Origin of the sequence: Stenotrophomonas sp. SMYL8 (assembly GCF_036320065.1) — a bacterium.
GTDB classification, from domain to species: Bacteria; Pseudomonadota; Gammaproteobacteria; order Xanthomonadales; family Xanthomonadaceae; genus Stenotrophomonas; species Stenotrophomonas maltophilia_A.
This window is the reverse complement of the sequence record NZ_JAWIRR010000004.1, coordinates 78153-134923: the sequence shown is the minus strand read 5'-3', so window position 1 is coordinate 134923 and position 56771 is coordinate 78153. Positions and strand designations below refer to the sequence as shown.

The 56771-nt window shown below is 66.7% G+C and carries 50 protein-coding genes and 1 tRNA gene; 29 read left to right on the top strand and 22 right to left on the bottom strand.

The window, feature by feature from the left end; all coding sequences use genetic code 11:
* The first annotated feature begins 12 nt into the window (after nt 1-12).
* From fmt to V3B25_RS05625, 3 genes are read left to right on the top strand one after another with little or no spacing between them, the layout of a single operon-like run.
* Entirely contained in the window at nt 13-936 is a 924-nt protein-coding gene (fmt, locus tag V3B25_RS05635) for a methionyl-tRNA formyltransferase (protein WP_049423383.1), read from the top strand.
* A gap of 3 nt (nt 937-939) precedes the next feature.
* Nucleotides 940-2271, top strand: coding sequence for a 16S rRNA (cytosine(967)-C(5))-methyltransferase RsmB (gene rsmB, locus V3B25_RS05630; protein ID WP_107433227.1), 1332 nt, complete (start codon nt 940-942; stop codon nt 2269-2271).
* 23 nt (nt 2272-2294) lie between these two features.
* Entirely contained in the window at nt 2295-4016 is a 1722-nt protein-coding gene (locus V3B25_RS05625) for a glycosyltransferase family 39 protein (protein WP_329810284.1), read from the top strand.
* Nucleotides 4017-4034: 18 nt separating this feature from the next.
* Here the strand turns inward: V3B25_RS05625 and V3B25_RS05620 are convergent, their stop codons facing one another.
* Nucleotides 4035-5156: a glycosyltransferase family 4 protein gene (locus V3B25_RS05620; RefSeq protein ID WP_329810283.1), complete on the bottom strand. Its 1122-nt coding sequence runs from the start codon at nt 5154-5156 to the stop codon at nt 4035-4037.
* Between the two features lie 43 nt (nt 5157-5199).
* Complete coding sequence (locus V3B25_RS05615) at nt 5200-6018, bottom strand: glycosyltransferase family 2 protein (protein ID WP_049401006.1); 819 nt, start codon at nt 6016-6018, stop codon at nt 5200-5202.
* Here V3B25_RS05615 and V3B25_RS05610 point away from each other — a divergent pair.
* On the top strand, nt 6017-7075 hold the full coding sequence (locus tag V3B25_RS05610) for a CDP-glycerol glycerophosphotransferase family protein (protein WP_329810282.1): 1059 nt from the start codon (nt 6017-6019) through the stop codon (nt 7073-7075). The two genes, V3B25_RS05615 and V3B25_RS05610, sit on opposite strands and share 2 nt — an antisense overlap.
* A 97-nt stretch (nt 7076-7172) precedes the next feature.
* On the opposite strand, the gene V3B25_RS05605 is transcribed toward V3B25_RS05610, so the two are convergent.
* The 4 genes from V3B25_RS05605 to V3B25_RS05590 form a co-directional block, all read right to left on the bottom strand.
* Nucleotides 7173-8717, bottom strand: a complete 1545-nt coding sequence (locus V3B25_RS05605; protein WP_032128560.1) for a PH domain-containing protein — start codon at nt 8715-8717, stop codon at nt 7173-7175.
* Nucleotides 8714-9214, bottom strand: coding sequence for a PH domain-containing protein (locus V3B25_RS05600; protein ID WP_125892202.1), 501 nt, complete (start codon nt 9212-9214; stop codon nt 8714-8716). The genes V3B25_RS05605 and V3B25_RS05600 overlap by 4 nt, the downstream gene beginning before the upstream one ends.
* Nucleotides 9215-9289: 75 nt before the next feature.
* Complete coding sequence (ribA, locus tag V3B25_RS05595; RefSeq protein WP_049401010.1) at nt 9290-10426, bottom strand: GTP cyclohydrolase II RibA; 1137 nt, start codon at nt 10424-10426, stop codon at nt 9290-9292.
* An 87-nt stretch (nt 10427-10513) separates the two neighbouring features.
* Nucleotides 10514-11434 carry a lauroyl acyltransferase gene (locus V3B25_RS05590; RefSeq protein WP_049461974.1) on the bottom strand — a complete coding sequence of 307 codons (921 nt, stop codon included), beginning with the start codon at nt 11432-11434 and terminating at the stop codon, nt 10514-10516.
* A 60-nt stretch (nt 11435-11494) separates the two neighbouring features.
* Here V3B25_RS05590 and dtd point away from each other — a divergent pair, with 60 nt between their 5' ends.
* From dtd to V3B25_RS05560, 6 genes are all read left to right on the top strand, one after another.
* The gene (dtd, locus tag V3B25_RS05585; RefSeq protein WP_201117431.1) at nt 11495-11935 is read left to right on the top strand and encodes a D-aminoacyl-tRNA deacylase; all 441 of its coding nucleotides are present in this window, start codon (nt 11495-11497) and stop codon (nt 11933-11935) included.
* Nucleotides 11936-12025: 90 nt separating this feature from the next.
* Nucleotides 12026-13879, top strand: coding sequence for an RNA polymerase sigma factor RpoD (gene rpoD / locus V3B25_RS05580; protein ID WP_014038623.1), 1854 nt, complete (start codon nt 12026-12028; stop codon nt 13877-13879).
* Nucleotides 13880-14137: 258 nt separating this feature from the next.
* Entirely contained in the window at nt 14138-15538 is a 1401-nt protein-coding gene (gene yjjJ / locus V3B25_RS05575; RefSeq protein ID WP_065428852.1) for a type II toxin-antitoxin system HipA family toxin YjjJ, read from the top strand.
* Nucleotides 15539-15662: 124 nt separating this feature from the next.
* Nucleotides 15663-15738 (top strand) — tRNA-Ile (locus tag V3B25_RS05570).
* 69 nt (nt 15739-15807) lie between these two features.
* Nucleotides 15808-16455, top strand: coding sequence for a hypothetical protein (locus tag V3B25_RS05565; protein ID WP_329810281.1), 648 nt, complete (start codon nt 15808-15810; stop codon nt 16453-16455).
* A 60-nt stretch (nt 16456-16515) separates the two neighbouring features.
* Nucleotides 16516-17202, top strand: a complete 687-nt coding sequence (locus V3B25_RS05560) for a hypothetical protein (RefSeq protein ID WP_329810280.1) — start codon at nt 16516-16518, stop codon at nt 17200-17202.
* A gap of 24 nt (nt 17203-17226) precedes the next feature.
* Here V3B25_RS05560 and V3B25_RS05555 read toward each other — a convergent pair whose 3' ends face one another.
* Entirely contained in the window at nt 17227-17619 is a 393-nt protein-coding gene (locus V3B25_RS05555) for a DoxX family protein (protein ID WP_329810279.1), read from the bottom strand.
* A 118-nt stretch (nt 17620-17737) separates the two neighbouring features.
* Here V3B25_RS05555 and V3B25_RS05550 point away from each other — a divergent pair, with 118 nt between their 5' ends.
* On the top strand, nt 17738-18157 hold the full coding sequence (locus V3B25_RS05550; RefSeq protein ID WP_049423730.1) for an H-NS histone family protein: 420 nt from the start codon (nt 17738-17740) through the stop codon (nt 18155-18157).
* Nucleotides 18158-18206: 49 nt separating this feature from the next.
* Nucleotides 18207-18614, top strand: a complete 408-nt coding sequence (locus tag V3B25_RS05545; RefSeq protein ID WP_329810278.1) for a hypothetical protein — start codon at nt 18207-18209, stop codon at nt 18612-18614.
* 21 nt (nt 18615-18635) lie between these two features.
* On the opposite strand, the gene V3B25_RS05540 is transcribed toward V3B25_RS05545, so the two are convergent.
* Nucleotides 18636-19277: a glutathione S-transferase family protein gene (locus V3B25_RS05540; protein WP_329810277.1), complete on the bottom strand. Its 642-nt coding sequence runs from the start codon at nt 19275-19277 to the stop codon at nt 18636-18638.
* A 127-nt stretch (nt 19278-19404) separates the two neighbouring features.
* Here V3B25_RS05540 and V3B25_RS05535 point away from each other — a divergent pair, with 127 nt between their 5' ends.
* Nucleotides 19405-19821 (top strand): hypothetical protein, encoded by a 417-nt coding sequence (locus tag V3B25_RS05535; protein WP_049423734.1) that lies wholly within the window; start codon nt 19405-19407, stop codon nt 19819-19821.
* A 7-nt stretch (nt 19822-19828) separates the two neighbouring features.
* Here V3B25_RS05535 and V3B25_RS05530 read toward each other — a convergent pair whose 3' ends face one another.
* Nucleotides 19829-20632: a helix-turn-helix transcriptional regulator gene (locus tag V3B25_RS05530; RefSeq protein WP_049423780.1), complete on the bottom strand. Its 804-nt coding sequence runs from the start codon at nt 20630-20632 to the stop codon at nt 19829-19831.
* A gap of 65 nt (nt 20633-20697) precedes the next feature.
* On the opposite strand from V3B25_RS05530, the gene V3B25_RS05525 reads away from it, so the two are divergent.
* Nucleotides 20698-21591 (top strand): DMT family transporter, encoded by an 894-nt coding sequence (locus V3B25_RS05525; protein WP_049423736.1) that lies wholly within the window; start codon nt 20698-20700, stop codon nt 21589-21591.
* An 8-nt stretch (nt 21592-21599) separates the two neighbouring features.
* On the opposite strand, the gene V3B25_RS05520 is transcribed toward V3B25_RS05525, so the two are convergent.
* Nucleotides 21600-22628 carry a hypothetical protein gene (locus V3B25_RS05520; protein ID WP_049423782.1) on the bottom strand — a complete coding sequence of 343 codons (1029 nt, stop codon included), beginning with the start codon at nt 22626-22628 and terminating at the stop codon, nt 21600-21602.
* Nucleotides 22629-22886: 258 nt separating this feature from the next.
* On the bottom strand, nt 22887-25721 hold the full coding sequence (locus tag V3B25_RS05515; RefSeq protein ID WP_154353377.1) for a TonB-dependent receptor: 2835 nt from the start codon (nt 25719-25721) through the stop codon (nt 22887-22889).
* 554 nt (nt 25722-26275) lie between these two features.
* On the opposite strand from V3B25_RS05515, the gene V3B25_RS05510 reads away from it, so the two are divergent.
* The gene (locus V3B25_RS05510; RefSeq protein ID WP_005419568.1) at nt 26276-26728 is read left to right on the top strand and encodes a PA2169 family four-helix-bundle protein; all 453 of its coding nucleotides are present in this window, start codon (nt 26276-26278) and stop codon (nt 26726-26728) included.
* An 84-nt stretch (nt 26729-26812) separates the two neighbouring features.
* Here the strand turns inward: V3B25_RS05510 and V3B25_RS05505 are convergent, their stop codons facing one another.
* From V3B25_RS05505 to V3B25_RS05495, 3 genes are read right to left on the bottom strand one after another with little or no spacing between them, the layout of a single operon-like run.
* Nucleotides 26813-28510 carry a penicillin-binding protein 2 gene (locus tag V3B25_RS05505; protein ID WP_329810275.1) on the bottom strand — a complete coding sequence of 566 codons (1698 nt, stop codon included), beginning with the start codon at nt 28508-28510 and terminating at the stop codon, nt 26813-26815.
* 23 nt (nt 28511-28533) lie between these two features.
* Entirely contained in the window at nt 28534-28962 is a 429-nt protein-coding gene (locus tag V3B25_RS05500) for a hypothetical protein (protein ID WP_329810274.1), read from the bottom strand.
* On the bottom strand, nt 28953-30488 hold the full coding sequence (locus V3B25_RS05495; RefSeq protein WP_329810273.1) for an MFS transporter: 1536 nt from the start codon (nt 30486-30488) through the stop codon (nt 28953-28955). The genes V3B25_RS05500 and V3B25_RS05495 overlap by 10 nt, the downstream gene beginning before the upstream one ends.
* 107 nt (nt 30489-30595) lie before the next feature.
* Between V3B25_RS05495 and V3B25_RS05490 the strand changes: the two genes are divergently transcribed.
* Both V3B25_RS05490 and cml read left to right on the top strand, forming a co-directional pair.
* Nucleotides 30596-31501, top strand: a complete 906-nt coding sequence (locus V3B25_RS05490) for a LysR substrate-binding domain-containing protein (protein ID WP_049423784.1) — start codon at nt 30596-30598, stop codon at nt 31499-31501.
* Between the two features lie 198 nt (nt 31502-31699).
* Nucleotides 31700-32887, top strand: coding sequence for a CmlA/FloR family chloramphenicol efflux MFS transporter (gene cml, locus V3B25_RS05485; protein ID WP_049423744.1), 1188 nt, complete (start codon nt 31700-31702; stop codon nt 32885-32887).
* 66 nt (nt 32888-32953) lie between these two features.
* On the opposite strand, the gene V3B25_RS05480 is transcribed toward cml, so the two are convergent.
* Nucleotides 32954-36346: an autotransporter domain-containing protein gene (locus tag V3B25_RS05480; protein WP_329810272.1), complete on the bottom strand. Its 3393-nt coding sequence runs from the start codon at nt 36344-36346 to the stop codon at nt 32954-32956.
* A gap of 188 nt (nt 36347-36534) precedes the next feature.
* Between V3B25_RS05480 and V3B25_RS05475 the strand changes: the two genes are divergently transcribed.
* Together V3B25_RS05475 and V3B25_RS05470 are read left to right on the top strand one after the other, a co-directional pair.
* A complete protein-coding gene (locus tag V3B25_RS05475; RefSeq protein WP_049462007.1) occupies nt 36535-36735 on the top strand; it encodes a hypothetical protein in 201 nt (66 codons plus the stop codon).
* 124 nt (nt 36736-36859) lie between these two features.
* Nucleotides 36860-37210 (top strand): VOC family protein, encoded by a 351-nt coding sequence (locus V3B25_RS05470; RefSeq protein WP_154353372.1) that lies wholly within the window; start codon nt 36860-36862, stop codon nt 37208-37210.
* Between the two features lie 15 nt (nt 37211-37225).
* On the opposite strand, the gene V3B25_RS05465 is transcribed toward V3B25_RS05470, so the two are convergent.
* Nucleotides 37226-37846, bottom strand: coding sequence for a TetR/AcrR family transcriptional regulator (locus tag V3B25_RS05465; RefSeq protein ID WP_329810271.1), 621 nt, complete (start codon nt 37844-37846; stop codon nt 37226-37228).
* 127 nt (nt 37847-37973) lie between these two features.
* Between V3B25_RS05465 and V3B25_RS05460 the strand changes: the two genes are divergently transcribed.
* Nucleotides 37974-39446, top strand: coding sequence for an MFS transporter (locus V3B25_RS05460; protein ID WP_329810270.1), 1473 nt, complete (start codon nt 37974-37976; stop codon nt 39444-39446).
* A gap of 10 nt (nt 39447-39456) precedes the next feature.
* Here V3B25_RS05460 and V3B25_RS05455 read toward each other — a convergent pair whose 3' ends face one another.
* From V3B25_RS05455 to V3B25_RS05445, 3 genes are all read right to left on the bottom strand, one after another.
* Nucleotides 39457-39762, bottom strand: coding sequence for a KGG domain-containing protein (locus V3B25_RS05455; protein WP_032128582.1), 306 nt, complete (start codon nt 39760-39762; stop codon nt 39457-39459).
* A 135-nt stretch (nt 39763-39897) separates the two neighbouring features.
* Complete coding sequence (locus tag V3B25_RS05450) at nt 39898-40572, bottom strand: CerR family C-terminal domain-containing protein (RefSeq protein WP_154353369.1); 675 nt, start codon at nt 40570-40572, stop codon at nt 39898-39900.
* Nucleotides 40565-41821, bottom strand: coding sequence for a M24 family metallopeptidase (locus V3B25_RS05445; RefSeq protein WP_154353368.1), 1257 nt, complete (start codon nt 41819-41821; stop codon nt 40565-40567). Before V3B25_RS05445 ends, V3B25_RS05450 begins: the two co-directional genes overlap by 8 nt.
* Before the next feature lie 207 nt (nt 41822-42028).
* On the opposite strand from V3B25_RS05445, the gene V3B25_RS05440 reads away from it, so the two are divergent.
* Complete coding sequence (locus V3B25_RS05440; protein ID WP_329810269.1) at nt 42029-43513, top strand: DUF4434 domain-containing protein; 1485 nt, start codon at nt 42029-42031, stop codon at nt 43511-43513.
* Between the two features lie 5 nt (nt 43514-43518).
* On the opposite strand, the gene V3B25_RS05435 is transcribed toward V3B25_RS05440, so the two are convergent.
* The gene (locus tag V3B25_RS05435; RefSeq protein WP_049423760.1) at nt 43519-43983 is read right to left on the bottom strand and encodes a MarR family transcriptional regulator; all 465 of its coding nucleotides are present in this window, start codon (nt 43981-43983) and stop codon (nt 43519-43521) included.
* Between the two features lie 50 nt (nt 43984-44033).
* On the opposite strand from V3B25_RS05435, the gene V3B25_RS05430 reads away from it, so the two are divergent.
* From V3B25_RS05430 to V3B25_RS05420, 3 genes are all read left to right on the top strand, one after another.
* Nucleotides 44034-44945: a S41 family peptidase gene (locus V3B25_RS05430; RefSeq protein ID WP_049423765.1), complete on the top strand. Its 912-nt coding sequence runs from the start codon at nt 44034-44036 to the stop codon at nt 44943-44945.
* A gap of 98 nt (nt 44946-45043) precedes the next feature.
* Nucleotides 45044-45937: an NAD(P)-dependent oxidoreductase gene (locus V3B25_RS05425; protein WP_049401072.1), complete on the top strand. Its 894-nt coding sequence runs from the start codon at nt 45044-45046 to the stop codon at nt 45935-45937.
* A gap of 210 nt (nt 45938-46147) precedes the next feature.
* Nucleotides 46148-48679 (top strand): methyl-accepting chemotaxis protein, encoded by a 2532-nt coding sequence (locus V3B25_RS05420; protein ID WP_032128587.1) that lies wholly within the window; start codon nt 46148-46150, stop codon nt 48677-48679.
* A 95-nt stretch (nt 48680-48774) separates the two neighbouring features.
* Here the strand turns inward: V3B25_RS05420 and V3B25_RS05415 are convergent, their stop codons facing one another.
* Nucleotides 48775-49161 (bottom strand): DUF2628 domain-containing protein, encoded by a 387-nt coding sequence (locus V3B25_RS05415; protein WP_071227807.1) that lies wholly within the window; start codon nt 49159-49161, stop codon nt 48775-48777.
* A gap of 217 nt (nt 49162-49378) precedes the next feature.
* On the opposite strand from V3B25_RS05415, the gene V3B25_RS05410 reads away from it, so the two are divergent.
* Nucleotides 49379-49549, top strand: a complete 171-nt coding sequence (locus V3B25_RS05410) for a hypothetical protein (protein WP_329810268.1) — start codon at nt 49379-49381, stop codon at nt 49547-49549.
* Nucleotides 49550-49609: 60 nt separating this feature from the next.
* Here V3B25_RS05410 and V3B25_RS05405 read toward each other — a convergent pair whose 3' ends face one another.
* On the bottom strand, nt 49610-51655 hold the full coding sequence (locus V3B25_RS05405; RefSeq protein WP_164080612.1) for a TonB-dependent receptor: 2046 nt from the start codon (nt 51653-51655) through the stop codon (nt 49610-49612).
* 493 nt (nt 51656-52148) lie between these two features.
* Between V3B25_RS05405 and mdoH the strand changes: the two genes are divergently transcribed.
* From mdoH to V3B25_RS05385, 4 genes are read left to right on the top strand one after another with little or no spacing between them, the layout of a single operon-like run.
* Nucleotides 52149-54074, top strand: a complete 1926-nt coding sequence (gene mdoH, locus V3B25_RS05400) for a glucans biosynthesis glucosyltransferase MdoH (protein WP_329810267.1) — start codon at nt 52149-52151, stop codon at nt 54072-54074.
* A 50-nt stretch (nt 54075-54124) separates the two neighbouring features.
* Entirely contained in the window at nt 54125-54784 is a 660-nt protein-coding gene (locus V3B25_RS05395) for an alpha/beta hydrolase (RefSeq protein WP_088027302.1), read from the top strand.
* 3 nt (nt 54785-54787) lie between these two features.
* Nucleotides 54788-55831 (top strand): sensor histidine kinase, encoded by a 1044-nt coding sequence (locus V3B25_RS05390; RefSeq protein WP_193391269.1) that lies wholly within the window; start codon nt 54788-54790, stop codon nt 55829-55831.
* A 10-nt stretch (nt 55832-55841) separates the two neighbouring features.
* Entirely contained in the window at nt 55842-56573 is a 732-nt protein-coding gene (locus V3B25_RS05385) for a LytTR family DNA-binding domain-containing protein (RefSeq protein ID WP_010481294.1), read from the top strand.
* Nucleotides 56574-56771: the final 198 nt, after the last annotated feature.

The following is a 56771-nucleotide window of genomic DNA, read 5'->3' as shown; positions in this document are numbered from 1 at the left end:
AGTGGGGTAGCCATGAGGATTGTCTTTGCCGGTACGCCGGAATTCGCGGTGTCGTCGCTGCGCGCGGCTGCGCGCCACCATGAGGTCGTGGCCGTCTACACCCAGCCTGATCGTCCGGCCGGCCGTGGCCGTGGCCTGGCGCCGTCGCCGGTCAAGCTTGAAGCCGTGGCCCGTGGCATTCCGGTTTACCAGCCCGAATCGCTGAAGGATGAAGCCGCCCAGCAGCAGCTGCGCGACCTGCAGCCGGACCTGATGGTGGTGGTAGCGTACGGCCTGATCCTGCCGAAGGCGGTGCTGGCCATTCCGACCCACGGCTGCTGGAACGTGCATGCCTCGCTGCTGCCGCGCTGGCGCGGCGCCGCGCCGATCCAGCGTGCGATCCAGGCCGGCGATGCGAAGACCGGCGTCTGCCTGATGCAGATGGAGGCCGGCCTGGATACCGGCCCGGTGCTGCTGCACCAGGAGCTGCCGATCGCGGCCACCGATACCGGTGGCCAGCTGCATGACAAGCTGGCGGAACTGGGCGCGCAGGTGCTGTCCGACGGCCTGGGCCTGCTGCGGGCCGGCATCAAGCCGATCGCGCGGCCGCAGCCGGAGCAGGGCGTGACCTATGCGCACAAGCTGGACAAGGCCGAGGCCCGTCTGGACTGGGCGCTGGATGCAGGGGCGCTGGCACGCACCGTGCGCGCCTTCAATCCGTGGCCGATCGCCGAGGCGACGCTGGCTGGCGAGCGGGTGCGCATCCATGGCGCGGTGGCGCTGGATGAGGCCCACGACCAGGCGCCGGGCACGGTGCTGGCGGCCAGCCGCGATGGCATCGATATCGCCTGTGGCCAGGGCGCACTGCGCCTGCGCGTGCTGCAGCGGGAAGGTGGCAAGGCGATTACTGCGGCCGACTACCTCAACGCCCGCCGCGATCTGCGCGTGGGGGCATAAGCGGTGTCGAAGCAGAACGATTTCTCCGTCGCCAAGGCGGCGCCGGGCGCGGCCACGCGCATGCTGGCCGCACGTGTGCTGGCACAGGTGTTCACCCGTGGCCGTTCGCTGAAGGCCGAACTGGCCTGGGCGCTGCCGAAGCTGGCCGACAGCCGCGACCGTGCGCTGCTGGAAGCCCTGTGTTTCGCCGTCCTGCGCCGCCGCAGCACTTATGACGCGGCGCTGCAGTCGTGGATGCAGAAGCCGCTGTCGGCGCGTGATGCCGATCTGCGCACGCTGCTGATGGTCGGGTTCGCCCAGCTGGACGTGCTGGAGCTGCCGGCGCACGCGGCGCTGTCGGCCACCGTCGATGCCGCGCGTGCACTGGGCCGTGAGCGCCAGGCGGGCCTGGTCAATGCGATCCTGCGCCGCGCGCAGCGCGAAGGTTTCCCGGAGCAGCCAGCGCGCGATGCCTTCCCGGAATGGCTGGCCGATGCGGTGGAACGCGATTGGCCGGCACAGGCCGACGCGATCTTCAGCGCCAGCCTGCAACCGGCGCCACTGTGGCTGCGCGCCAACCGCCAGCAGGGCGGTCGTGACAAGGCACTGGCCGCGCTGGCCGAAGTCGGCATTGCCGCAGAAGCCAGTCCGCTCAGTGCCGACGCGTTGCGCCTGGCCTCTCCGGTTGCCGTGAATCAGCTGCCCGGCTTCGCCGAGGGCGCGATCTCGGTGCAGGACCTGTCGGCGCAGTGTGCCGCCGATGCGCTGGCCCCGGTGGCCGGTGCCCGCGTGCTGGACGCTTGTGCGGCACCCGGCGGCAAGTCGGCGCATCTGCTCGAGCGCGACCCCAGCCTGCGCCTGCTGGCGCTGGATATCGACGCGCGCCGCCTGGCCCGTGCACGCGATACCTACACCCGTACCGGCGTGGGCGAGCATGCGCAGACCCTGGCGGCAGATGCCAGTGATCCGGGCGCCTGGTGGGATGGCGTGCCGTTCGACGCGATCCTGCTTGATGCGCCGTGCTCGGCGACCGGCGTGATCCGCCGCCAGCCGGATGTGATGTTCCACCGTCGCGCCGAAGACATCGATGCACTGGTCGGCGTGCAGGCGCGCCTGCTGGAAGCCTGCTGGTCGATGCTGCGCCCGGGCGGCGTGCTGTTGTATGCCACCTGTTCGATCCTGCGCGCCGAGAACATCGATCAGGTGCGCGCGTTCCTGAAGTGGCATCCGGATGCCGTGGCGCAGCCGCTGGGCGATGCATTCGGCGTGGATTGCGAAGGGGTGGCGCGCCAGCGGCTGCCGGGTGAAAACGATGCTGACGGTTTCTTCTACGCGCGTCTGTTAAAAGCAGCCTGACCCCCGCTGCCGTTTCGAGTCCCATGCTGAAAGCCCACGCGTCGCGCCAGACGTGGTTGTTGGTGGTGATGGCCCTGCTGGTGCTGGGGGCCGGCCTGGGCCTCCGTGATCCGTGGCCCTCGGACGAGCCACGTTTCGCGCTGGTGGCCAAGCAGATGGTCGACAGTGGCTACTGGTTGTTCCCGCATCGCGGCCCCGAGCTCTATTCGGACAAGCCGCCGATGCTGATGTGGTTGCAGGCGGCGATGTACAGCCTGGTCGGCCACTGGCGGGTGGCGTTCCTGCTGCCCTCGCTGCTGGCCGCGCTGGGCACGCTGTGGTGCGTGGTCGATCTCGGCCGCCGCCTGTGGACGCGGCAGGTGGGGCTGTACGCGGGCTGGGCACTGCTGTTCGCGCTGCACTTCACCTTCCAGGCGAAGAAGGCGCAGATCGATCCGCTGGTGGTGCTGTTCATCACCCTGGCCAACTACGGCCTGCTGCGCCATCTGCTGCTGGGTCCGGCCTGGCGCTGGTGGTGGCTGGGCTGGTTCTTTGCCGGCATCGGTGTGATCACCAAGGGCGTAGGCGTGCTGGCGCTGATGATGATCGCGCCGGCGGCAGTCGCATCCGTGCTGCACTGGCCGCGGGTACGCCTGCACGTGCGCGACCTGCGTTTCTGGCTGGCACCGTTGGCCTTCCTGCTGGCGGTGTCGTTGTGGCTGGCGCCGATGCTGCTGGCATGCTTCGCCACCGGTTCGGAGCCGTACCGCGCCTACATGGACGACATCCTGTTCCGGCAGACTGCGCGGCGCTATACGCAGTCCTGGGACCATCACCAGCCGTGGTGGTACTTCCTGGCGATCATGCCGTCGATGTGGATTCCCGCGTTCCTGCTGCTGCCCTGGGCGCTTCCGGCCTGGTTCCGGCGGCTGCGCCGGCGCGATGCGCGCTACCTGCTGCCGTTGGCCTGGTGGCTGCTGGTCGTGCTGTTCTTCTCCCTTCCGCACGGCAAGCGCGACGTCTACATCCTGCCGGCATTGCCGATGTTCTGCCTGGCGTTGGCGCCGTTGCTGCCCGGGCTGCTGAGGCGACGCGATGTGCAGCGCCTGCTGGGCGCATTCACCGCGTTGCTGGCACTGGCGCTGGGGCTGGTGGGTGCGCTGGCGCTGCTGGGTGATCCGGATTTCGAAGTGCGCCTTACCCATGGCCGCGGGTTGCTTCCCGGTGCCACCGATGCGCTGGCCTGGGCGGCGCTGGCGATGGCGGTCTGGTCGGCCTTGAGCCTGTGGGTGTGCGGGCGCCAGCGTCGGCACGTTGCCCTGGTCTCTACCCTGGCAGGAGTCTGGGTGCTGTACAGCCTGGTCGGTTATCCGGTGTTGAACGACTCCAGCTCGGCCCGTGGCCTGATGCGTGAAGTGAGTGCACGCATCGGCCCGCAGGCCGAGCTGGGACTGGTGGCATGGAAAGAGCAGAACCTGCTGATGGCCGATCGCCCGGCGGCCACCTTTGGATTCGAAGCACGTTGGCATCAACAGCTGCAGGCGGCCGTGCGCTGGCAGCGGCTGGTTCCGCAGCAACGCTGGCTGCTGGTGAACGAGGATGCGATGCAGGCCTGCATCGATCGTGCGCGGGCCGAGATGGCGGGCATTTCCAATCGTCGCCGCTGGTGGCTGGTGCCTGCCGATGCGGTCGCCGGCGACTGCCGGCCGTCAGCGGCGGAACTCGAGCACGAGCGCCGCCTGCAGGGGCCCGGCATCACCGATTGAGCGTTCGGGGAGCGTGGCTCAGGTGCTGGCCAGGGCGGCGTGGTAGCTGGCCAGCGTGGCGTCGGCGAATGTCTGCAGGCCGAACTCCCGCTGTGCATGGCGGCGTGCTGCGCGGCCCTGTTCCGACAGCGCATCGCGCTGTGCGTACAGCGCCTGTACCTGGGCGGCGATGGCGTCGATGTCGCGTGTGGCAACCACCCAGCCATCGACGCCTTGTTCGATGTTCTCCGGCAGGCCTGCGTAGTCGCTGACCAGCATCGGCTTGGCGCTGGCCATCATCTCGCGGCAGGCGAAGGAGATCGTCTCGACGTCATGGGACAGTACGAAGCCAGCATCGCCAGCCGCGATCAGGACACGGGTATCGGCCAGCAGGCCGGTGAAGTGCACCTGCGCGGCCACCTCGCCCAGCGCCTGCACCTGTTCGCGCTGCTGCGCGCTGGGCAGGTGGCCGGCCACGGCCATGTGCACATGCGGACGCACCGCATCGGGTAGCCGCGCGATGGCCTTGGCCAGGTCGATCCAGCCTTTGTAATCGTCGGTGCCGGCGTTGCTGACCAGCACCAGCGCCCGTGGATCCTGCGTCCATTGCTGGCGCAGCGCGCAACCGGTGCCGGCCGGCTGTGGCGAGTAACGCTCGAGGTCCACGCCGTTGCGGACGACGTCGATCGGGCAGCGACGGTACGGGCCCTGTTCCAGCAGGCGCTTGGTGTCGGCCGATACTGCGATCACGCGGTCGGTGGCCAGGCGGGCACGGAAGGCGTTGCCCAGGGTGTTGGTCGGCTTGCTGTTGTGCTTGGTGAGGATGATCGGCGGGCGGCGCATGCCGAGCAGGCCCTGCATCACGAAGCGGTGGTCACGTGCACCGTTGACGTGGATCAGGTCGATGCCTTCTTCGCGCACCAGCCTGCGCAGCGCGCGCTGTTCGGCCAGCTGCCGGGGCAGCGTTGGCAGGCCGCTGCCGAACGCAATCGGCAGTGTGCGGGCGAGGCCTTCATCGGCCATGGTCCGCAGCAGGCGGCTGTCGGCCGGTGCGGCGACATGGAGCGTGTGCTGGCCATGCAGGGCTCGCGCCAGCGAGACGATGTACGTGGTGTGACCGCCACCGTCGCCGTAGTGGAAGTTGGTGTACAGGATTCTCATGGGGGGTCTTCAGGCAACGCCCGCGCAGTGTGACACAGCGTGGTCAAGGCCGGTCCGCGGAAGGCGCCGGGTCGGCCACCGCCTGTCCATTGCCCAGCATCCACAACATGATGGTCTTCTGCCGCACGTAGTTGGCCCGTACATAGGCGTAGACCAGGCCGTGCCAGCCGTCGCGGAAGCCGCCACGGAACAGGAAGCCGCGCCAGAACCGCCAGGCCGGCGCCAGCACCAGCTTGCCCAGCGTGGCCCGCTTGCCGCGTGCGAACTCGTGCTCGGCCATCATCCGCGCGTACTTCTCGGTCTTGGCCAGCTGCTGCTGCAATGACCGGTACGGATAGTGGATCAGGTCGCCGCGCAGGGTGCCCACACTGCCGTCGACACTGGCCGCCTCGTGGATCTCGCGCTTGCCGCGCCAGCCGCCGCGGCGGCGGTCGAACAGGCGCATCACCCGGTCCGGGTAGGCATTGCCATGGCGCAGGAACTTCCCGAAGTACTCCGAGAGGCGGGCGAAGCGGTAGCCGGCCTGGCCGCCGAAGCCACCGTCGCGGGCCTGCTCGATGGCGGTGCGCAGCTCGGGGCTGATGCGCTCGTCGGCGTCCAGGCACAGCACCCAGTCGTGGCTGGCCTGCTCGACGCAGAACGCCTTCTGGCTGCGGAAGCCCTCGAACCGGCGCTGCAGCACGCGGGCACCGGCGGACTCGGCGATGGCTACGGTGGCATCGGTGGACTGCGAGTCCACCACCACGATCTCATCGCAGAAGGCCAGCGAGGCCAGGCAGTCGCCGATGCGCCCGGCCTCGTTGAACGCGATAATGCACGCCGAGATGCGAGGCCGTTCGATGGGAGCGGTCGTGGAGGACATGATGGCCGGGTACCTGTTGTTTGCGACGGAGCGCTATGCGCTGCCTATTCTCGCCCCGTTGGCGCAGGCCTTGCACGCGTCCGGGCAGGAGGTGGCGGCCTGGTTCGAGGACGGCGCGGCCGGCAGCAGCCTGCCGGGGGTGCCCAACGTGGGCCTGAAGCAGGCCCTGGCAATGCGTCCGCGGGCGGTGTTCAGCGCGGCCAACTGGGTGCCGACCTTCCTTTCGGGGGCCAAGGTGCAGCTGTTCCATGGCTTCAACGTGGAGAAGCGGGACAGTGCGCGCGGCCACTTCCGGGTGCGCGGCATGTTCGACCTGTACTGCACGCAGGGGCCGGCCACGACCGCACCGTTCCGCGAGATCGCCAGCCTGCAGGGCCACTTCGCCGTGGCCGAGACTGGCTGGCCGAAGCTGGACCCGCTGTTCCGCGATGACGGAGGCGAGAGTTCCGCGCTGCGCGCACCGGCCGGTGACCGCCCGGTGATCCTGTTCGGTTCCACCTTCACCGAGCGGCTCAGCGCGGCTCCGCACCTGCATGCGCAGATCGCCGCTGATATCGCCGCCGGTGATCACTACTGGCTGCTGACCCTGCACCCGAAGTGCCCACCGGAACTGTTCGAACGCTACCGCGCGCTGGCCGGTGCCAATGCCCGCTTCATCGAGCCGGAGCAGGTGATGGCCGCGCAGCGTGCCGCCGATGTGCTGGTGTCGGACACCTCATCGATCGTTTCGGAGTTCATCGTGCAGCACAAGCCGGTGGTGACCTTCCGCAACCGCGTGCCGAAGCCGCACATGATCGACTTCGATGATCCTGCGCAGCTGCAGGCGATGCTGCAGCGCGCGCTGCACCCGGACGCCGCGCTGCAGGCGGAAATCGTGCGCTACGCCGATGCCATCCACCCTTACCGCGATGGCCGCTCCAGTGAACGGGTGATCGCGGCCACCGAGGATTTCCTGTCCGGTGAAATGGGTGCGTTGCGGCGCAAGCCATTCGGCAGCTGGGTGCGCGATCTGCAGATCCGCAAGAACCTGGGGTATTGGGGCCCGTCGCAGCGCTGATGCCTCGCTGACCCCGCTCGCGGTAGTGCCGGCCGCTGGCCGGCAACCTCGGGAATGGCGGCAGTTGCCGGCCGGCGATCGGCACGACCTGTAGTGCTTACCAGCGCAGCTTGCGCCGCGCCAGCGCCGCGGCCAGTTGATCCATCACCTGTTGGGCCTGTGCCTGCGGCAGATGATGCAGCGTCAGCGCCACATCACCATGCGCGCCGGCGGTATCCAGCTGCAGGCTGCTGGTGCCCAGCAGTTTGTCTAGCGGCGAGCGTTGCAGGCGCAGGCCCTGCACCTTGTCCAGCTCGGCCCAGCGCCACCAGCGCTTCCACCAGCCGCCGCGCACCGCCACATAGTGTTCGTCCAGGTACCAGCCCATGCGTGCCATCTGCCGGTGCGCGACCAGCAGCGCCACCGGCAGCCACGCCAGCACCAGCAGGCCCCATGGGCCCCAGCGCCAGTACGCGGCCGCAGCCAGCAGCGGCACCAGCACCAGTGCGCCCAGGCACAGCCGCCACCAGCCGCGCTGCGGAATGGACTGCCATTGCAGCGGAGGCCACTGCAGCTGCGGCAGCAGGTGCTGCACCAGCTGCTCACAACGTGTACTGGACGCCAGCGGCGCGAGTTCGCGCAGGGCGCGGTCCTCATCGCGCGCGGGGCCACCGGCGGCACTGTCGATGCGCAGCTGACGCAGCCCGAACCAGCGCTGCAAAGTACCTTCGCGCAGCGTCCAGGCCTGGATGCGCCGGCGCGCCACGCTGCTGCGGGTGCGGCTGAGCAGACCGGCCGATACGGTCAGGCGTCGGTCCTGCTCGCTGAGGGTGAAGCCGTGGTAGCGCAGCAGCGTCAGCACCACCGACAGCACGCGCAGCGCCAGCCAGCCCAGCAGCAGCGCGGCAGCCAGCAGCAGAAACGCACCGGTCACGCCGGGGTGCAGATGGCTGGCGTAGCCAAAGGCTTCGCGTCCACCGCGCTGGAGGGCATCGTCCATCACCGGCCGTGGCACGGTCTGGAACAGCACGCCGAACGCGGCGATCGCCAGCGCCCAGCCGCGGTTGGAGAGCAGGCCCATGCGTACCACGTCCCAGCTCGACAGGCGCAGCAGTACCTGCTCGTTCTCAGTCGCGGTGCTGGCAACCGGGTCGGGCTCGGTGATGCCGGCGGCCTGCGGCGCCTGCCCGCGCTGGCGGACCAGCCGTTCCAGCGCCAGCGCCTGGTCCAGCTTCAGCACCCGCATTTCCGCTTCCGGGCGCACGCCACCGGCCGATTCCAGGCGCAGCTCGGCCACACCAAACAGGCGGTGCAGCGGGTTCTGCCGCACCTCCACGTTGTGGATGCGCGCGAACGGAATCTCGCGCCGGTTGCGCGCGAGCAGGCCGCTGCGCACGGTGATCGCATCACTACCGATACGGTAGCGGTAGCTGAGGTACTGCAGCACCGACACCAGTACCAGTGCGGCAATTGCCGTCAGCGGAATCAGCTGCGCCCACATCGGGTCGCGGTCGCCGCGCTGGCCGAACACCAGCAGTGCGACCAGCGGCAGGAAGTAATGGCGCAACTGCATCAACAGTACGAACAACCACGACCACGGATGCAGGCGGTGGTCCTCGCCACCGGCGGGCAGTGCTGCAGGCAGAGGCGGTGGCAGGCTCACAGGGCGTCGGCGTCCTGGTCGAGCTGGTGGGACAGGGTATCGCGCAGGCGCTCGGCATCCGCCTCGTCCAGGCCGCTGACGGTCACCGCGCTCATGCGGGTGCCGGCGGTGTGCACGATCAGCGTGGCCAGGCCAGCACGGCGTTCCAGTGGTCCACGGCGCAGGTCCAGGTGCTGCACGCGCGACAGGGGAATGCGGGTTTCCAGCTGCCACATCAGGTCACGGCGCAGGCCCAGGCCCTGTGCGTCCAGCCGCCAACGGGTGCGGACCAGGCGGCGGTGGCCGAGCCACGCGCCACATGCAGCCCCCACCAGCAGCCCAAGGGCGGCCGTCCACAGGCCGCCGGGCAGGTCGAAGAACCACGCGGCTGCGGCCAGCGGCAGGCCCGGCACAAACAGGCCGCCGAAGGCACCTTCCAGTGCGGCCAGCCGCGCGGCGCGGCGCGGCAGCGACTGCCAGGCATCGGTGGTCGGAGCAGTAAGGGGAACGTCGGTCACGCGGGCTCCGTCAGGTGGCAGGGCGGGCGGTGGCGGCCGTGGCCGCACCGCGCAGACGGTAGCAGGTCGGCTGCGTTACTGGGCAGCCTGGATCAGCGCGTCCACATCCAGCATGTGGCCGGCACGATCAGCCTTGGTGCGCAGGTAGTGCTCGTTCTCGGCGGTGATCTCGCCGGTGACCGGAATGCAGTCCAGCACCTCGATGCCAGCGTTGCGCAGGCGCTGCGCCTTGGTCGGGTTGTTGCTGAGCAGGGCCACGCGCGAAATGCCCAGGCCGCGCAGCATCGCCACCGCGCTGCCGTAGCGCCGTTCGTCGGCGCCGAAGCCGAGCTGTGCATCGGCATCGATGGTGTCCAGGCCGTCATGCTGGTAGCCGTAGGCACGCATCTTGGCCGCGATGCCGGTACCGCGTCCTTCCTGGTCCAGGTACAGCAGCACGCCGCCGCCCAGTTCCTTCAGCTTGCGCAGGCCGCGCCGCAGCTGGTCGCCGCAGTCGCACTTGAGCGAACCGAACAGGTCGCCGGTCAGGCACGAGGAGTGCACGCGTACCGGTACCACCGCCGACAGATCCGGTTCGCCGACGATGATCGCGACCTGGTCACGCTGGGCGACGCCACCACGGAACACCGCGAACGTGGTCATGCCGACATCGCGCAGCGGTACCGGCGAACGCGCCACCAGTTCGTAGTCATGCGCGGCATGTGCTGCGCCCTCGGCCAGGTCGCACAGCGCAACCTCTGCCGCGCCATCGAAGGTGCGGTCTTCGGCGTCCAGGCGCACCGCCACCATCGCCGGCAGCAACAGGCCGAGGCGGGCCAGTTCCACCGCGCCTGCATCGAAGGCGTCACCGGCGCTCCAGCCGTCCGGCATCGGGCCCGGTTCACGCAGGTAGCCCAGCGAGGGCAGGGCATCGAAGGCAACACCGGCCAGCGGCAGGCGCGCACCTTGCGGGGCCTCCACGCCAAGCACGCGGGCGCGGGTGGCGGTCAGGAACAGGTAATGGCGCTCGCGGGCGGCATTGGCGAAGGCAGCGAAGCTGCTGGCCGTGGCGCTGTCCAGCGCGATCACCGCCAGGCGCTGGCCCTGGCCATCGTGGAGCAGCACCGGGCGACCGGCACGCAGTTCGGCCACCGCGCGCTCGCAGCGGATCGCGGCCGGATCGCCGAACAGGGAAGAAGCAGCAGACATGGCAGGACCGGGGGAGTCGGACATCGCAGTCTCTATGGGGGCGCCGGCGTCGTATTCAACGTGGTGCGGCCGCCGGTCGCAGGGGCCGGATGGGCCTGGGTGCGGCGGCCGTCAGTGCGGATGCTCTTCGGTCGCGTACGGGTCTTCCTCGCCGCTGCCCGGTGGCCGCAGCGTATAGCGCTTGTAGGTCCACTGGTACTGCGCCGGATCGCGGCGGGCAATGCGCTCGATGCCGGCATTGAGCGCGGTGGCGGCCACCTGCGGGTCGGGGTCGGCCACGGCGGCGTCGGTCGGTTCGATGTGCAGGGCGAATTCCATGTCCGGGCCGATGCGCTCGCACCAGCCATACAGCACGGTGGCGCCGGTGCGCTCGGCCAGCCGGTTGACCAGGGTCATGGTTAGGGCCTGCACGCCGAAGAACGGCACGAACACGCCATCGCCGGCCTTGGGCTGCTGGTCGGGCAGGATGCCGGTGGCACCGCCGTCCTTGAGCACCTTGAACAGCTGGCGCACGGCCGGGCCTTCGGCGCGCACTTGCTGTACGTTCTGGCCGCCCCGCACCAGTTGCAGGAAGGCATCGCTGGCCTCGTCCTCCGGTGGCTTGTAGACGATGGCGATCTGACCGCGCGAGGCCAGCCACTGGTTCAGCAGCTCCCAGTTGCCGAAGTGCGGCGCGGCCACGATCACGCCCTTGCCGCTGGCCAGGGCGGCGTCGTACAGGGCCTCGCCGTGGCGCTGCTTCAGGTGCAGGCGCAGGTTGTCGGCCGGCGCCTGGCTCCACAGGCGCAGGGTCTCGATGGCCTGCAGGGCGGTGGAGCGCAGCAGCTCCCGGTGCAGGCGGTCGCGCGTGGCGCGGTCCAGGTCCGGGTAGGCCAGCTCCAGGTTGCGTCGGGTGACGCGGCTCTCACGGGCGTTGAGACTGATCCAGGTCCAGGATAGGGCACGGGCGATTCCCCGCAGCAGCGGCCAGGGCAGGCGGGCGAACAGGGTGGTGGCGCGGTAGACCAGCCGGGCTTTGCGTTGCGGATTCATCTGCGCCAGTTTAGCCAAGGGCGCTGCTATCGTGGCCGGCCCCGTTCATTGGAGCCCACGATGCTCGTCCTTATCCAGCGTGTCAGCCAGGCTGCCGTCCACGTCGATGACGAAGCGGTCGGCCAGATTGGTCCGGGCCTGCTGGCGCTGGTGGGCATGGAACCGGGCGATACCGAGGCCCAGCTGCGGCGCATGGCCGAGCGCCTGCTGGGTTACCGGGTGTTCGCCGACGAGGCCGGGAAGATGAACCGGTCGCTGCGCGACACCGGCGGCGGCCTGCTGCTGGTCAGCCAGTTCACCCTGGCGGCCGATACCCGTTCGGGCATGCGGCCGAGCTTCACCAGCGCCGCACCGCCGGACGAGGCTGAACGCGGGTTCAATCGATTTGTCGACATCTGTCGTGAAAATCACGCGCCAGGGGTGGAAACGGGCCGGTTTGGTGCCCATATGGTCGTCAGCCTGGTCAATGACGGTCCCGTGACCTTCCTTCTCAGGCCCTGAGCCTGCGGGACCACCGCCCGGCAGGCAGGGCCCCGGGCTGGTATAATGCTACGTTCCCTATTTCTCCCTAGCCGGTGGCGCGAGCACTACATGGCCAACGAACGTCCTGCCCAATCCGAAATCAAGCAACTGATCAGCAAGGGCCTGGAACAGGGCTACCTGACCTACGCCGAAGTCAATGACCATCTGCCGGACGACATGGTCGACCCGGAACAGATCGAAGACATCATCGGCATGATCAACGGCATGGGCATCGATGTCCATGAAGTTGCGCCGGATGTGGAAACCCTGCTTCTCAACGACGGCAACACCGGTAACCGCGAAGTCGATGACACTGCGGCCGAAGAAGCTGCCGCTGCGCTGAGCGCGCTCGACACCGAAGGTGGCCGTACCACCGACCCGGTGCGCATGTACATGCGCGAAATGGGCACCGTCGAGCTGCTGACCCGCGAAGGCGAAATCGCCATCGCCAAGCGCATCGAGGAAGGCCTTTCGCAGGTCCAGGCCGCCCTGGGCCAGTTCCCGGTTTCGGTCGAGTCGCTGCTGACCGATTACGAAGCCCACAAGGAAGGCAAGAAGCGCCTGGCCGAAGTGATCGTTGGCTTCAACGACCTGGCCGACGAAGAGCCGGCGCCGCCGGCGGCTGCTGCCGATGACAGCAGCGATGCCGACGCCGAAGGCGACGAGGACGAGGACGATGATGTCGAGGGTGGCGAGGAAGAAGCCGCACCGACCGGTCCGGATCCGGAGGAAGTCGCTGCGCGCATGCAGGCGCTGAGCGATGCCTTCAATGCCTTCAAGAAGGCGGCGACCAAGGGCGACAAGAAGAACCTGCCGCGCCTGCGCGAAGAGATGTCGGCGGTGTTCGTCACCCTGAAGCTGCCGCTGCCGCTGACCGACGTGCTGACCAAGCAGCTGCGCGACACCATGGCGTCGATCAAGGCCCATGAGCGCCGCGTGCTGAATCTGGCGACCGTCACCGCCCGCATGCCGCGCAAGGACTTCATCCGTTCCTGGGAAGGCAACCAGACCAACCTGGAGTGGGTGGAAGACGCGCTGAAGCGCAAGCAGAAGTGGTCGTCGGCCCTGCGCGAAGTGAAGGACCAGATCATCGCCGAACAGCAGGCGACGATCGACATCGAGAAGCTGACCCAGCTGGACCTGGAAGAGCTGAAGGAAATCAGCCGTGCCATGGCCTACGGCGAAGCCAAGGCGCGCAAGGCCAAGAAGGAAATGGTCGAGGCCAACCTGCGCCTGGTGATCTCGATCGCCAAGAAGTACACCAACCGCGGCCTGCAGTTCCTCGACCTGATCCAGGAAGGCAACATCGGCCTGATGAAGGCCGTGGACAAGTTCGAGTACCGCCGCGGTTACAAGTTCTCGACCTACGCCACCTGGTGGATCCGCCAGGCGATCACCCGCTCGATCGCCGACCAGGCGCGCACCATCCGTATTCCGGTGCACATGATCGAGACGATCAACAAGTTGAACCGCATTTCCCGCCAGATGCTCCAGCAGTACGGCCGCGAGGCTACGCCGGAGGAGCTGGCCAAGGAAATGGACATGCCGGAAGACAAGATCCGCAAGGTGATGAAGATCGCCAAGGAGCCGATCTCGATGGAAACCCCGATCGGCGACGACGAGGATTCCCATCTGGGCGACTTCATCGAGGACACCAACGTGGAGTCCCCGATCGAGAACACCACCAACATCAATCTGTCTGAAACCGTGCGCGACGTGCTGGCCGGCCTCACCCCGAGGGAAGCCAAGGTGCTGCGCATGCGCTTCGGTATCGATATGAACACCGACCACACCCTTGAGGAAGTCGGCAAGCAGTTCGACGTGACCCGCGAGCGCATCCGCCAGATCGAAGCGAAGGCCCTGCGCAAGCTGCGTCACCCGAGCCGCTCGGAGCAGCTGCGCAGCTTCCTGGATATCGATTGATTTCCAGCGGCTGTTGAAGCCTTGAGAGAAACCCCGCTTCGGCGGGGTTTTTCTTTGCCCACCATATCCCTGTAAAGCCGAGCCTTTGCTCGACTGAGGCTTATGATTACGTAACAAGTAATGTAACGGAAGGCCCGCGTCGAAGCTGGCTCTTCGTGAATATGTCCATTATTTTCAAGCTCATAGGTGCACAGCCGCGCTTGCAGTCCCGCTTTTTTGATGCTAATTACGTAACAAATTTCGTATTACGTAATGCACATGCCACGCGCTCAACGCCCACAGGTACTGGATCTGATCGCTCAGCTGGCCCCCGGCCAGCCGCTACCTGCCGCGGCGCTGGCCGAGCGTCTGGGGGTGGACCGGATGGCGCTCAGCCGGCTGGTGGCCGCCAGTGGCCCGCAGGTGGTGCGCATGGGCAGCACCCGGGCAACCGCCTATGCACTGCGGCGGCCCACCCGGGCCGGCAGCGAATGGCCGCTGTACCGGCTGCGCGAAGATGCGACGCTGGAGGAGCTGGGGCGGGTAATTGCGCTGGTAGGAGGCGGCTTCCACGTCGATGCCGGGCCTGACTGTCCGAACCTGCGACGCGCGCCCGAAGGTGACGTTGCCGCCTTCTTTCCTGACTTGCCGTGGTACCTGGATGACCTGCGACCGCAGGGATTTCTTGGTCGCAGCTTCGCCCATGGCCGTGCGCAGGCGCTCGGCCTGCCGAAGGACCTCAAGAGCTGGCAACCGGACGATGTGTTGATGGCCCTGGTAACCGCTGGCGGGACTGAAGCGGGCGATCTGCTGCTCGGTACCGCCGCCGTGGAGGCGGCGATGGAGACGTTGCAGGTGCCGATCGATCGGGTTGCGGCCGACGATCGTCTTGCACAGTATCGCGAGCGTGCGCGTGCTGCGCTGGACGGAGAGGACGTGGGCTCCTCGCCGGGTGGCGAGCAACCCAAGTTCACCGCCACCGTAGAGGCCTACGGCAGGCGCCGCTCGGTCCTGGTCAAGTTCGCGCAGCCCGATGAAGGCGCCGCCGCCCAGCGCTGGAGCGATCTGCTGGTCTGCGAACATCTGGCGCTTGAGGCCCTGCGCGAGTCCGGGCAAGCCGCGGCGTCCAGCGAACTGCTGCAGTCGCCCACGCACACCTTCCTGGAAATCGAGCGCTTCGACCGCACGCCCGATCTGCTGGGGCGGCGAGGCCTGGTCTCGCTGCTGTCGCTATCGTCTGCGTTCACCGGCGAGGTCACCCCAGCGTGGCCGGTTGCAGGCGCCGAACTGCGTGATCAAGGCTGGCTGACGGCCGACACCGTGCAGGCGATGGGCCGACGCCATGCGTTCGGGCGGCTGATCGGCAACAGCGACATGCACCACGGCAACATCGCCTTCCACTTCATTGATCGCGGTCCGCTGCCGCTGGCGCCGGTCTACGACATGCTGCCGATGTCGCTGGCGCCGTCAAAGCTGGGCGTGTTGCGCGCGGACGAGCCGCTGTCGCCGGTCGCGCCGCTGGGCAGTGGTGATCTGCAGCATCTGCGCTGGGCGGCGCCGGTGGCTGAAGCATTCTGGCAGTGCGTGGCTGTTGACGGGCGGATCCAGTCGCCGGCAATGCGGTCGTTGGCGGGCGCGAACGCCGAGCGGGTGCGGGAGATGGGCGCGCGGTTTGGGTGAGCCAGCTGTTGCGCAAGCCTGGGCGCGTGGCGTTACGCAGCGATGGCTGAGGGTTTTTCAGTGTGTCTTGGCGCCGGCGGGTAGCCGGTTGAGCGCAGGCTCCACTACACTGTGACGCTGCGCAGGGCCTATAGCTCAACGGTTAGAGCAGGGGACTCATAATCCCTTGGTTCCAGGTTCGAATCCTGGTGGGCCCACCAACCCAGCGTGCATGAACGGCTGCTGGTCTGCCTTCAAGGCAACATCTGATCCACACGCAAGGATCGAACATGCCCGACACCCGCGCCCCGGTGGAAGACTTCACCACTGAAATCGAAGACAGCCGGCATCTGTTCGCCTGGTGCCTGGTGCGCTACGGCCAGATTCCCGAAGCGCTGGCAATCGGACAGGCACGCGAACGCTATCCGGACCAGACCGCCGGCCACGAATACGAGCACGAACTGCTCTTCCACGACGAGCCCTGGCACTGGGCGATGCTGCATGTGCTGGGCGAAGGGTATTGGCACCAGAACCCGGAACTGGTGCAGCCGTCGCTGGAGTACGACACCGAATCGGACGCGCTGTGCCTGGCGCGCGGCGAGCCGATTCCCTTACTGGATGAGGATGAGTATCTCGGTGCGCTTGCGCACGCGCGCCATATGCATGCGTGGACGTTGATCCATCAGGCAGGGATTGACGAAGAGCAGGCACAGCGGCAGGCGCTTGAGTACTACGCGTACTTTCCGCCGCATCATCGCTGGCGCATGTGCGTCCACGATGCGCGCGCTGCATGGGTCGACGTGATGAGCGTGCTGCACATCAATGACTACTGGAGCCGGCCCGAACTGCAGAGGCCGCCTGAGGCGTACTGGCGCGCGTCACGTGCATTCGCCCTGGCACAGGGGCTCCGGCTGCCGGAAACTCCGTCTCCCTCATGAGAGGGCGCTGCAAGGGTGGCATGATGCGGCTTCCGCCGATCCGTACGACAAGGAGCCCGCATGAAGCGCAGTGCCCGTATGTTCGTCGCCCTGACTGCCCTTGCGGCACTGCCTGCCGCTGCCGAGCCATCCGACTCACCCAAGCGCCCGTCGGTTGATACCCTGCAACGCCTGATCGTCGACAAGGCACCGCAGACGCGCGTAGCAACACCGGACCACGAGCGCATCACCGCACGGCGCATCGATATCGTCGATGACACGGGGGTGATCCGCATGACGCTGTCGGGCAAGACACCGGCACCGATCATCGATGGCCTGCAGTACAAGCGCGCCTTCAACGTTGCCGGCATGGTGCTGTACGACAACCAGGGCAGCGAGCGCGGTGGCTTCGGCACCGCCGATGTCGACGGCGGCATGGCGGTGCTTGCGCTGGACCATCCGGCGATGGATGCGATCGGCTGGCGGGTATCACCCGATGGTGCGGTGAGTTTTTCGATCAACCAGGCTCCGAAACTGATCCGTGAGCCTGCATTGGGCAACAAGCTGATTCCTGGGGTGCAAGCACCGACCCGCATCGGTCTGGTGGTCGGGCCTGACGGCACGCCGGCCATTGCCTTGAACGACAAGGCAGACCGCACGCGACTGCGGCTGACTGTCACTGCGGAAGGCTACGGCGCGATCGAGTTCCTCGATGCGCAGGGCAAGGTGATCCACACATTGGCGCCGGAGGCTGAACTTCGGCGCTAGCGCGTGGGGGTCGCCGATCGGTGCTTACCCGCGCCGCCCCCTGCCATCAATGCTGTACCGCCCGGCCCCGGTGCAGGCCAGCAGCAGGAAGCCACCGGCCAGCCCCAGGTTCTTCAGGAACATGATCTGTTGGGTCTGGTCGGCGAAGTTGTGATGGAAGATGAAAGCGGTGACCAGGCTGAAACCCACCAGCACGATCGACACCAGCCGGGTCTGGAAGCCGAACAGGATGCACAGTCCGCTGCCGATCTCGAAGGCGATGGTGGGCCAGAGCAGGATGCCGGGCACGCCCATCGCTTCCATGTAGCCCTGGGTGCCGCTGAGATCACCGAGCTTGCCCAGGCCGGAGATGAGGAACAGCGCCATCAGCAGGAGGCGTGCAAGCAGGTAAGCGAGCGAATGGGATGAGTGGCTCACGTCGGTGTCCTCGGAGATGGACGGCGAAGGCGATCGGAGCCCACCGGCAGTGAAGCCCGTGTCTACGCCAAGGGCAAGGCGCCTTGACAGCTGGCCGTCCGCAGGAGACCTTTCTCCCATGACGATTGATATTGAATCGCTCAGCCTTCGGGAGCTGGGCGCCTTGGTGGTTGCCGCTGAACAGCGGAAACAGCTGATTTCCAGCCGCCGTCCGGCCAGTGCGGTACGGCGGATGTTGAAGGCCGCAGCAGCAGAAGCGGGGTATACCCTCGAAGAGCTGTTCGGCGGAGAGGTGAACGAAGAGGCCGCTCCCCGCCGGAAACCGGCACGGCGCAGAACCGGGAAAGTGGCTGCCAAGTACCGTGACCCGGAGTACAAGCGCCTGACCTGGTCCGGCCGCGGGCGCATGCCGCGCTGGCTGGCGTCCAAGGTGCAGAAGGGCCACAAGGTGACCGACTTCCTGATTCCCGGCCTGGCCCGGCCGACGGCGCGCAAGAGCAGCCCGATCGGCAAGCGCACGGTCTTCAAGAAGGATTGAACCTGCCGCGCTGCTACCCTGCCAGGGTCTTTGAACGAAGGAGCGCGCGATGGCACACGATGGCAGCCTGACGATCTCACCCAGAGTCCTCTACATCGCGGCAGGCGCGGCGGTGCTGGTCAGCCTGCTGGCCTGGGCGGTGGAATGGAGCGGGATGGCCTATGTCTGCCCGTACTGCCGCGTGCAGCGCACGGTCATCGGCGTGCTGGGTGTGCTGACGCTGTTTGCACGACCGGGCGGTCTCATCGTGCCGTGGTTGTCGTATACCGCGGGCGGCTTCGCGTTCGTGGTCGCGGCGATGCAGCACTTCAACGGCTGGAAGCGTATTTCCGCCGGAGATTTCAGCTTCAACGCGCAGTGGTATATCGACCCGTGGCTGCTGTCAGGTTGCGCGATGCTGATCCTGGTGGCGCAGCTGATGCTGGTGCAGGCCGCATGTCGGGGCAGTCTGCACTGAAGCCTGCCCACGGGCGTAGCGTCAGGCGTTCTGGAACACCGCCAGCTGCGCAACAAACGCACGCTGGTAGGCGGGGCGCTGCGTTGCACGGCCCACATAGGCCACCACCTGCGGGTACTCATCGAGGAGGCCGCTGCTCTTCAGGCGCAGCAGCACCGAAACCATCATCAGGTCGCCGGCGCTGAACTCGCCCTCCAGCCACAACGCCGATCCCAACCAGGCGGACAGCTGCGCCAGCCGCATACGCACACGCTCATCGAGCATTGGCAGACGCTGCGCATACCAGGGCTGCTCGTGCTCCAGCACCCAGGCCATCGAGCGCTCGACGATGGGCGGCTCCACTGTATTCAATGCAGCGAACACCCACATGATCGCGCGCATGCGTGCATCTGGATCAGCAGGAAGCAGGCCGGCATGCTGCTCGGCCAGGTGCAGCACGATCGCGCCGGATTCGAACAGGATCTGGCCGCCGTCCTGCCAGGTGGGGATCTGCCCGAAGGGGTTGCGGGCCAGGTGCGCGGGCTGCTTCAGCTCGGCAAAGCCGAGCAGCTGCACGTTGTAGGGCACGCCCAGCTCCTCCAGCGCCCAGCGCACGCGCATGTCACGGGCCAGGCCCTGGCCGCGGTCCGGGGAAGTGGCGAAGGCGGTGAGGATCGGGCACATCGTGGCACTCCTGCAGGTCGAAGGGCCTGCCTTTCCTGTTCCGACGAACCACGGGGCGGGAAATCGACACCCTTCCCGGGACGGCGGGCGATACACTGCCCGCCACCCACCACAACTGTGCCTCCTCATGTGGCAGCGCCGCACTTCCCTGGCCGAACTGCAGCAGCAACGCGATGTGCTGCAGGCTGAGATGGATGCGGACGCCCAGCGATGGGTCTCACAGCTTCCGCCGGATGATCTCGTGGCAGCGCTGATGCCGCAGGCGCGCCGGCTTCAGGAGCTCAATCAGCTGATCCTGCGGGCTACACCGCCGCGTGAGCTGATGAAGCGCCTGAAGGCGCTTGAGCGACAGCTGCTCGAACCCGGTACACAGAACGCAGGCGTGCGGAGGGGACTGGAAGATGAACTGCGCGATCTGCACCTCTATTTCAGCAATCCCCGCCGTCGCCCATTGACGGCAAAGGTCATTCTCATCCTGTTCGCCTGCGTTCTGGCCGCCTTGTTCCTGCCAAGGCTGCTTGCGGACCTGCTGATCGCTCTCTAGGCCGCCCTCACCCCGCCCGATGCAGCTTCCGGTACTGATCCGGCGTGCACTGCGCGTGCCGCTTGAACATCTCGGCGAAGGCGCTGACGCCGGAATAGCCCAGCTCCTCGGCGATCCGGCTGATCGGCCGGCGGGTGCACAGCGCCTCGGTGGCGCGCACGAACTTCACCCGTCCACGCCAGTCGCCGAGCGACATGCCCAGCTCGCTGCGTGCCAGGCGTTCGAGCTTGCGCACGCTCATGTGGTGGCGCTGCGCGATTTCGGCAACCGATTCGGCCATCGACAGGTGTTTCTCCATGTACGCCATCACCTGCTTCAGCGCATCGCTGCTGGCGATCGGCAGGAAGCTGGGCAGTACGGCCGCATTGACGATCTGGTCGATCACCACGGCGGCCATGCGCCGCTGGGCCGGGGTCTGCGGATCGGTCACGCCCTGCCGTGCCAGTTCGTGCAGCAGCTCGCGCAGCAGCGGGCTGACTTCCAGTGCACGGCAGCGATCAGGCAAGCGGCGTGACAAGGCCGGCGACAGATAGGCCGAGCGGTATGCCAGCTGCGAGCGGTTGCGCGAATAGTGGGCCATTCCCGGTGGAATCCAGATCGCGTAGTGCGGCGGGGACACCATCCATTCGCCGTCGATCTTCATCTCCATCACACCCTGCGCGACGAAGTTGAACTGGCCCCACGGATGGCTGTGCGTGCCCCAGTCCGTGGGCTCCATCGCACCCTGCCGGAAGTAGATCGGACCGGGCAGCTGGCGGAAGGTGGGGATTGGCTCCATCGGTTGCCGCAAGCCGGGGTCGGTGTGGCGCATTTTCGGGATGTCCTCGATATGCGCCAAGCGTACGCTGGGCAATCCCCCACGTACACCCGCGTTCCGTGAACTATCTTTTCCCGATCCTCGCCTGCCTGCTGTGGGGCGCGAACACCATCGTCACCAAGCTCGCCTCGGACTCGGTCGGCCCCATCGACATCGGCTTCTTCCGCTGGCTGGTCGCGGCGGTGGTCCTGCTGCCGTTGGCACTGCCACGTCTGCGCGAAAACCTGCCGACCGTGCGCGCCAATCTCGGGCGCTTCCTGGTGCTGGGCTGCCTGGGTGGGGTGATGTACCAGTGCCTGGCCTACTATGCGGCGCACTTCACCTCGGCCACCAACATGGGGGTGATCCAGGCGCTGATTCCGTTGATCGCGCTGGCGCTGTCGCGCGTGTTCATGGGCCATCCGGTGCGAGGCACTTCCATTCTTGGCGCGGTGATCTCCACTGCCGGTGTGGTGGCGGTGGTCTCGCAGGGCGACCTGGCGCGGTTGGCAGCGCAGGGCCTGAACCGCGGCGACGCGATCATGCTGATCGGCGCATTGGCCTTCGCCGCCTACAACGTGCTGATGCAGCGCTGGAAGATTCCGCTGTCGGTGCTGGAGTCGCTGTTCCTGCAGGCCACCGCTGCATCGCTGATCCTGTTGCCGGTACAGCTGCTGGTCGGCACCGGGGTGAACAACCTCACGGCGGTCGGCTGCATCGGCTTCGCCGCCGTGTGCGCTTCGATCCTGGCGCCGCTGACCTGGATGACCGGACTGTCACGCCTGGGCGCTGCGCGCGTCTCTGGCTTCTTCAACCTGGTGCCGATCGTGACCGCCGCGCTGGCTGTACTGCTGCTGGGAGAATCGCTCAGTGGCTGGGTACTGGGCGGTGGCCTGCTGGCGGTGTCCGGCGTGGTGTTCGCCGAGTACAGCGCCAGGCGCGCCGCCGCAGTGCCGAGCGAGCAGCCCGCATAGGGCTTCGGTCATGCGGGATACGTGTCTCCGCTCAGCGCCTGTTCCACCCGCTGTTGCAGCGCGTCTGCATCATGGCCGCGTTTGCCCTGCAGGCTGAGATACAGCGAAAGCGGGTCCACCACATCGCCAATACTGGTGAATGCCGGCGGATAGGCCCAGATCTGCAGCCGTGCGCTCTGGAGGCAGTCCGGGCCGGGCATGGGAAGTGCGCCCAGCAACCGCCACGCATCGATGTGCAGTGCGCGGGTGCCACCGATTGGGGGCGGTGACGTTTCAGCAAGCGCATCGAGGCCTGCCATCGGCGCCGGATGCCCCGCATCGCGGAGTGCCTCGGCGGTCGGGCCCCAGCAGACATCCACTTCCTTCAGGATGGGGGAACGCAGGAACGGCTGTGCCCTGGCCCAGACCTCGTCGCGGTTGCCGGCCAGCTTCAGGAAGCGCTCGCGGCCACCGGTGGAGCGCTCGACCAGGCCGCGACCGACCAGTTCGGCAGACAGGCGCGACGCCGTCATCGAGGTGTAGCCGGCGACGGCACTGATCTCGCGCGGCGACCACCAGCGCGACTGGCCGCTCAGCAGCACGTGGATCAGTACGGCCTGCGCCGAAGGCAGCAGCGAGATGGCTTTCTTCTCATGATCGGGGTCGTCGCGGAACTCAATAGCCAGGCTCGGCGCGAACAACTGGGTGTGCGGGACCACGAAGTCGATGTGGTTCTCGACCAGGAAGCGGCGCTGGGTCGGCGTGAGATAGGGCGAGACGTACAGCACCAGTGCATTCGCTGCAGAGCGCAGGCAGCGCACATCCTGGATCACACGGGTGCTGGATTCGCCCGGCTCGCGGGCCACGGCGAGCATGGCGGGGGTTTCCCCGTACAGCATCAGCCCGGCGAGGTGGTAGCGCGATGCCATCGCGTGGGGAATGGCATGCAATGAAGCAAGTGGATGCACTGCCGAGGCGAGCCCGGGGAGAATCCTGCGCAGGTACCGCTGCGCGTCAGCGACCAGGTCGGTCAGGCCGGTGCGAACTGCCGTCGTCATCTCGTACTTCCCTTGCGGCGGCATGTCCGGAAGATCGGAACCCGGCCACACCGTCACATTCAGTGGTGAACCTGGAGACGGGTGTGCAGTGTCGGGGCGCGTGGCGATCCATGCGGTCCTGCTCCTTAGCCGTCATGACATCAAGTGTTGCTGGGAACCTTGGAGATTCCGTCGAAAAACGATGGAGATTGGGTGGAGGCGGTGTGCATCGTGGCCGGCGGACTCCCCTTCCGCCGGCCACGAGCACGGACCTGCCCGTCAGAAGCGCTGCGAGTACTTCACGTACACGGTGCGGCCGATATCGAAGCCGCCGTAATAGGGGAAGGAGCTGGACGGCTTGGAGAACATGATCGGGCCCTGGTGGTTGAACACGTTGTTCGAACCCAGCGCCACGGTGCCGTCCCACGGCAGCTTGTAGCTGACCTGGATGTCGTGGAAGGCATTGGAGCCGACCTTGCGCAGGGCATCCGGTTCACCGTAGGCGTAGCGGTCGGGCAGGGTGCACGGACGGTTCGGTACGCAGTTTTCAACCATGCCGGAGTAGTAGCGCACGGTGTACTGCGTGCTGAAGTTGCCGAGCTGCCAGTTCACACCCAGGTTCGAGCGCAGGCGGGAAATGCCCGGCTGGCCGATGCGGCCCATCATGATCGTATCGCCGGCCGAGTTCTGGTTCTCCTCGTCGTACTTGGAGACATAGCTGTTCTGCAGGTCGATGGTGAAGCGGCCGAACGAGAACTCGGGCAGGCGGTAGTGGATACCCAGGTCCCAGCCTTCGGTTTCCATCGAGCCCAGATTGGCCAGACCGTAGAACATGCTGGTGATGTGGCCATCGCCAGCGCGCTTGACGCTGCCACAACGCGAAGCGTTGCCGAGCACGTAGCAGTCACGCAGGATGCGGTCGACGCTGTCCTGGATGATCATGTTGGTGATCTTGTAGCTGTACCAGTCGAGGTTGATGTCCAGCCCGTCCACCCAGCGCGGGCTCCAGACCACGCCCACGGTCTTGCTCTTGGACTCTTCCGGGCGCAGCTTCGGATCGGAGCCGGTGGTGAACTCGTCAGGCGTGGCGCACGGATAGCTGGCGCAGGGCTTCAGGCTCTGGTTCAGCTGCTGGTAGCCCAGCGGGACGCCGGCGGCGTTGCAGGCGGCATTGCCGTTGACGCTGTTGGTGGCGCCGATGCCGCACGGGTCGACATAGGTTTCGAAGCTGGTGCCCAGGCCGCCATACAGATCGGAGATGCTCGGTGCGCGGAAGCCTTCGGCGAAGGTGCCACGGATCATGAGCTCTTCGATCGGACGCCAGGCGAAGCTCGCCTTGGAGTTGGTGGTGCTGCCGAAGTTGCTGTAGTCGGAGTAGCGCGTAGCCAGGTTCACGGTCAGTTCCTTGGCGAACGGCAGGTCGCGCAGGATCGGCACGTTCACTTCGGCGAAGAACTCGTTGAGGCTGTAGTCGCCGGCGGTGGTGGATGCGCCCAGTGCAGTGCTCTGGCGCGACTGGGCGAAGGCATCGGGCACGAAGCGGCCTTCTTCCTTGCGGTACTGATACCCCAGGGCGACGGACAGGTCACCGGCAGGCAGTTCGATCACCGGGCCGGAGATGTTGGCGAAGTAACTGCGGGTCTTGGTGATGCCGGTATCGTTGAACGTCGGGAACAAGAAGCGCTGCAGTTCGGGATCGGAGAGAGAGCCAGCCCCCGCGACCCCGAACGGCAGCAAAGGATTCCAGGCCAGGCAACCCGAGACCGGCGATGCCGCCGTGCCACACCGGGCCACACCGTTGGCATCGAGGTAGGAGGGCCCCAATGCCTGCCGGGAAGCGATCAGGCTCATGTCGCCACGGCCTGTTTTTGTAACTTCATTGCGGTTGAACAACGCGCCGACTTCCCAGTCGTACGTCTTGGTGCCCAGCTCGAAGTAGCCGGACAGACTGGGTGCAACCCGCAGCGACTTCAGCTTGCTTTCGGTCGTGCGCGGCACTTCCCACAGGCGGCGATTGAACGCGATGCCGTGGTCGAGCGGGTTGAATACGCTGGCCGCGTCCAGCGGCGTGCCGAACTTGGTCGACTGGTACGGGTAGCCCGCGATCTGCTGGTCGGTGGTGCGCTCGTTGTAGCCGATGTCGGCAGTGAACTTGATCTGGTCGGTCAGGGCGTAGTCCGTGCTCAGGAACAGCGAGCGGCGCTCGATGCCGGTCTGCAGGTGCATCTGGTCGTTGCCGTTGGCGAACTCGGCCGGCGTGATCGGGTGGTAGTCGTTCGGGTTCTTCGGATCGCCGCCACGATTGAGGGTCTTGAATACGGCATCACCGGTATTGCACTTGTAGAGCGCCGGGTCGCACCAGGAACCGTTCTGGCTGATGTTGCTCCAGTCCGCGCCCGGGTAGTTGGGGCCGGCGCCGCCGTACCGGGAGAACTCCCGGTCGCGGGCAAACACCGGGTCTGACTTCTGGTATTCCAGTGCGAGCGTGTACCCGCCACGCTCCCCACGGGCGCCGGTGACCAGCGAGAATGTGCTGTCCTTGCCATCGCCCTGGCTGAACTGCCCGTGCTGCATGGACACTTCCAGGCCTTCGTAGTTCTTGCGGGTGATGATGTTGACCACGCCAGCGATTGCATCCGAGCCGTACAGCGAGGAGGCGCCGTCCTTCAGCACGTCGATGCGTTCCACCGCGCTCATCGGAATCTGGCTGAGATCCTGCAGGCCGCTGGTGGTGGCGCCGAGCCGCTTGCCGTTGACCAGAACCAGGGTGCGCGTGGCACCCAGATTGCGGATGTTGACGTAGTAGCCACCAACGTTCTCGCCGGACGCCAACGCGCGCGCACGCGAAATGGTCGGCGCGCCGGTGGAGGTCAGGTTCTGCAGCAGGTCGGCGATGGTGGTGAAGCCCTGCTGCTCGATCATCGCGCGGGTGATGGCGATGATCGGCTGCTGCGTTTCGATATCCACGCTGCGGATGGCCGAACCGGTAACCTGGATGCGATCGAGGTTCTTCGGTGTTTTATCGCTGTCATCCTGCGCATGCGCGGCCGGTGACCAGGCAGCGGCCAAGGCCGTGCCCACTGCCAGGGAAAGCAGGGTGTACTTGTAGTGCATTTGGCTCTCTCCAAATCCAGTTGAATGGGTTTCCGCATCGCTGCGTGGAAACCGATCTGAAATCCCGCTGTGCGGAATCGGAAGGAACCTAACACTCCGTTTACAACTCGATTACGTTATGGACGCGTTATCGTCGCGCGCCGGATACAGCGTTCATGCACAGGCCATGCACGAAACCGCGACGCGCACCAAGGGTGCTCTGCTTCAGTCTGGCTGCGGGCTGATGACAGACTCCAGGAGACATCCGATGAATACCCCCGGCAAACCAAGACCCACGTGGAAGCAGTGGCATGTGCTGTTGCTGGTGCTTGCCATCGCACTGTTGGTGACGCTGATCATCGTCATCGCGCCATGGTGAGTCGTCGGCGTTCTGCTCAGGTACCGTGAACGCGGAAATGCGACGGGATGAAGGAGTCAGGGCGCGTTGAGGGTGGTGATGCATGCATCAATTCGTACTCACCCAATCGGCACATTCAAACCTCCACAGTGGTCCCGAAGGCAACGCACTCGCGCTGTCATTCTCCATAGACCATCGAGCACACAGGAGCGATTCCATGAGCACCCAGTCCACCATCGAACACCGCCTCAACGACCTGATCGAGATCGCCCGCGACGGAAAGTCGTTCTACGAGGAAGCTGCGACCAAGGTGAAGGATGCCGAACTGTCGGCCCTGTTCACTCGTATTGCCGGCGTCAAGGGCCGCATCGTCGCCGCACTGAGTGGCTCCGTTGCTGCCAGCGGTGGCAAGCCGGCCGAGCACGGCACCGTGGTCGGTTCGATGCAGCAGTTCTATGGCAAGGTCCGCGCTGCATTCGGCGACACCAACTATGGTTACGTGGCCGAGCTGGAAGAGTCCGAAGACCGGCTGCTTGGCGCGTTCAAGGACGTGCTGAAGGATAACGAACTGCCGCCGGCCGTGCGCCAGGAAGTCACCCAGCTTCTGCCTGAAGTGCAGGAGTGCCATAACGTGATGCGTGCGCGCAAGCACGCCATGAAGGCGGCCTGACGATCATCGGCGGCCTTCTCCCCGGGGCCGCCACGGTCGGGGCAGCGTGGCTGCCCCGGCCAACCTGGAGGTGGCGTGCAGGACTCAGCGTGGCGCATCGGGCGCGATGTCCTGCAGGTGCAGAACGCGCCCCATCAGCTCGCTGAAGATGGGGGCGGCGACTGCTCCACCACCGTAGCCTCCGCGGCGTGCATCGGGATCGTCCACTACCACGGCGACGGCATAGCGTGGATGTCGCGCTGGTATGACCCCCGCAAACAGGGACATGTAGTGGCGCGCGTATCCACCGGCAGCCGCCTTGCGCGCGGTTCCGGTCTTTCCGGCGATGGCATAGCCGCTGATGCGGGCCCGCGTCGCGGTGCCGCCGGGCTCGGTGGTAGTGGCAATCATGTCCATCACCTGGTCGGCCACGTTTGCAGGCATGGCACGGCTCACCGCTGTTGCGCGACCATGCTCGAAGGTCGGTTGCACGCGCAGGCCATGGTTGGCCAGCGTCGCGTAGGCATTGGCCAGCTGCAGCGTGGTCATCGACAGCCCGTACCCATAAGCCAGGGTCTGCTTGCTGGTGCCGCTCCATGCAGCAGGAGCGGCCAGTACACCGTTGCGCTCGCCGGGAAATCCGCTGCCCGAGACATGCCCTGCGCCCAGTGCGGCAAACATCGCGTGCAGCTGCTCGCGGCTCAGGCGGTGCGAAATCAACGATATGCCCACGTTTGAGCTTTTCTTCAGGACGTCGCTGGTATCCAGTACGCCCAGATCCCGATAGTCACGGGTGGTGAAGCGCCCATTGCGGATCCAGCCTGGGTGGGTGTCGAACGTGCTGGCAGACGTGATCACGCCGGTCGCGAGCGCTGCAGCCACGGTGAAGGGTTTCACCGTGCTGCCGGGCTCGAACACATCGGTCACCGCACGGTTGCGGCGTGCTTCGGCGGTGCCGGTACCGGGCGCATTGCTGTTGTAGGTGGGCCAGTTGGCCATCGCCAGGATCTGGCCGGTACCGACTTCCAGCACCACGATGCTGGCGGCAGCCGCGCCGTAGCGCTGTACTGCCGGTCCGAGTCCTGCCTGCAGGATGTGCTGCATGCGGCTGTCCAGCGACAGCACGATGTCCTCGCCGGGACGCGCCGGACAGCCACGGTCGCGCAGTTCGACCGGGCGGCCCTTGCGATCGATGATGACGTCACGGTAGCCGGCCTGTCCGCTCAGGCGCGCGTCGAACAGGCGCTCAAGGCCTTCAAGCCCACGGCCTTCGATATCGGTGACGCCGACGGTCTGCGCGAACAGCTCCGACTGTGGATAGAAGCGTTTGAACTCCTGCTGCAGGTGGACGCCTATGGGGGCCCTGGCCTGCAGTGCTTCAAGGCGGGCTGGATCGCCGCGACGAAAGCCAGGCAGATAGACGAAGCGTCGTTGCCGGTTGCGCGCCAGCAGTCTGGTCAGCACCGCCGCATCCGCATCCAGTACCGAGGCCAGCTGCTCGATTGACCCTGATGCGTCGAAGAAGGCGCGCGGGTCGATCCACAGCGATGCCACAGGAGCCGATCCGGCAATGACGATGCCGTGGCGGTCGTACAGCGTTCCGCGATGGGCGCGCAGCGGATGGTGGCGGAGCATCCGTGCTTCGGCCTGGTGCCGGTAGAAGTGGTGATGGATGATCTGGACGTCAGCGGCCCGCGCCAGCAGCAGGCCCGCCAGCACGGCCAGTGCGGTGCAGGTCAGGCGGCAGCGGCGTCGGAAGTCATGGGCACGCGCGCGGCGTGGCGCCATGGTGGGGGTGCGCATGCGATGGGGCATCGAGACAATGGTTACAGCGGTTGCCCGGCGATGTAGGCCAGCAGTGCGGAAGCACGGTCGATGACATTGGCGTGGCTGCGGCCATCGGCAACAGCCATGCAGGCGATCTCCGCATCGCGCAGCGTGGCCAGCCGGTCCTGCAGGACCGGATAGGGTTCGGCCGCGCGATAGGTTGCGGTGTAGCCGGCATCCAGCAGCGGCTGGACCTGCACGGGATGGCTGTCGTGCTGGTTGCGCAGGGTGTGGTCGATCCGTGCGACATCACAGGAGGCGATGGCGTTGAACGCGTACTCCCATGCCACGGCGTTCGCCATGCCCTGGTCGATCTGGCTGAGCAGCGCTGCACGAGGTGGTGCGATGGGAGAACTGGACGATGCCGTCCCTGTGGTGGCTACCGGCATGGCGAACAGAAACAGGATCAGCGGGAGGTTCAGTCGCATGCGCGCGGCTCCGGGCGTTGCAGGAGGGAAGGTGCTTCTGCCGCAGACCGGCTACGGCCCAGCAGCAACACCGCAAGGCTGGCCAGCAGCGCGGCGATGGCCGACGTCCACAGTGCACTGGCAAATCCATGGCTGTAGATCGCCTGTGCGAAGGCGGCGGTGCGCGTATCGGCGAAGGTGCCGGTAGCGATCGCATCGGCCATGGGCAGTACGTTGCGCGCGGGAACCGCCGCGGACAGTGCGCTGCGGATGCCCAGGCTCAAGGCACTGGACAGTACGGTGAATCCGAGCAGGATGCCGACAAAGCGCGTGGTCGCGCTGATGCCGGAGGCCATGCCGGCGCGCTCGCGCGGTGCCGCGCCGATGATGGCTTTGGATGTCTCGCCATTGAGGATGCCGCCGCCGGCACCGATCACCACCATTGCGACGAGTGCCAGCCACGGCAGGTGCTGCCACGCGGCCAGTCCGGCCACGGCATTGCCCGCGGCGGTGACCGACAGCCCGATCGCCAGCACCGCCGGACTGGTCAGATGGCGACCGAGCCGCCGGCCCACGCTGGGAAACAGCAGCATCGCCGCAGCGAACGGAAGCATGCCAGCACCGGCAGCCAGTACGCTCAGGCCGATGCCGTTCTGCAGGTACTGCGGCAGCATCGATGCCATCACCTGTGCGCTGACCGAATAGCCGACCATGGCAATGAGTGCGCCGACGAAACGCGGACTGGCCAGCAGCCCGAGATCGACCATGGGATGTGACCGTGCCCGTTCAACGATGACGAAGGCAACAGCCATGATGATGGCCAGGCCCAGCCCAATCAGCGCCGGGGCCGATGTCCATCCTTCTGCCAGTCCTTCCACCAGGAAGAACACGATGCCGAAGATGGCCGCGCTGAACGTGATGATGCCGGGCGGATCGAGCGGGCGGACCACGCTGTCTGACCACTCGGGTATCCAGCGCAGCGTGCCGTAGCCGAGCAGGCCCAGGAACGGCAGGATCGCGACGAACACCGCGCGCCAGCCCCAGAGTGCGGACAGCACGCCGCCGATCAGCGGTGAGAGCACCATCATCACGCCCATGGCTGTGCCCCAGAACGCCCATGCAGTGTCCTTGGCGGCCCCCTCGTGGTACGTGTGGCCGATGATCGACAGCGAGGGTGCCAGCAGAAAGGCTGCACCAATGCCCTGCAGAGCGCGCGCCAGGTAGAGCAGGGCAGCACCGGGCGCCAGTGCACAGAGCAGAGAGGTGAGGGCGAACAGGCTGATGCCGATCAGCAGCACCCGGCGGCGGCCGTAGCGGTCGGCGACAGCACCGGCGGGCAGCAGCAGTGAGGTGAAGGACAGGATGTAGGCACTGATCACCCACTCGATATCCGCGAATCCAGCGTGCAGGTCACGCGCGATGCTGGGCAATGCGACCGCGACGGCATTGGTCTCCAGCACGGTCATCGTGCAGCCCAGCGAGGCCACCAGCAGGACCGCGTCAGGCAGCGTGTGCCGTGCCGGCGAAGGGGGAGGAGAGGGCGGCACCGGTCACTCGCAGGAAGGGGAGGACGGCCATTCCATCAATGATCGGTGTTTGTTTCATTCTCGGTGTTTTCTGGTTACGTTAGCTTGAACCTAACGAAATGCCGCCCATGGAACGCCGTCACCTGGAGTACTTCGTCACCCTGGCCGAGGAGCTGCACTTCGGTCGTGCGGCCCTGCGCCTGGGAATTGCCACTCCCACGCTGAGCGTGCAGATCCAGGACATCGAGCGTCGGCTCGGCACGCGCCTGTTCGACCGCGGCCGGCGCGAGGTGCTGCTGACCTCGGCAGGCGAGGTGTTCCTCGCGGAAGCCCGCGATGTGCTGCGCCGGTTCGAACAGGCCGAAACCCTGGGCCGGCGCGCGGGGCGGGGTGAGATCGGCAAGATCGAGATCGGCTACGTCGGCTCGGCGCTGTATGCCGGAGCATTGCAGGATCAACTCAGCCGGTTCCGCAGCCGCTACCCGGGCGTGGAACTGCAGGTGAGCGAATGGCCGATGGGCGAGCTCCCGCAGCTGCTGCAGGAAGGACGGGTGGATGTGGTGTTCTGCCGGCCTCCGATGGATGTACCCGACAGTTTCGGCGAACACACCCTGGTCGAAGACCAGTTCTGCGTGGCCCTGCCAGAAGCCCATCCGCTGGCGCAGGCCGGGGCGCCGGTACAGCCGGCATCATTGGCCCGGGAGGGCTTCGTCATGCCGGAGCAGCCGGTGGGCGCAATGGAAGTCGGGCGCCGCGGCGGTTTCATTCCACGTATCCGTTCCCAGCCCGGACATCTTGCGGCGGTGTTGGCCGAGGTGTCGGTCGGCGTCGGTTCGGTGGCGATCGTGCCATCGGTGCTGCAACGCACGCTGGTGCTGCCCGGAATGATCTATCTGCCACTGGCCGGCCCCACCATCGTCTCGACCATCGCTGTGCAGTACCGGCGGGCAGAGACTTCGCCCGTGGTGCGACGGCTGATCGAGCAGGTGAAGGAGACACCGTGCAGGCGCATCGACATGTTGCCCCTGACCTGAGCGCCGCGCGGCAGGTGGACGATTGCTACACTGGTGCCACCTGCATTCGCATTCGATGGATACCATGAACAACGGGAACGGTCCGCAGACAGTTCGCTGAGCCGCAACAACGATGCAGACGTTGTTGCGGTGATCACCCCTGCGATGCACGCGAGGTGGATGGATCACTGCCGGATTCACTCTGGGCGGAGATTCCCCATGTTCAATCGTCAGGCCCCGCGTTGGGCCCATACCCTGCCATCGGCCATTGCGCTGATGGCGCCGTTCGACCTCCTGGCCTCGCTGGCCATGGATATCTATCTTCCCGTGGTACCGGTGATGCCGCAGGCATTGCAGACATCACCAGCGGTGGTGCAGCTCACGCTGAGCATCTACCTGCTGGTGCTCGGCCTGGGCCAGTTGCTGTTCGGTCCGTTGTCCGACCGCATCGGGCGGCGGCCGGTCCTGTTGCTGGGGGCGTTGCTGTTCGCGCTTGCGTCGCTTGCGTTGGCCATGTCCAGCAGCGGCGCAGCATTCCTGGCCTGGCGAACCGTGCAGGCGGTGGGAGCGTCGGCGGCATTGGTGGCGACCTTTGCCACGGTGCGTGATGTGTATGCTGATACAGCCGAAGGCGCGTCGCTGTACGGGCTGTTTGCCTCGATGCTGGCCTTCGTGCCGGCGCTGGGACCGATCCTCGGCGCGCTGCTGGCAGGCGCCTTCGGCTGGCGCGCGATCTTCGTTCTGCTCGGCGTACTGGGCATGATCGCCGGCATGCGCGCGGTACGGCATTGGCAGGAAACCCGCCCGCAGTGCCGGGACGCGTCGCGACCCGCGCTACGACGCATCCTCGGCAGCGGCGCGTTCTGGGTCTACACGCTGGGCTTCAGTGCGGGCATGGGCACGTTCTTCGTGTTCTTCTCGGTCGCGCCCCGGCTGCTGGTCGGGCGCATGCAGTACTCGCCGCTGTCGTTCAGCCTGGCCTTCGCCACGGTGGCGCTGGTGATGATCGTCACGGCGCGGATGGCGAACGTGTGCATTGCCCGCTGGAACGTGCGCGGTACCTTCCTGCGTGGCCTGTGGGTGATGGTGGCCGGCGTACTGCTGATGGCGTTGGCCGCAGCGTGGCCTCCCTCGTTCGTCGGAGTGGTGCTGCCCATGTGGGGCATCGCGGTGGGGCTGGTGATGGTGGTTTCGGTGGCTGCAAGCGGCGCGCTGCGTGATTTCGCCGATGCGTCAGGTACGGCGGTGGCCCTGTACTACGCCGTGCAGAGCCTGATCGTGGCAGGCATCGGCACGCTGGTTACCCTCGTGCTGCCCGGCGATACCGTGTGGCCGCTGGTGGCCTATGGGTTGCTGTTGCCACTTGCCAGCCTGGCAGGTGCCGCCGCGCTGCGGCATCGCGCATAACGCTGGGTGGCGGGCAAAAAAGGGGGCGGCCGCAAGGCCGCCCCAACCCGTCAAGAGAGCACGTTTTTAGAAGCGCACAGACCAGCGTGCGGTGGCGCCATGGTCGCGGCTTTCACTGCCGAACTGGCCGCTGTAGCCCAGCTCCAGCTGCTGCCGCGGGGTCAGCCACGCCGCCAGGCCCAGCTCGGCCACGACGGCGTTGTCGGCAATCGGTGCGCCCTCGACTGCAAAGGTGGTGCTGCTGTTGGCGAAGGCCAGGTTGGCCACCTGGCTGCGGTCACCGAAGGCGCGGCGATAGCCCACGCCACCGCGCAGGTGCAGCCAGCTGTCCTGCTGGAACGATGCCTTCAGGCCCTTGTCGAAGCGCAGGCCAGCGGTGGCGATGGTGGTGCCGGTGTCGTCCACCTTGCCGTGCAGTGCGGCCGCGCCGCCACGCTCGTTGATCTGCTTCAGGTCCACTTCCACGCGGGCGACCTGCAGGTACGGCTCCAGCCCGCCTTCCGCATTGCCGAAGCGGTAGCCCGCTTCGATGAAGGCCTGGCGCGTACGTGCGTTGTAGCGCGCGCTGAGGCTGTCGCTGAAGCCGGCGAAGGCAACATCACGCGTGCTCTTCACTTCGTTGCGGCTCCATGCCACGCCACCACGCAGGCCGAAGCCGCCCCAGGTGTGGCTGGCATAGGCGCCGAAGTGCGTGTTGCCGATCTTCGACTTGGCACGACGCTCCTGCTGCTTCACGTCGGTGCGGCCTGTACCGGCCAGCACGCCGATCTGCGAGCCACCGAACTCGCGGTCGATGCCGACCAGCAGGCCGTTGCTGTTGGCGTCGGTGCGCGCGGTGTTGCTGTTGCCATCCAGCTTGCTGTTGCCGCCCAGTGCCTGCACCCAGGCGCCGGTGGCATCACCCGCATCGGCGCCGGGTGCGGTGGCACCGGCACGACGTGACAGTGCGGCATCGCGCACATAGCGGCTGCCCTCGACCAGGGCCAGCGCCGTGGCCGGATGCAGCTCGCCGCTGAGGCCATCGAGCACGCCACCCACCTGTTGCGGGAACAGTTGGGTCAGCGGCTTGGGCAGGCCCTGGTTGATCGCCAGTCCATCGGCCACCGCCGCGGCCGCACGCTGGTTCGGCGTGGTGGCGGCGCTGGCGAGCGAGGCACCCCGGGTCACGTCGATGCGGGTGCCATTGGCGCCGTAGGCCAGGCTGAACTGCAGGAACGGCGAGAACGCGCTGAAGTCGGTTTTCGCGAACTGGCCGCTGACACCGCCGTCGGCGCGGATGAAATTGAACTGCTCGCCGAGGTAGTAGGTACCCGGCTCCGGCAGTGCGACCAGGGTGCCGCCGAGAGTGGCGGTGCCGGTTACGTGCAACTGGTCACTGCGGCCGCCCGGGGCAAGTTCGGCGGCATAGACGCCGGTTGCGCCCTGCACGTAGTTGCCGTTGATGGTCAGCGTGCCGATCGAATTGCCGGGCGCGATGATGCCGTCCACACGGGTGTTGCCCAGCGTGCCGATGCCCTTCAGCAGGCCGTTGGCACCGACCGTGGTGGTGCCGCCGGTCTGCGTGCCGTTGAAGGACACCACGCCACCGTTGACCGTCAGGTTGCTGTCCTTCAGCAGGCCGCTGCTGCTGACCGTGCTCACGCCTCCGGTGGTGTTCAGGGCGGTGGAGACCAGCGAGCCGTTGAGCAGGAACTGGCCACCCTGGACCTCGACCGCTGACGTGAGTGTGTTGGTGCCGTTCAATTCCAGCGTGCCGTCCTGCAGCACTGCGCCGTTGAAGGTGTTGCCACCGCTCAGGCGCAGCCAGCCGATGCCGGACTTGGTCAGCTTGCCGGGGCCACCGATGTCGTTGGTCCAGTCATCCCAGGCATCGCCTTCCCACACCTTCAGGCCACCGGCCTTCTGGTTCATCACCACGTTGGTGTCCACGCGCAGCGAGCCGTAGCCTTCGATGGCCTTGCGCAGGTCGACCATGCCCCAGCCGTAGATCTCATCGACGCCCGGATCGCCCAGATCGCGGGCGGTGGTCAGCAGCACGTCGCGGACCTGTGCGCTATCGAGATAGGGGAAGCGCTCAAAAAGCAGCCCGAGAGCACCGGTAATGTGCGGGGCCGCCATGGACGTTCCGCTCTTCTCTCCATAGCCGTGCGTCGGCACGCGCTGAGTTACGTCAAGCGAGATGTTGCCATTCGCATCGGTGCGAATATCTGCCGTTGGCGGGGCAGAGGGGTCGTAGGTAGTTGAGTTGATGTCTGTCCCAGGCGCCGCAATGCACCAGTTGGCACTCAGGCCACATTTGTTTGATCGGTTGCTCAGCGTCAAGTCCTCCTGGACGTTGACCACGCTGAGCCAGTACCGCTCGATGTCGGGAAGGGCTCGCGGCAAGGTTGCATAAATGCCGGCAATCGGACTTTCCTCAGGCGTGGGAATTTCCACATCAGTGTTGCCGGCTGCCCAGACCTGAATCATGCCCCTGGCGCGTGCGCCGTCCGCGAAGATGGAGAGTCTCTCAAGCCATTCGGGATCGCTGTATCGGCTATCAAATTCAGCTGCTGACTTGGGCTCTTCAGCCAATCCCCAGCTGTGATTGATCGCACGCACGCCCTGGGTATTCATCTGATCGTATAGATCGACAAGCGCCGAATTCTCTGGCCCTGTGGACTTAACCCGCGTATCAAGACCGAGTCCTTTGAGATAGATCTCGGTGACGCTGTTAAAGAACAATCTGGCGACGGTCAGATCTGCACCGAATCCCACGCCATGCATGCCTGCGCCATCCCGATTGGCAGCGATGGTGCCACCCACATGGGTGCCATGATCCTCATAGGATGCGTTTCGCAGGAGCTCGCTGATCTGCGGGTCGCGCAGAATCAGATCGGCAATGAACTTGGGCATCTTGGGATCAAGCGTATACCGCTGAACCTGCACCTCATCGCCAGCACTGGAGAAGCATGCATCCGGACCCGTCAATGCAGTCCTGTTCGTACACCGGCTGCCATCGCTCAACAGATCAGCAATAGTGATGCTGCGATGATTCTTGCCGGCGAATTCCGGGTGATCCAAGCCGGTGCCGCTGTCGAACACCCCCAGCCGGACGCCAGTGGCGGTCAGCCCCCGCGCGTACGCAAATTGGGCATTCATTGCACCCAGACCCCAGTCAGCATTGAATTCGTCCGTGCGCCAGCTGGCCGGGTCACCCGGCTTACCGAGAATCGAAGTGGTGCTGGCTGCTGCTGCGGGTGTTGCAACCGGCAACTGAAGGGGCGTGGAAGAGGGCGCCGACGTGGCAGGTTGCGCCCAGGCCGCCTGCAATTGTCGCTGTTGTTGCCAGGTGTCGAGTGATTCGCTGGCGATGGCGGGCGTAGCAGCCAGCAGCAGGGAACTGGCTACAGCCAGTGCGAGGCGGCTATGCATCGGAGAACGGGAGTGGGACGAACGGCCGTGCAGCGGGTGATTCATCGGACGACTTCCTTGGATGACGGACTACAAAGCCGTTAACGCCAAGGCACGGCGATACCCCCCAGCTATGTGGCAGGAATTTTATGAACACGTTAATTGGGCGTGACGCTGGCGTTCACTCCATCTCCCGGAGGCCTCGCTACCGTGGCCCGGCCTGGGCTCACCAGGCTTATCAAGGAGTGATGTCGATGCGTACTTTCAGGAAAATGATCGCGGGTGCGGTGTTCGCCTTGGCCTGCAGCGGTTCGGTTGCTGTGGCTGGGCCGATTCCGCCATGCGATCTTCCCTGTTGGAAGGCTTACCAGGCGTGTCTGTCCGGTGGCGGTGATGCAATGGAATGCCAGTACGAATACGATCGTTGCATCATGGATCGCTGCGGCGCTGTGTAAGCAGTGGCAATGCAGGATTGATGACGAGCCCCGTCCCTGACGGGGCTCTTCTGTTTCAGCGCCGCCCGCTTGCAGGCCATGCACGCAGCGGCGAGGATGGGGAATCGCATCGGAGCCGCCGCACATGGCCGTCAAACGTGTCGTCGCCAACATCGCCACGCCTGACCCTGCGCGTGCCGCAGCGTTCTATGGCGAGCTGCTGGGCATGCCGGTGGTGATGGACCACGGCTGGATCGTCACCCATGGCGGCGAGGGCAGCGCGCTGGCGCAGGTCAGCTTTGCCACTGAAGGGGGATCCGGCACGGCGGTGCCGGATCTGTCGATAGAAGTGGACAATCTGCAACAGGTACTGGAGCGCATGCGCGCGGCCGACATCCCGCTGGAATATGGCCCCGCCGATGAGCCCTGGGGCGTGCGCCGCTTCTTCGTCCGTGACCCGTTCGGGCGGCTGTTGAACATCCTCGCCCACATCTGAGCAGCAGAAAGCCCGTCAGCGACGTTTGGCACCGGTTGGTGGCACGCCGACCATGCGCAGGCAATCATCCACCACGGCGGCGATGAAGGCATCGGCATCCTGTGCGGGTGTGGCGATCAGGTCGTCGGTGGCGCCGTGCACGCCGGCATAGATCAACGAGGCGGTGACTTTGGGCGCTGGAAGCTGCCACAGAGCTGCGGCATTGCCTGCTTCGAGGATGCCCAGCAGTTGCTGCTGGATCGCATTGCGTTCGGCGTTGCCACGCTGGTGGTGATGATGGTTGGCGTACACCACGTCGTGCAGTGCATGGGTGCGCACATAAAGTTCGATGTTGGCGCGGATCCAGGTGCGCAGGCGCGCTACGCCATCGCTGGCCGGGTAATGCTGCACGGCGCGGTCGACGTCTTCCATGAAACGCCGGGTATAGCGCTGCGCCAGCGCCTGCAGAATCTCGGTGCGCGAGGCGAAATAGGTATAGAAGGTGCCCTTGGCAACGTCGGCTGCGGCGACGATGTCGCTGATGGTGGTGGCATCCACTCCCTTTGACAGGAACAGCGCCTGCGCGGCGTCCATCAGTTCTTCCTGGCGGGTTTCCGCAGGTTTGGTGCGTGGCCTGGCGACAGCTGGGGTCTGCATGGTGGGCAAGGTCCGGGTGCGACGATGGCCATTCTAGCTGGCCTGTGGCACTGACTGACCGTCAGTCATTGACCGACGGTCAGTCAGTGGCTAGGATGCGCACACATCCTTCCCCCGGGAGCCGTACATGCGACGTTTCCAGCGGCCGGCCCTGGTGCTGGCGGCCTACCTCGGCACATTCCTCGCCTCGCTGGACATCAGCATCGTCAACGTCGCCCTGCCGACCCTGCAGCAGGCGTTGAATACCGACATGGCCGGCCTGCAGTGGGTGATCAATGCGTATGCAATCGCGCTTTCGGCGTTGATGCTGTCGGCGGGGCCGCTTGGGGACCGTTACGGTCATCGGCGGATGTGGCTGCTCAGCGTCGCCACCTTCACGCTGGGGTCGCTACTGTGCGCCTGTGCCGGCAATCTTGCGACCCTGGTAGCCGGGCGTGCAGTGCAGGGCATCGCTGGCGCGTTGCTGATTCCCAGCGCGATGCCGATTCTCAGCCATGCATTCCCGGATCCGCGCCAGCGCGCGCGGGCGATCGGTGGCTGGTCGGCGTTCAGTGCGTTGGCCCTGGTGCTTGGGCCGTTGCTGGGTGGGGTGCTGGTGCAGCGTGCCGGATGGCCCAGCATCTTCCTGATCAACCTGCCGCTGGGCCTGCTCGCGCTCATGCTCGGTGCCTGGGGGATTCCCGAGCGGCGGCATCCAGAGCATGCCGCACTGGATCCTGCCGGGCAGCTGCTCAGCATTGTCGCGCTGGGTGCGCTGAGTTACGGCCTGATCGCGATCGGCGAGCACGGCCTGTTGGCGCCGGTGACGCTGCTGGCGTTGGGCGTGGCAGCTGCCGGGTTGATCCTGTTCGGCATCGTCGAACGCCGGGTGGCACGCCCATTGCTGCCGCTGGACCTGTTTGTCGACCGCCGCTTCGGCATGTTCAACCTGGCCTCGTTCGTGCTGGGCTTCACTGCCTATGCCAGCCTGTTCTTCCTGTCGCTGTTCTTCCAGCAGGCACAGGGGCACAACGCTGCGCTGGCAGGCTACCAGTTGGCCCCGCAGTTCCTGTTGATGGGTGCCGTCTCGCTGTTGTTCGGTCGTCTGGTCGCCCACCTCGGGCTGCACGCCGCGCTGGTGCTGGGCTATGCCCTGGCCGGGGCGGCGCTGTGCGCGATGGCCACGTTCGAACCGGCTACTTCGCACGCCTATTCCAGTGCTGTGCTGGTGCTGCTTGGCATTGGAATGGGGCTGGCAGTGCCGGCGACCGGCATGGCGGTCATGGCCAGCGCGCCGGTCGAGCGCGCGGGTATTGCCTCAGCCACGATGAACGCGTTGCGTCAGGCAGGCATGAGCTTGGGCATCGCACTGCTGGGCAGCCTGATGGGCCAGCGCGCCGTGCAGCAGTTCGCCGCGTCCGCGCAGGTGGCCGGGCAACGGGAGCTGGCGGCACAGGCGCGCGAACTGATCCTGCAACCGAGCTCGATGCACGCCACGCCGCAGATGCTGACGTGGTATCGCAGTGCGATGGCCAGTGGTTTCGGATGGGCGATGGCTGTGGCCGGTGCGCTGGCCGTGCTCGCGGCGCTCGGGCTGTATCGGCAGCGCGCACCGGCCTGACGCGCTGCATTCAGCCCTGCTGGCGTTGCGGACCCGCTGCCGTGCGTTCGATCTCCTGAGGCTGTTGTTGCTGCTGGCGCGCATTGGCGTGGCGAGCGTGTCCACCTTCACGACCGATCTCGGCCATGTGCTGGCGATTGCGGCTGATCGCCTCGCCGCCCTTGCGGCCTGCGACACGTGCCTCGGCCGGACTGAATTCATGCGCGTTGCCGGAGGCATGTGCGGCGCGCCCGCCCTTGGCAGCGATCGCGCGCTGCTTTTCCTGGTCCATTGATGCGAAACCCCGGTTGGAGCTGCGCGGGTTCTGCTCAGTCATGTGAAATCTCCTGCGGTGTGGGCGTCGCCTTCGTAGACGACGGCATCCATGCTTGGCCATCGCACGCTAAGTCCAGGTCGCCATCTTCGCCCCGGTTTTCACGCGCCCTGCGCACGGGGCTGATCAGGCAGCCATTCAGGCGGGCGCTGCCTTCGCAGCCGCCAGTGCCATGCCACTGACCACCGACCCGATCGTCTCTACGTCTGCCAAGGGAGCTCCCTGGTTCAGTCGCGCCTGCAGAGCTCCGTGGGAGACGGCGAAGACGATCGCTTGGCCGAGCAGGGCGTGGGTACGCAGCACCGTCTCGGCGCTGGATGGTTCGCTGCCGCGCAGGCACGCTACGCACGCGGCCAACGTGGAGTGCAGGGGTTCGAACAGCGTACGGTGGGCACTGGCGAACGCCGTCGTCGGTTGGATCTGTTCGCGCGCCAACAGCAGCGTGCGTGGACCTGCATCCGGCGCCGACAGCAAGGCATGGACGAATGCCCGCATCAACTGCTGCAGCTGCTGCGCGGCCTGCCGCGCGCCGTTGGGTGGCGTTGCCGGCAGCGGCAATCGCTCGGCAATGGCTTGAGCGCAGCGCTGCAGTACGGCGGCATACAGTTCCTGCTTGCCACCGAAGTGATAGGGAATGGCTGACTGGCTGCAGCCGGCCATGTCCACCAGCTGGCGGGTACGCACACCCTCCACGCCGAACGCGCTGAACAGCTGCAGCCCCGCGTGCAGCAGTCGGGCTCGGGTTTGCCCGCTGCGCGTCTCGGCCGCGCGCCGCCGTGCCGGTGTCTGCAGATGGGCGATGAACTCAGGCATCGGCCTGCATCAGCCGTGTCGAGTTTTCATTGAGCGCGGTACCCGCGTCCGCGCCGACGATGACCGTACCGCCGATGTTGGCCATGTGCCGGCCGAATGCACAGTTCGGTTCGAAGGCGAAGCACATGCCGGCCTGGAGGGGCAGTTCGCGCCCGACAGTCGGCAGCGGCGCGATGTGCGCATAGCGCGCGGCCTCCGGCAGCGCTTCGATGCCCGGTGCACGGCCGAAGCCAATCGGTCCATAGGGGTTGAGGCTGTGGACCAACGGATGCACGTGCCAGCCGCCCGCCTCCAGCAGGGGCGCTTCCATCGCGTCGACGACATCGCCGAAGGTATTGCCCACGCGCAGTGCGGACAGGCCTGCTTCGTAGCTGCTGCGGGCGACGGCAGCGGCGCGATGGATGTCGTCGTGCACCTCGCCAATGGCAACCGCGGCCTGATGCTGGGTTTCCATCAGCCCGTACAGTGCGAAGATCTCCGACAGCACCAGGTCACCATCGCGCAGAATGCGCGGCGGCTGCGCACGATACTGCCAGGCGGGTGGTCCCCAGCCCACATACTCGGGACCCGAGCCGAGCAGCACCTCGGCGGTGTAGCCCCCCAGCGAGAAACAGGTGGCGGTCACTGCGGCCACCAGTTCGGCTTCGGAAACACCTGGCCGAGCAGTGGCACGCAGCGCCTCGCTCATGGATTCACCGATCCAGGCGGCATGCGCGATCAGCGCCAGTTCCTCCTGGCTCTTTACCGAGGCGCGCTGGAAGAACGCGCGGTACACCGGTACGAATTCCGCGCCCGGCACTGCCGCCTGCATGCCCTGCAGGGTGCGCGCGGGCATCGCGCCGTCGAAGTAGAACGGCGGATAGGGCTCCAGCCCCAGCACGCCGATACGTGCCGAGCGCAGGCCACACTGCTGCAGCCAGCGGCCAACCTCCTGACCGGATTTGCCAACCCATAGCTGCTCGGGCGCGATCCACTGCAGGTCGCCGCGCAGGCCGGCCTGCAGGTGGTCGGCAATCATCAGCGAGGCAAAGGTGAACACCCGTGGCGGCTGGTCGCCGACGAACACCACGATCGAGCCGGGCCGGTCATTGGTGAAGTAGCAGTCCGGCGAGAACCCGGCCGGTGCGGCGGCTTCCCGGTCGCCATGCACAACCAGGGCATCGAGGCGTTCACTGGCCATGAGGTCGCGGGCCAGGGCCCAGCGGCGGTCGCGTTCCATCAGGCTGAGCGGTGCGGGCGGCGTGCGCATGAGGAGTATTCCAGGGGAAGGAGCGCGCAGGCTCGATCACGCAGTTGAATGAATCAACCGCTTGAATCGGCATTGCACGTGCGCTGCTGCGGGGGCAGCTGAAGTCGGCGATTGTGCAGCGTTGTCGATGATCGTGATGGGGCCACCGTCGCTGTTGATAGGATGCGCAACAACGCCACTCGCCTGGCCACGACAGGGACGTAGAACATGAACAGGATTGGATTGATCGCAGTGCTGGCCTGTACCGCTCCCGTCCACGCTGCCAGCCCTCTGTTGTCCGGCAGCTTCGTCCACGTTGGCTACTCGGGCAGCGACGAACAACTGCCGGCTGCGCAGTTGCCGCTGTTCCTGGATGAACTGCAGGACCTGGGCAACGACACGATCATCCTCGGTCAGGTGCGTGCCACCCGTGCCGGCGTCGGCTGCGCCAGCGGCGTGCAGGATTTCGAATGGATTGCCGGCTTTCCCGGCAAGCTCGGCACCGTGCTCGATGCGGCGGCCGCGCGCGGCATGAAGGTCGTGGTCGGCACCACCTACAGCTCGGGGCAGTGCGCCACCTTCTGGCAGGGGCAGAACGCAACGGCCGTGGCACAGGATGCGGCGCAGTCGCTGGCCCAGCTGGGCCAACAGTACGGATCGCATCCGGCGTTCGCGGGCTGGTACATCACCGACGAGCCAGCACAGGTGCCGGCTGATCGCGCGCCATTCTACCGTGCGATCGTGACGGCGCTCAAAGGCAGTACACCCTCGCGGCCGGTGATGGTGGCCCCCTACCTGGCGTCATCCAGCGTGGATCCGGCCAGCGTGGGCCGGGCTGCTGCACAGTTCCGTACGGCCACCGGCATGGATGTGCAGATCTGGCAGGACGGCATCGGCGCCGCCTCGCATGCACGCCTGTTCCAGTGGGATCGCCCGGGTCATTCCACCGAGGCGTATTACGAGGCGCTGTCGGCGGCGCTGGGGGCCAGCGGCCTGTGGGCCGACATCGAACTGTTCAACCATGGCAGTCCCTTGTTCCTGGAAACCGGCAACGGATTGTCCGGTGCCTATCGCTCCGCGTCGGTGCAGCGCATCAACCAGCAGTTGTGGAGCGCGCGTTCGGCCGGCAAGCGCGTTGCCTGGCTCAACCAGTACCACATGTCCGAGGTGGCCGGTCCCGGCCAGGGCTATGCCGAATCGCCGCGGATGATGAACACCTATCGCGGGCTGTATGGGCTCGGCGCGTCCTACCTCGTCGATCCGGTGCAGACCACCTACAGCTACAGCGTGACGCCGGATGCAAACTATCCCGACAGCACCGGGCATGAACTGTTCGATCGCCGGGTGGGAGATCCGCGCAACCCGATGGATGCAGGCTGGGTAGGCGTGCATGGCAACGCCAGCATCACCATCGACCTGGGCCAGCGCCGGCGGGTGGACTGGATCGGCCTGCATACGATGACCCGCCCGGCGTGGGGCATCGTCACGCCGACAGCTGTGGAGGTGATGTGTGCCGAGCCGGGCGCCGCTGCGGTGAAGATCGGTGTGCTGTCGGCGCCATTCACCCAGGCCGGACTGAGCGGTTCGACCGAAGAGGAATACGTGCTGGGCGACGCCGCGCCGCTGGCCGCGCAGTGCCGCACGCTGGAGCTGCGGTTGGCCAATGGCAGCTGGACGTTCCTCAGTGAAATCGAGATGGCGGCCGAGCAGTAAGCGCCTCAGCGTTGGGGCGTGCCACGCAGTCGCTGCGCGAACGGCCGCTGTTCAAGCGCCTGCAGTGCCTCGCGCAGCACCTGCTCCAATGACTGTCCAAGATCGGCATCGAGGCTGCGCGCCGCGCGTGCCGTGGCCTGCCACTGCGCCTGCAGCGCCGGCAATGCCTGCAGCGCGCGCGGGCTCAACTGCAGGATGCGCTCGCGGCTGTCTTCACCGACCGCAGCGTGCAGCCAGCCGTCGCGCACCATTGCTGAAACCGTCTGGCTGAGCGCCGAATGGCTGAGCCCGCAGGCCAGTGCGAGATCCTTGATGCGGCAGGGTCCCTGCGCCATCAGCGTGCGCAGCACCGGGGTGTAGCGCGGCCGGTAGTCCAGCTTCAGGTCGCGGTAGGCCTGCTCGACCGCCGGGTCCAGCTGGTCGAGCAGGGCCCGCAGCAGTGTTCCCAGGGTGGCATGTTGGAGATCCATGGTGGCGATGATATATAAGCACTTACATATCATCAACATGGGGTGCGGTCATGGCGGTTTCGTGGATGCTGGGCGCGCTGCTGGCGGCGTCCTGCCCGGCCCAGGACGCGGTGCTGCAGGCGGCGGCCACGGCGATACAGGCGCAGTACCTGGACGTGGCCGAAGGCGCGCACATTGCCGAGGCCGTGCGCGGCTGGTCCACCCAGCAGCGCTATGTGGACAGCTGCGCGGACCCCAAGGCGTTCAGCGCACGCTTGAACCAGGATCTGGACGTGTTCGATGGCCACTTCCATGTCGAGCGGGTGGATGCCCGCGCCGGCCAGGACGACTGGCTGATGGCCTGGCGCGCAGATGCGCGCAGCAATGGTGCGGGCGTGCGCGAGGTGCGGGTGCTGGAAGGCAACATCGGTTACCTGCGCCTGAGCACCTTCTATCCGCTCGATCTGGCCCGGCCGAAGCTGGCCGCAGCCTTCACCCTGCTGGCCGACACCGATGGCCTGGTGCTGGACCTGCGCCAGAACGGTGGTGGCGATGACGGCAGTGCGGACCTGCTGGTGCGGACCCTGCTGGCGGCGGAGATCACCCAGGTGCAGTCACTGCAACGCCGTGGCCAGCGCCGTCCGGTACCGTTGCCACCGGCGAGCCTGGGGCTGTACCTGAAGCCGCTGGTGGTGCTGATCGACCGCCGCACCGGGTCGGCCGCCGAATTCGTCGCGTACTCGCTGCAGGCGCAGGGGCGGGCACGTGTCGTTGGTAGTCGAAGTGGCGGTGCGGCACATATGTTCGATGATCCTGTGCTGCTGCCGGATGGCTATCAGATCAGCATTCCCGACCGGCAGCCGATCAACCTCCGTACCGGAACCAACTGGGAACGCACCGGCGTCACGCCTGATGCAGCAGGCGGTGACGATCCGCTGTTCGTCGCCCGGCAGCTGCTGGCCCGATCGGCATCGCCAGAATGAACGCACAATTGCAACCGCGCCCTATCGCAGACGACATGCAGCGTGCCTAGAATCGATGCATCCCGGTAGTTCCCGGGCGCTTCGAGTGAATGGACTCAATGAAGATTCTGTTGACCGGCAGTTCCGGGCGGATCGGGCGTGCGATCTTCGGCGCGCTGGCGGCGGCCCACGAAGTGGTGGGGCTGGATCGCAGCCCATTCGCCACCACCCGCATCATTGCCGATGTCACCGATCGTCAGGCCGTGAAGCGGGCAGTGCAGGGCGTCGACGCGGTGATCCATACCGCCGCCCTGCACGCACCCCATGTCGGCCTGGTGCCGGATGCGGTATTCCAGCAGATCAATGTGGAGGCGACCGCACACCTGTTGCAGGCTGCCCGCGAGGCCGGTGCACGCCGCTTCGTGCTGACCAGCACCACGGCGCTGTATGGCCATGCGGTGGTGGCGGGCGGTTGCCGCTGGATCGATGAAGATACCGAGCCGCTGCCACGCACCATCTACCATCGCAGCAAGCTGCAGGCCGAGGCGTTGGCTGAAGCCGCTGCGGCGCCGGGCTTCAGCGTGCGCGTGCTGCGCATGGCCCGCTGTTTCCCCGAGCCACCGGAGCGGATGGCGATGTTCCGCCTGCACCGCGGCATCGACGCGCGCGACGTGGCCAGCGCACATGCCGCGCTGCTGCACGATGAGGGCGCTGCCTTCGCACGCTACATTGCCTGCGCACCGACGCCGTTCCTGCGCGAGGATTGCCTGGAACTGGCGACCCAGCCGCGCAGGGTGCTGGCCCGCCGCGCCCCGCAGTTGCTGGCCGAGTTCGAGCGCCGTGGCTGGCCGCTGCCGCTGAGCATTGACCGCGTCTACGACAGTGCACTGATGCGCAGCACACTGGGCTGGCAGCCGCGCTTCGGCCCGGACGACGTGCTGCAGCAGTACGCGGTTGGCAGCATCGAGGTGCTGCCGCGGGCGGAATGGATCAAGGACCGCGTGGCCGAATAGGGCGGCAGCGGGGCGGGTTCCTGACCCGACCCTGAGCAGGTTCAGGAATGTGCAGATGGACCGCCTCAACCTCGTTCGCAGGCGGCCGCTAACCCGGTGCGCTTCCAGCGCCGGGCGTGTCCCGGCGGCCGGTGGCCTGCGCGACGGATCGCGCACCTGCGCGGTGCCCTCGCGGTGCCGGTCGTCCTGAACTGCCTTGCGGACCCTTCCATGCCTTCTCCCCGTTCCGCCGCTGCCCGCCGCCCGGGCAGCATCGCCCACAAGCTGATGCTGGGCACCGCTGCGATCGCGCTGCTGTGCTTCGGCCTGACTGCGTTCCTGATCTACCGCCAGGCCAGCGCCAGCCTGATCGACGCCTCGCGCCAGACCATGGCCAGCGAAGCCACCGCCGAAGCCCGCCAGGTCGCGGCCGATCTGGGCACCGCCTTTGCCAGCAACGACGCCATGGTCGAGGCCGTGCTCGCCCAGCGCGCGCGCGGCGATGTTCCGGACCGTGCCAGCCTGGCTGCCGTGCTGGGCGAGCAGCTGCGCACCCACCCCGAGTGGCTGGGCAAGAGCACCATGTGGGAGGCCGACGCCTTCGATGGCAAGGATGCCGAGTTCGTCAACACTGAAGCGCACGATGCCACCGGTCGTTACATGAGCTACTGGGCCTGGCACGATGGCAAGCCGCAGCAGTCGACGATGACCGACTACACCGAGACGGCCAGTGGCTCCGGTGACTGGTACATGGTGCCCAGCCGCGACAAGCTGGCGAAGGTAAGCGAGCCCTACGCCTACGACATCGGTGGCCAGCAGGTGCTGATGAGCACGCTGAGCACGCCGATCATCGAAAACGGCCGGTTCCTCGGTGTATTCACTGTGGACTTCTCGCTGGCGGCGCTGCAGAAGCACCTGGCCACGCTGAAGCCGATGGGCGCCGGGCGCGTCGAACTGCTCTCGCCGAATGGCGTGGTGCTGGCCTCGGCCAATGCCGCCGAAATCGGCAAGCCACGTGGCGACGCATTGACCCGCAGCATGCTGGCAGACATCGCCGCCGACCGCCGGTTCGAAGCCTTCACTCCGGATGCCGCCGGCAACGTGCGCGTATACGTGCCGCTGCGTGTGGGCGATGCGCCGCAGCGCTTTGCACTGGGTGTGGTGATGCCGCACGCGGTGATCGTGGCCGAGGCGCGCCAGCTGCTGTGGCTGACCCTGCTGGTTGGTGTGGTGGCCGCGCTGACGCTGAGTGCCGGTGTCTATGTGCTGCTGCGCCGGTTGGCGATCCGCCCACTGGCCGAAGCCGTGCGCGTGGCCGGCGACGTCGCCGCGGGCAAGCTGGACAGCACCCTGCCGGCACGCAGCAACGACGAAGTGGGCCGCCTGCTGGACGCGATGCAGGGCATGCGGGGGCAGCTGCAGTCGGTGATGGCGGCGCAGGCGGAAATGGCGCGTCGCCATGACGCCGGTGAAATCAGCTACCGCATGGACGCCTCGGCGTTCCCGGGTGAGTACGGCCGGATGGTGGCTGACAGCAACCAGCTGGTGGCCTCCAGCAACGCCGTCACCCAGCGCCTGGTCGACGTGATGCAGCGCTATGCGGTGGGTGACCTGAGCGTGGACATGGAAGCGCTGCCGGGCGAGAAGGCGGTGTTCACCGCTGCAATGGCCACCACCAAGAGCAACCTGGCGGCGATCAACGATCAGATCCAGCAGCTGGCCGCTGCCGCCGCCGCCGGCGATTTTGCGGTGCGCGGCGACACGCTGCGTTTCGACCACGACTTCCGCCGCATGGTGGAAACCCTCAACACCATGATGCAGGTCAGCGACCACAACCTGGCCGAGCTGTCGACGCTGCTGCGCGCGATTGCCGCAGGCGACCTCAGCGCGCGCATGCAGGGCGACTTCCACGGCGTGTTCGCGGTGATGCGCGACGATGCCAACAGCACCGTGCAGCAGCTGACCCAGATCGTTGGCCAGATCCAGCAGTCGGCGGCCAGCATCCGCCTGGCGGCGGGTGAGATTGCCGCCGGCAACAGTGACCTGTCGCGCCGCACCGAGCAGCAGGCGGCGAACCTGGAAGAGACCGCGGCCTCGATGGAAGAGCTGACCTCCACGGTGCGCCAGAATGCCGACCACGCGCTGCAGGCCAACACCCTGGCCGGCTCCGCGGCGGGCGTGGCCAGCGAAGGCGGGCAGGTGGTCAGCCAGGTGGTGCAGACCATGGAACAGATCGAGGCCTCCTCGCAGCGCATTGCCGAGATCATTTCGGTAATCGATGGCATCGCGTTCCAGACCAACATCCTGGCGTTGAACGCGGCGGTGGAAGCGGCGCGTGCCGGCGAACAGGGCCGCGGATTCGCCGTGGTCGCCAGCGAAGTGCGCGCACTGGCCCAGCGCTCGGCAGGCGCGGCCAAGGAGATCAAGGAGCTGATCGACGCCTCGGTGGCGCAGGTCGGTGCCGGTGCGCAGCTGGTGCACGGCGCGGGCCGCACCATGCAGGAAATCGTCGGCCAGGTCGGTCGAGTGAACGAGATCATGGCCGAGATCTCGGCAGCCTCGCGCGAGCAGTCGGCGGGCATCGAGCAGGTCAACCAGACCGTGGTGCAGATGGACGAGACCACCCAGCAGAACGCCGCACTGGTGGAAGAGGCCAGTGCCGCCGCGCGTGCGATGGAAGAACAGGCCGAGCAGCTGGCGGTGGCGGTCTCGCGCTTCCGCCTGCAGGCCGAGCCGGTGGCTACGGTCCGCCGCGCGGCCTGATCCTGTTGCGCGCACATGAAGACGCCCGGCCAAGGCCGGGCGTCTTCATGTCTGCTTGATGCTATGCCAGGCCGGAGTGCGGCGGCAGCATCGCGTCAGAACATGCCTTCGAAGGGATTCCAGCTGGCTTTGCCCTTCACCTGCTCCAGGTAGTAGCTGTAGTTGGTGCTGGCGGCAACCAGGAAGTTCATGGCGATGAACAGCGGGCGCGCGATGATGTCCGGCAGGAACAGGGACACGATGCCCAGCACGAGGCCGATGCCGATCACCACCAGCGCCTTGCGCCACATGCCCAGAATGAACAGGTAGATGAAGCCGAAGAAGAAGGCGAAGAAGTTGATGTTGATCTTGAGGCGGTCGCCGAAGGACAGCGCCTTCCAGGCTTCCTTGAAGCGCGGCTCCTTCGGAGCGCCGTGCTGCTGGAAGAAATTGAAGCGGAACTGCCACTTCGGGCTGAAGCGGGAGAGGTCGACGGCGTTCATTGACGATTACGTCCTTGTAGGAAAACGGTTACATGATACGAGGCCGACGGTTCAGGAAACTACCCTCAACCGTCAAAAATGTGACGCGCCCGGCATGTGCAGGCCTGCGGCGGGGCGCCGCACCGTCACCCATCCGCCTTGTTTTTAGGATAGGGTGCGCAGTTCCGCTGCCGCCCCAGCTGAACCCGGGCGGCGGCGGGATGTCCATGGAGGTTGCATGACCACACCTGCTATACCGGAAAACGCACCGGGACCGGTGCTCCTGCCGACACCTGAAGTGGTGCAGGCACAACAACTGCTCGCACGCCAGCAACTGGCGGTAGCGATGGACCGTGCACGCACGGCCGCTACGCAGAACGCGGCCGCGGCCGCGATGGAAAGCGAGTAATCCGCAACACCGCCGATCGCGCTGGCGTGCTGCCAGCGCGATCGCGGCGCGCGCCGCCGGTCAGAACCGCGCGGTCATGCTCATGAAGTAGCTGCGCCCGGCCACGAAGTAGTCGGTGGAGCCTTCCGCATACAGCTTCTTGTCGGCCAGGTTGCTGACGCCGCCGCGCAGGGTCAGTACCTCGTTGACGTTCCAGGCTGCGGTCAGGTCATACAGGGTGTAGGCCTTGAGGAAGGTCGTGGCGGTACCGGTCTGCTTGCCGGTGTACTGCGCCGACAGGCTGCTGGAAAACACCGTATTGGGCGTCCAGTCCAGCGACGAATAGCCGGAAAACTCCGGCGTATCGATCAGGTTCCTGCCGGTGGTCAGGTTCTTGGCTTCCTTCATCCAGGTGGCCGAGGTGCGCCAGCGCCACTGCTCGCCGAAGCGGACATTGAAGTTGCCTTCCATGCCACTGGTGCGCGCGCGCTGCACGTTGCTCATGCGCGTCCACCAGATGCCGTTGAACTTGCCCAGGGGCGCGTACTCGATCTTGTTCTTGAAGTCGGTATGGAAGTAGGTCAGGCCGGCATCGAACAGGTCATTGTCGAAGCTGATGCCGATCTCTCGGTTGGTGCTGGTTTCCGGGTCCAGGTCCGGGTTGCCGGCCATGTAGCAGCCACCGCGGGTATAGCCCAGCGGGATCAGCGAGGTGCAGCCGCGGCCGCCGGACTGGGTGGCCGCGCTGGGCGAATTCTCGGTCAGGCTGGGCGCGCGGAAGCCCTTGGAGACGCCACCGCGGATCGTCCACTGTTCGGCCGGGTGCCAGACCAGGTACGCACGCGGGCTGACGTGGCTGCCGAACTTCTCATGGTGGTCCAGGCGTGCGCCCAGGGTCAGCGCCAGCGTGCGGTGCAGCTTCAGTTCGTCCTCAACGAACAGTGCCCAGGTATCCACTTCCAGGTTGGAGCCGCTGACGGCATTGCCGGCATAGTCGATCGGCGCGCGGCCGATGGTATCGGTATTGGTCAGTTCCTGGCGCTTCCACTGGCCACCGACGGCGAACTGGTGTTCAACGCCCAGGGTGAACGGCGTGGTCAGGCTGCCTTCGATGATGGTATCGGTGGCCTCGGAGCGGCCGGTGGCACCGATGTCGTTCTTGTACTCGGTCCAGTACGCGCTGAGCTTCGAGTTGCCGAAGCTCCACTTGCCATCGTGGTTGAGTGCCAGCGAGCTGCGCTTGAGTTCGCTGGCACCCCAGGCGCCTTCGTCCTGCTTTTCCAGCGAGGCGTCGATGAAGGCCTGCTGCACGCCGTGGCCGGCTTCCAGCGACAGTTCCTGCGCATCGCTGAGCTTCCACTGCAGCAGCGCGTCGACATTGCGGTCCTTCTCGCCGGCGTAGGCATTGCCATAGACACCACCGTTGGAGCGGTCCGAGTCGCGGCGCATGCTGTTGGCACCGATGCGCAGGCCGAAGCGCTCGCCGAGCGGGCCGGAGAACGTCGCACCGATCTGCTGGGTATCACCGCGCTTGCCATCACCCGGGCGGGTATAGCTGTGGGTGGCGCTGCCGTTCCAGTCATCACCGATGCGCTTGGTGATGATGTTGATCACGCCGCCCATGGCGTCGGAGCCGTACAGCGACGACATTGGTCCGCGCACCACCTCGATCCGTTCGATCTGGTCGGGCGAGATCCAGTTCAGATCCTGGCGGCCGAGGTCGGGACGGTAGTTGGTCGAGGCCGAGCTGCCCATGCGCTTGCCGTCCACCAGCACCAGCGTGTAATTGGACGGCATGCCACGCAGCTTGATCTTGGACTGCTCGCCGACCGCGCTGAGGCCACCGGTCACGCCCGGCACGCGGCTGAGCAGGGTGGCCAGGTCGTGCACCGGCTGGCGCTCGATGTCCTCACGGCTGATCACGCTGATGCTGGCCGGTGCATCCTTGATCCATTGCTGGTTGCCCGAGGCGGTGACCACCACGGTATCCAGATCCTTGGTGGAGGCATCGGCGCTGGCCTCTGCGGCGGCCAGGCCGGGCAGGGCCAGCAGGCAGGCGGTGGCCAGAGCGCAGGCCAGGCGGGTGCGCGGCAGGCGCGCGGAAGGGGTACGGAACGACAGGGACATGACGGCTTCCATCGGAGGAGGGGGACCCGGTGGAAGCAGCAGGCGCACGCAGACAGCAGGCAGCCCCCTTCCATGGGTCGTTGGGCGCTGGGTGGGAACCGGCGCAGCTGGGTGGGTCTCGGCCGTGCGGAAGACGGTGACCTGCCTGGTTAATGAAATGATAACCGTTCGCGTTTGTTACGATCCAGTACCTGGGGCGACCAAGTGACATCCGTTCCCCTGCCCCGGCACTCGCCTGCTGTTTGCTGAATGGGGATAAATCCCGGCGTAGACCTTCGCACTCGGCTTACATCCGGCGCCCTAGACTGAGCCGCATTTTCGATTCCGCCCCGTTGGAGATCGTGTGGGTTCCGGTAGTGACAGACAGCGACTGCGTGGCGTGACGCCGACGCAGCCAGGACAAGTGCGGGCGCCGGGAAAGCGCGCCGGGAACCTTGGTGCATGCAGCCCGGCCGGGATGGCCGGCCGTGCCGACTGCGCGGAGTAGGCGGCAATGGAGGTGCAGACCATCCATGCGGAAGCAGATACGTCCCGGCTTGATGCCGGCTGGACGCTGCTGCCGGCCGAATCGCCGTTGCAGATGCCTGAGCAGACCCTGCGCGAAGGCCAGCTGAAGGTTCGCCGCCACCGCACCTCGCCGCGGCTGATCGGCCTGCGCCGGTTCTATATCTTCGGCGGCACGCTGGCGATGACCGCCATCGCTACCCGGATGATGTGGCGGGTGCTGTCGGCCAATGGCATCAGCGTGCTCGAGGCCTGCCTGCTGGTGCTGTTTGTCGGCCTGTTCGCCTGGATCGCGCTGTCTTTCGCCAGCGCCGTGGCCGGCTTCCTGACTGCCGTGTTCGACCGGGGGTATCGCCTCGGCATCGACCCGGACAAGCCACTGCCGACGGTGCACAGCCGCACCGCGCTGCTGATGCCGACCTACAACGAAGATCCGCGCCGGCTGCTGGCCGGCCTGCAGGCGATCTACGAGTCGGTGGCCGCCACCGGCCAGCTCGACCGGTTCGACTTCTTCGTGCTCAGTGATACCCGGCGCGAAGACATCGCGCGGGCCGAGGAGCAGGTGTTCGCCGAACTGCGCGAGCGCGTGCCCGATGGCCAGGCGCGGCTGTTCTACCGCCGCCGTGGCGACAACAGCGGGCGCAAGGCCGGCAACATCGCCGACTGGGTCCGCCGCTTCGGCGGTGCCTACCCGCAGATGCTGATCCTGGACGCCGACAGCCTGATGACCGGCGACAGCATCGTGCGCCTGGTCGCGGGCATGGAGCACAACGCCGACGTCGGCCTGATCCAGACCCTGCCGTCGGTGATCGGCGGGCGCACCCTGTTCGCGCGCATGCAGCAGTTCGGCGGCCGCGTGTACGGGCCGGTGATCGCACGCGGCGTGGCCTGGTGGCACGGTGCCGAGAGCAATTACTGGGGCCACAATGCCATCATCCGCACCCGCGCCTTCGCCGATCAGGCCGGGCTGCCGGCGCTGCCGGGGCGCAAGCCGTTCGGTGGCCACGTGCTCAGCCATGACTTCGTCGAAGCGGCGCTGATGCGTCGTGGCGGCTGGGCCGCGCACATGGTGCCGTACCTGGGCGGCAGCTATGAAGAAGGTCCGCCGACCCTGACCGACCTGCTGGTGCGCGACCGCCGCTGGTGCCAGGGCAACCTGCAGCACGGCAAGGTGGTCGGCAGCCGTGGCCTGCACTGGATCAGCCGCATGCACATGCTGATCGGCATCGGTCATTACTTCACCGCGCCGATGTGGGCGATGCTGATGCTGATCGGCATCGCCATCCCGCTGTTCCAGGAAGGCATCGACTTCAACGCCCTGCTGCACCTGTCGCCCAGCGTGTACTGGCGGGCCCAGGACGAGGAACAGGTGGTGCGCCTGTTCGCGGCGACCATGGCGGTGCTGCTGCTGCCCAAGGTGCTGGGTTACCTGGCGATGCTGCTGGACCCGGTCGACCGCCGCGGGTGCGGCGGTGCCCTGCGCGCGTTCGTCTCGATGCTGGTGGAAACTGTATTGGCCGCGCTGATGGCGCCGGTGGTGATGTACGTGCAGTCGCGCGGCGTGGCCGAAGTGCTGTCCGGCCGCGATTCGGGGTGGGACGCGCAGCAGCGTGACGATGGTGGCATTTCGTGGCTGGCGCTGATCCGTGGCTACGGTGGGCTGGGGATGTTCGGCGCCTTCATGGGCATGCTGGCCTGGGCGGTGTCGCCATCGCTGGCCGCGTGGATGGCGCCGGTGGTGATCGGCATGGTGCTGGCGGTACCGGTGGTGGCACTGACGTCTTCGCGTGGCCCCGGCGCCTTCCTGCACCGTCTTGGCCTGCTTGATATCCCCGAGGAGAACATCCCGCCGCCGGTGCTGGTACGCGCCGCGCAGCTGCGCCGGGAAGCGGCCGAACAACCGCCGCTGTACTGATCGTCCCGCGGCAGCGGCATAATGCGGCTCGAACTTGAAGGAGCCGCATCATGCTGCAAACGGTGGAACAGGAGACCGGCGCCTCGCCGCAGTGGTCGGTGATCTGGCTGCACGGCCTCGGTGCCGATGGCCACGACTTCGCGCCGATCGTGCCGGAGCTGGTGCGTCCGCATTGGCCGGCGCTGCGCTTCGTGTTCCCGCATGCACCGGTGCGGCCGATCACGATCAACAACGGCGTGCCGATGCGCGGCTGGTACGACATCGTCGGCATGGATTTCCGTTCGCGCGCCGACATGGTGGGCGTGCAGGAATCGGTGGTGCAGCTGGATGCGCTGATCGCACGCGAGATCGAGCGTGGCATCGCGCCGGAGAAGATCTTCCTGGCCGGTTTCTCGCAGGGGGGCGCGATCATCCTGACCGCCGCGCTGTCACGCACTGCGCCGTTGGCCGGCCTGATCGCGCTGTCCACCTATCTGCCCGAAGCCGACGGCGCAAAGCGCGCTGAAGGCGCCGTGCAGGTGCCGGTGTTCATGGCCCATGGCAGCAGCGATCCGGTGATTCCGCAGGCGGTGGCCGCACACAGTGCGCAGGCACTGCAGGCGCTGGGCCTGGACGTGGAATGGCACAGTTACCCGATGGCCCACCAGGTCTGCGCCGAAGAGATCCAGGCGCTGGGTGACTGGTTGCAGGAACGCCTGGGCGCTGCCTGACCCATGCCGCCGGCCAGCGCCCCGCCCTGGATGCCGGAACTGTGCCGCCTGCCGCGGCTGGCGGCGATGCTCGGCCTGGCTGAACTGGTGGTGGTGGTGCTGGCCCTGGCCCCGGATGGCAGCCGCCACTGGACTGTGGGCGAACTGCTGTCGGCCAGTGGTTTCGCCTTGTGGCTGGCGCTGGCCGTAACGGCCAGCCTGTGCCTGCTGCGGCAGGCGCTGTCGAAGCTGCCGCAGATGCTGGGCGCGGCAGCGGCGATTGCATTGGCGACGCTGATCGCGGTGGTCTGCGCGGGCATCGTGCATGCCCTGTACGCAGTGCTTGGCGACAGCTTCGCCCGCGGCATCAGCTTCTGGCGCTTCACGCTGGGCAGCGCGGCGACGACGGCGCTGATCACTGCCTTGGCCCTGCGCTACTTCTATGTGAGTGATCGCTGGGCCGCGCAGGTACAGGCCAACGCACGCGCACAGGCCGATGCCCTGCAGGCGCGGATCCGCCCGCACTTCCTGTTCAACAGCATGAACCTGATCGCCAGCCTGCTGCATCGCGACCCGGTCGTGGCCGAGCGTGCGGTGCTGGACCTGTCCGATCTGTTCCGTGCCGCGCTGGGGGCGGGCGAGGGTGATTCCACCCTGCGTGACGAATGCGAGCTGGCCGAGCGCTACCTGTCGATCGAATCACTGCGCCTGGGCGAGCGCCTGCAGGTGCGCTGGCAGCGCGACGAACCGCTGCCCTGGGATCTTCCCCTGCCTCGCCTGGTACTGCAGCCACTGGTGGAGAACGCCGTGCTGCATGGCATCTCGCGGCTGCCCGAGGGTGGCACCATCGAACTGCAGCTGATGCGCCAGGGCAATGAACTGCAGATCTGCGTGCGCAATCCGGCGCCCGACCCGCAGGCCCCCGGGCTGGCCCTGGCGCGCGGTGCCGGCCATGCCCAGCACAGCATCGGCCATCGGCTGGCCTGGCGCTTCGGCAGCGCCGCGCGGATGACGGCTGGCTGGAGCGAGGGCTACTATGCCTGCCAGGTGACAGTGCCGATCCAGTGAGGGAGCGATCGTGAGGGTAGTCATCGCCGATGACGAACCGCTGGCGCGTGAGCGCCTGCGCAGCCTGTTGGCCGCGCAGGACGGCGTGGATGTGGTGGCCGAGGCCGGCAACGGCGAGCAGGCCCTGCACGCGTGCGCGGAGCTGCAGCCGGACCTGGTCCTGCTGGATATCGCCATGCCCGGGCTGGATGGCCTGGAAGCCGCCCGCCACCTGGCCAGCTTCGAGCCACGGCCGGCGGTGGTGTTCTGCACCGCTTACGATGCGCATGCGCTGTCGGCGTTCGAGGCGGCCGCGATTGATTACCTGATGAAGCCGGTACGTGCCGAGCGTCTGGCCGCGGCCATCGCGCGCGCGCGCACGTTCCTGGCCGGCCGCGATGGCCAGCCACAGGACCACCGCGGGCAGCAGGCGCGCAGCATGCTGTGCGCGCGCCTGCGCGGCAGCCTGCGCTTGATTCCGTTGGACGACATCCATTACCTGCAGGCCGAAGAGAAGTACGTGGTGGTGCACCACGCGCGCGGCGAGGACCTGATCGAAGAGTCGCTGAAGTCGCTGGAAGAAGAGTTCGCCAGCCGCTTCATCCGCATCCATCGCAACTGCCTGGTGGCGCGCCACGAACTGGTCGAGCTGCGCCGTGGCACGGGTGGGCAGGTGCAGGCGATGTTGCGCCATGGCAAGCAACCGCTGGAAGTCAGCCGCCGCTGCGTGGCGACGCTGAAGCAGGAATTGCGGCATCTGTGAGTGTTCCGCGCGGCCTGCGGCCGCGACTGCTTACAGATCAACATCAACATCAAGATCAACAGCAACAGCAACAGCAACAGCAACAGCGGGTCATGGCTCGGTATTTCTACGTGCTGGGTCGGGGCGGGGGGGGGGGGGGGGGGGGGGCCGCGGGGAGGAGCGGAGGGAGCAAAGGCGCGCACGCCCCACGCCGGAAGG

Bases quoted from the DNA above. Each gene is read 5' to 3' on its own strand.
- fmt (WP_049423383.1), top strand. From the start codon at position 13: ATGAGGATTGTCTTTGCCGGTACGCCGGAATTCGCGGTGTCGTCGCTG.
- V3B25_RS05625 (WP_329810284.1), top strand. From the start codon at position 2,295: ATGCTGAAAGCCCACGCGTCGCGCCAGACGTGGTTGTTGGTGGTGATG.
- V3B25_RS05620 (WP_329810283.1), bottom strand. From the start codon at position 5,156: ATGAGAATCCTGTACACCAACTTCCACTACGGCGACGGTGGCGGTCAC.
- V3B25_RS05610 (WP_329810282.1), top strand. From the start codon at position 6,017: ATGATGGCCGGGTACCTGTTGTTTGCGACGGAGCGCTATGCGCTGCCT.
- V3B25_RS05615 (WP_049401006.1), bottom strand. From the start codon at position 6,018: ATGTCCTCCACGACCGCTCCCATCGAACGGCCTCGCATCTCGGCGTGC.
- ribA (WP_049401010.1), bottom strand. From the start codon at position 10,426: ATGTCCGACTCCCCCGGTCCTGCCATGTCTGCTGCTTCTTCCCTGTTC.
- V3B25_RS05590 (WP_049461974.1), bottom strand. From the start codon at position 11,434: ATGAATCCGCAACGCAAAGCCCGGCTGGTCTACCGCGCCACCACCCTG.
- dtd (WP_201117431.1), top strand. From the start codon at position 11,495: ATGCTCGTCCTTATCCAGCGTGTCAGCCAGGCTGCCGTCCACGTCGAT.
- rpoD (WP_014038623.1), top strand. From the start codon at position 12,026: ATGGCCAACGAACGTCCTGCCCAATCCGAAATCAAGCAACTGATCAGC.
- yjjJ (WP_065428852.1), top strand. From the start codon at position 14,138: ATGCCACGCGCTCAACGCCCACAGGTACTGGATCTGATCGCTCAGCTG.
- V3B25_RS05565 (WP_329810281.1), top strand. From the start codon at position 15,808: ATGCCCGACACCCGCGCCCCGGTGGAAGACTTCACCACTGAAATCGAA.
- V3B25_RS05560 (WP_329810280.1), top strand. From the start codon at position 16,516: ATGAAGCGCAGTGCCCGTATGTTCGTCGCCCTGACTGCCCTTGCGGCA.
- V3B25_RS05550 (WP_049423730.1), top strand. From the start codon at position 17,738: ATGACGATTGATATTGAATCGCTCAGCCTTCGGGAGCTGGGCGCCTTG.
- V3B25_RS05545 (WP_329810278.1), top strand. From the start codon at position 18,207: ATGGCACACGATGGCAGCCTGACGATCTCACCCAGAGTCCTCTACATC.
- V3B25_RS05540 (WP_329810277.1), bottom strand. From the start codon at position 19,277: ATGTGCCCGATCCTCACCGCCTTCGCCACTTCCCCGGACCGCGGCCAG.
- V3B25_RS05535 (WP_049423734.1), top strand. From the start codon at position 19,405: ATGTGGCAGCGCCGCACTTCCCTGGCCGAACTGCAGCAGCAACGCGAT.
- V3B25_RS05530 (WP_049423780.1), bottom strand. From the start codon at position 20,632: ATGCGCCACACCGACCCCGGCTTGCGGCAACCGATGGAGCCAATCCCC.
- V3B25_RS05520 (WP_049423782.1), bottom strand. From the start codon at position 22,628: ATGACGACGGCAGTTCGCACCGGCCTGACCGACCTGGTCGCTGACGCG.
- V3B25_RS05515 (WP_154353377.1), bottom strand. From the start codon at position 25,721: ATGCACTACAAGTACACCCTGCTTTCCCTGGCAGTGGGCACGGCCTTG.
- V3B25_RS05510 (WP_005419568.1), top strand. From the start codon at position 26,276: ATGAGCACCCAGTCCACCATCGAACACCGCCTCAACGACCTGATCGAG.
- V3B25_RS05505 (WP_329810275.1), bottom strand. From the start codon at position 28,510: ATGCGCACCCCCACCATGGCGCCACGCCGCGCGCGTGCCCATGACTTC.
- V3B25_RS05500 (WP_329810274.1), bottom strand. From the start codon at position 28,962: ATGCGACTGAACCTCCCGCTGATCCTGTTTCTGTTCGCCATGCCGGTA.
- V3B25_RS05490 (WP_049423784.1), top strand. From the start codon at position 30,596: ATGGAACGCCGTCACCTGGAGTACTTCGTCACCCTGGCCGAGGAGCTG.
- cml (WP_049423744.1), top strand. From the start codon at position 31,700: ATGTTCAATCGTCAGGCCCCGCGTTGGGCCCATACCCTGCCATCGGCC.
- V3B25_RS05480 (WP_329810272.1), bottom strand. From the start codon at position 36,346: ATGAATCACCCGCTGCACGGCCGTTCGTCCCACTCCCGTTCTCCGATG.
- V3B25_RS05475 (WP_049462007.1), top strand. From the start codon at position 36,535: ATGCGTACTTTCAGGAAAATGATCGCGGGTGCGGTGTTCGCCTTGGCC.
- V3B25_RS05470 (WP_154353372.1), top strand. From the start codon at position 36,860: ATGGCCGTCAAACGTGTCGTCGCCAACATCGCCACGCCTGACCCTGCG.
- V3B25_RS05465 (WP_329810271.1), bottom strand. From the start codon at position 37,846: ATGCAGACCCCAGCTGTCGCCAGGCCACGCACCAAACCTGCGGAAACC.
- V3B25_RS05460 (WP_329810270.1), top strand. From the start codon at position 37,974: ATGCGACGTTTCCAGCGGCCGGCCCTGGTGCTGGCGGCCTACCTCGGC.
- V3B25_RS05455 (WP_032128582.1), bottom strand. From the start codon at position 39,762: ATGACTGAGCAGAACCCGCGCAGCTCCAACCGGGGTTTCGCATCAATG.
- V3B25_RS05450 (WP_154353369.1), bottom strand. From the start codon at position 40,572: ATGCCTGAGTTCATCGCCCATCTGCAGACACCGGCACGGCGGCGCGCG.
- V3B25_RS05445 (WP_154353368.1), bottom strand. From the start codon at position 41,821: ATGCGCACGCCGCCCGCACCGCTCAGCCTGATGGAACGCGACCGCCGC.
- V3B25_RS05440 (WP_329810269.1), top strand. From the start codon at position 42,029: ATGAACAGGATTGGATTGATCGCAGTGCTGGCCTGTACCGCTCCCGTC.
- V3B25_RS05435 (WP_049423760.1), bottom strand. From the start codon at position 43,983: ATGGATCTCCAACATGCCACCCTGGGAACACTGCTGCGGGCCCTGCTC.
- V3B25_RS05430 (WP_049423765.1), top strand. From the start codon at position 44,034: ATGGCGGTTTCGTGGATGCTGGGCGCGCTGCTGGCGGCGTCCTGCCCG.
- V3B25_RS05425 (WP_049401072.1), top strand. From the start codon at position 45,044: ATGAAGATTCTGTTGACCGGCAGTTCCGGGCGGATCGGGCGTGCGATC.
- V3B25_RS05420 (WP_032128587.1), top strand. From the start codon at position 46,148: ATGCCTTCTCCCCGTTCCGCCGCTGCCCGCCGCCCGGGCAGCATCGCC.
- V3B25_RS05415 (WP_071227807.1), bottom strand. From the start codon at position 49,161: ATGAACGCCGTCGACCTCTCCCGCTTCAGCCCGAAGTGGCAGTTCCGC.
- V3B25_RS05410 (WP_329810268.1), top strand. From the start codon at position 49,379: ATGACCACACCTGCTATACCGGAAAACGCACCGGGACCGGTGCTCCTG.
- V3B25_RS05405 (WP_164080612.1), bottom strand. From the start codon at position 51,655: ATGTCCCTGTCGTTCCGTACCCCTTCCGCGCGCCTGCCGCGCACCCGC.
- mdoH (WP_329810267.1), top strand. From the start codon at position 52,149: ATGGAGGTGCAGACCATCCATGCGGAAGCAGATACGTCCCGGCTTGAT.
- V3B25_RS05395 (WP_088027302.1), top strand. From the start codon at position 54,125: ATGCTGCAAACGGTGGAACAGGAGACCGGCGCCTCGCCGCAGTGGTCG.
- V3B25_RS05390 (WP_193391269.1), top strand. From the start codon at position 54,788: ATGCCGCCGGCCAGCGCCCCGCCCTGGATGCCGGAACTGTGCCGCCTG.